This is a genomic window from Flavobacterium sp. ACN2, assembly GCF_002303885.1.
Taxonomy (GTDB): domain Bacteria; phylum Bacteroidota; class Bacteroidia; order Flavobacteriales; family Flavobacteriaceae; genus Flavobacterium.
The window spans coordinates 1-57,671 of record NZ_MRCM01000022.1 but is presented as its reverse complement, the minus strand read 5'-3'; the positions used below and the strand labels follow the sequence as shown (position 1 = coordinate 57,671).

The window sequence follows — 57,671 nt, the reverse complement described above, 5'->3', positions numbered from 1 at the left end:
ATAATCGAAATTAACATTGAAAGCGTTCATATAACTTGTACTTTCTTTACCAGAAAATATCTTATCTCGAAAACCTCCGCCCGAAAGACTTTCACTTCTAGTATCATCTGTTAATACAGATAAGGCATACTCGACATTTAAATTTAAATTTCGCACTACCGAAGTGCTAAAAATCAAACTATTTACAAAGTTTTCTTTTGGCGTAACTCCTTTATCATTTACCATGTTTAATGAACTGGCATCGTCTTTGGCATAAAAACCAATCCAGCCTAACTTATATTGCGCTTTCTCAAAACCTACTTTTGCTCCATAACCAAAACGCTGATAAATCGGAATTCCGCCTGAAGCATTTTCTGCCGAAACGGCTTTAAGGAGCTGTCCTCCCATTAACGACACTTTAAACGGACTGTTTGGCGTCAGTTCTAATCCGACTCCTTTAAATGGATAACCACTTAATGTATAAGGTGAAAATGTCATACTCACATTTCCAATATAAGCCTTTACCCATTTGTATTTAGGCATAATGCTTAATCTGTTAAAATCAAATGGAGCAGTATATCCTAAATTATCTCCTTGATTGGTAAAACTATAAAACAACGGAACGCTAAAATTAAAAGCACTAATATTCAAACTCCCTGAAAACAGATAAGTGAAAGGTTCACGTGAATTTTCCATATTTGAATTGTAGTACATCATATTGGCATTAATATTCCCTGTTACCTTAAAATTAGGTTTATAAAAATTCTCCAAATCTACATCCTGTGCATATCCTTTCCTGCAAAAACAACAGGCCAAAACAATACATAACCAAAACAAGATTTTATTATTCTTTATCTTCATTTAGCGGTTATTGTTTTTGAACTTTGATGTCACATAAAATATAAGAACTTGCACCGTTCTTTACCATTTCTTTTATTTTAATGGCGCCTTTTCTGCCGTCTTGTGTTTTAAATAAAATAATTCTCGGATAAACAAATCCAAATTCCTGTGCTCCTCCAGCGCTATAACTTATGTTTAATGTTTTTATAGGCGTGTCATTTACCATACTGTCGAATTGTGCTTCGGTAAAATTTAAACCACAATTGCATAAGCTTTGAGAATTTACAAAAATGGTGCTTTGTGCATTTTTTAATGCTAAAAACCCATAGTTATTGGCCTGATCAGGAGAGATGAATCTGTTGTAGGTAAAATTGCTGTTTAAACCTTGAAATACAATATCTATTAGCTTGCTATTCTCATCGTTAATTTCGTTTGCCTTATAAACTTCGCGTGTAACTGTCGAGAACATTGCGCCAATATTATTGCCGTTATGTGCCGAGTTAATTCCTAATTTTATATTAGTAAATGTTCGCAGGTTTGTGTCGGGCAGAACTGTAATAGTCGATTTGAAAATCTGACTTGTTTTATCATTAAAAGCTTCTAAAGTAACTTCATGAACGCCTGCACTTGTAAAAACAATAGTTGGATTTTCTTCTGTAGAAACAGCTGGATTTCCACCTTCAAATGTCCATTTGTAATGGGTTGCGCTGACAGATTTGTTTGTGAAATTAATTGTTACAGGAGCTTCGTAATCGTCGTCTTCAAACTTTGGCTCATAGGTAAACAAACTCACCAAATACGGAGCAACAGTAATGGTTTTTGTCTGTTTTTCAGATTCAAAACCATTTGATACAGTCAAAGTTATTATGTGTTCTCCAGGAGTTGTAAAGACAACATTTGGAGGTGTTTTCCCTGAAAAAGAAGCTAGCGAACCGTCTTGAAATTCCCAATTAAAAGTCAAGCCTTCTCCAATAGTAGCATTCTTTAAAATTACCTCAACAGGAGAGTAATTGCTTTTTACAATTTCATGCGTAAACTCAATATTAATTCCTTCTTTTATTACAACAGTTTGAGTAAATTCTCGACTCTCACCATCTACATTTTTTGCTGTTACTTTGATGGTATAAGTTCCCTGCTTGCTGTATAAAATCTCGCCTGGATTTTTAGAATTTGAAACAGAAGGATTTCCGCCCTCAAATGTCCATTCATACGTATCTGCACCCGTTATATTATTATCAATTTTAATAATAACGGGTATAGATTCATCCTGATCAACATACGAAGTCGTGAACTCACCTTCTATAACTATAGCAGTTTCCTGATAACAAGAAGTAATAACGAAAAGTAAGAATAAGAGTAAAGTTTTTTTCATTCAGTGCATTTTAAAACACTGCAGCTATTAAAAAACTGCAGTGCTTTTTATTCTATATTTTGAATTCTATTGATTAAAAATTATAGATAACGCTTGATAATTTTATCTATAGAAATAGCCCAAACAATATTGTTTTTATAGCCAATTGATTTGATCGCTTGCGTATTTGTATAATCAAGCGTCCATGTTTTAGCTCCATCTACTGTTTTGTAAATTTTGTTTTCTAAAACTGCCCAACCCGTATTAGCATCTTTAAATACCAATTTTGTGAATTTCTCTCCACTATAAATTTTAGTCCAAGTATCACCGCCATCTGTAGTTTTGTAAATGGTAGAGTTATTAATTAAAAAATAACCATTTGCCTTATCTGCAAAAGATACTTCTGCCGCTATAGTATTTGGTTCACTTGCAAAATAATGTTCCTTCCAACCATCAGTTTCATTATTTTTAAATAAAATAAAAGGATAATATATATTTTCCACTTTTTTCATACCAATAGCCCAAATATGATCATTGTCAATTTCATCAGATTTGGTTATAGATCCTGGCTCGAAACCTTTATCACTTAAATGAGCATCATAGACTTGTGAAAACTCAACTCCATCAGCTGTGCTGTAAACATCTCCGTATGAAGTAATAATAGTTCCCTTTTTCATATCATCATCAACATAAACAGAGTAATAAATGTCTTTTGTTGTTGCGCTGATAAAATCCATTTTTGGAGAACCTCCAACAGGTACCTTTTGAATTCCAAATGCTGTATCCGCCCAGCCTTCATCATTTTTAGTAGCCGAAAAAGCTCCAGAAAAACCAGTTCTTCCCCATTCTACAAAAGTAATACCTCCATCAAGAGTTCTGTAAACTCCGCTTCCTCCGTAGTCTGCCATAGAATAGTACATTATTTTATCGCTAACGACTTGAACACTATAGACTTTATTCTCATTTTTTAGAACGTTGTCCATTGTAAACCAATCAGTAGTAGATGATTTAGGTAAAACGCCTATATTTCCTTGATAAGCATTCTTAACTTCATTTGTAATGGTTCTATTCTCAATTGTTAAAGACAATTGTGGAACTAATTTTTCAGTTGACGGCAGTTTGAATACAATCTCAGTAGCTGTTGATGAAACAACTGTAGCAGAAACTCCATCAAAGGCAATTTTAATATCTGTTATCTTATCAGAAAAATTTTCACCATAGATTGTAATGGTTTCTCCTGCTTCTCCAAAGTTTTTAGAGAATGATGTTACTTTTGCAGCTTTTATTACAACAATTGGCGGTTCAGGAGTTGAAGGACTATCTGAATCTGAGCTACAGCTGCCTAGTACCATAAAAAGTTGCAATACTGCGGCTAATAAGACTGTTTTTTTCATTTTAATTATTTTATACATTTTTTTTAAAATTCTATTTAGACTGACTTCCTAAAGTATATCCATTTCCAACCAAAACTCTCACGATATTTATTGCTGTTATATCTTTGCTCATTTTGTAACCTGTAGGGTTTCCTCTATTGTCGAAAGTCGCTTTGAAGACTTTCCCGTTGAATGTAATGACTTCCTGATTTAATAGTTTTTCATATCCTGAGAACATACCGCCTCTGGCAAACCAAGTTCCTACTAAATTATTATCTAGGTCCATTACTTCATATTTCAAATCTCCATTTTGAGAAGGCGATGTCATTTTGATAAACCCAATTCTTTTATCGTCTATATCTTTATTTTGTGCCTTAACGCTAAAAATTGTACCATAATCATCGATCGCTAACTGATAAGTATCTGCAATTTTACCAGCATTATCTATTTCGCCTTGAACGCCCAAACGCTTTGCGGCTATACCTGCTGATTCACCATTGATAAAACTTTCAATTGCTTCTTTGTTTAAACCTTCTACTCCTACCATACCTCTATCCAATAATTCATAGACTATACTACGGTCGTAATTGAAGGCGCTAAATTTTCTGCTTTTATTCTTAAATTCTAATTCGTTCGATTTCCCCGTCGCTTCATCTTTAATTTCAATCCATGGCAATACCATAGAATCTTCGTTTGGAGCTTTCTTTAGTTCTGCCGTAATTGAATAACTTTTATCTAAACTAAAAATGGTAAAAAGCGGTTTTTTACCTTCTACAAAACCTATTGTTTTTTCGTCTAGTTTTAGTTCTCCTTTATCAATTTTTAATTTTTGCGCAAAACCACAAATGCTAATTAGCATTACTATTAGGGTTAAAAGATTTTTTTTCATTTTTTAGTTTTTGAATTAAGCTGAGATATTTTTCCTTAAATTTTGTTTTTCATCTAAATATTTTATTCCTAAAACTATCTAACAATTACATCTGTCGGAATTGCAAGAAAACCAGTGATATTGTTTTCATTTAAAGAATCCCTCAAAGCTTCTGAAATAAAATTACCACTCCCCATAATATTATTCGTTATAATGTCATAATTTGGAAAATTTGCATTAAAAAAAAGTTCTTTTAATCGAATACTTTTTTCAAAATCCAAATTAGAATTTATCTTTTTCAAATTTTCTTCTGAATCAATTGATAACGTATCTAAAACATTGAAGTTAAACTTATGATAAATTTCTATTGTTGATTTTTTTAAGTCAATAAAATCAAATAAATTATCAAAGAAATTAAACCAAAAATAATTTAACATATGGTCTCCTCGAATTATTTTAATAGGATAAAATTTATGGGGTGGAAGATGAAAACTTGAAATAATTTTTTCAAGCCTTTCACTAACAAGAAAACCAAAATAAGGATTATATGTACTTAACAAATCTGTAACTTTAGTATTTTTATTAAATTGTAATTCCAAATGAGGTATTTCTTCTGGAATTTCTCCATAATTAATTCTTTTTGGTGCAAATGGTGAACCAAAAAGATTATTTTCTGTATTCGATACTTGAGGATAATAACCTATAATATCGATATCATTAGAGGTTGTAAAGTCTAAATATTTTTTCATAATTAATAACCTGATATGTTTGCATTTTTATTCACCACTTGTTTAAAATATTCATTCAAATTTAATTCACTATTTTTCGCATTAGAAATATATGTTTTTAATTCTGGAATTAGTTCTTTTTGTAAAAACACATTAGCTTCATTTGGAGTTAAATTAGGGTTCATCGACGCATATTTAGTTAACCTATCTTTTATATAAGCATCATATGCTGGATGATTGCCATGCATTCCCTCTCCTACTAATTTAGAGTATTTCTCCAAGCCTATTCCATTTTCAACCATATTAGGATGAAATCCATCCAATGCAGCCAATTGCACAATTTCATGTCCTTCACAGACTTTCCAAGGCATTATATGGTGCGCTTCAATATTATCAGTCGTTCCTAAAATTTTAGCTAAATCACTTCTATCTCCAAAGGTTATTTTATTACCAACTCTTTCCCATTTGAGCTTAAAGCTCTTTGTTCCCCACTCTATAGTGTTAGTTACAATCTTGTTTCCTTTAGCAAATTCCTCAGCAATATTGAAATGTTTAAGAGTATTAATAACGTCTTTAACTGTTTTTATCTTAACTACTAAATCGTCAGCAAGTTTTGGCAGTTTTGTTATAAGTGCTCCTCCTGCAATAACACTTTTTACTGAGGTTACTACACCTCTAGAGTACAAATGTCCCTTTTTACCTTCATCCGTTTGACTATTCGCTATTTCCGCCCATTCGTCATTCGTATTACCGCTCAACATTTGAACAAAAATTGGTATCACTCCTGAAGGTTCATCTTCTACGGCATTTTTCATCTTAACAAGTCCAGTCCACATTTCTGTTCTTGCTTTCTCATCAACAGATAAATCATAAACCATATTACAAAGACTAGTAACATCTGTTACAACCGTTGCTCCACTTTCTACAGTACCTGTCACAAGTCCTGGTGCATGAATAGTCGAAGTCGTTTCAGTACTACGCAAATAAGCAGATTCTTCTACCGTTGCAGTTTGTAAAAATGTATTTAAAAGACCAAATCCTTCTGATGAAATTTTTAAAAATGTTGCTTTATTGTCTATTTCTATTTTCTTTCCGTCAGCAAAAACTTCTTTATCATTATTTAAATTTACTCCAGCTTTTTCAGGAGATAAATCTGCTTTAGTGACATTGTATTTTTGAAAAAAGAGATTTGCTTTATTTTCTACATATGTCGCAAGATCTCTTTTAAGTTTAGAAGCATCAATGTTTTGAAAAGCAATTTTTCCTGAAGCTATTGCAACAGTATTTCGAATTCCAACTGCTTGATATTGAAAAACTCCATTTTTATCTTGAGTTATTCTAATTTTTACATCTTGTGTTGCATCATTCCATTTTCCATTTCTAATATCATCATCACTTAACGGGCTCTTAACTTCCTCTGCATTATCTCCATTTAATTTATAAACCTTTCCTCCACTTACAAGTTCAATTCCCTGATTACTTCTAGAATTTCTAGCAATTTCTTTCAAATTATTAGCAATCACTTTAGGCACAAACTCAGAATAATAACAAGCATCTAATTCTTTGCTTATATTTAATCGTGTTTGATCATCTACCATTTTACCCCCTGAACAGATTTCATTACTGAAAGGATATATAACATCACAAGAAACTAAATCAGTATTATTACTAATTACAGCTAATAAATCCTGTTTATTTTCGAAAACTGATTTTGTAGCTTCAATCAAATTAGCAAATTCAGATCTATACTTTGCTATATCATCTTTATCAACTAATATATCATCAGTTATAATATCTATTTTCCTGCCTTCTTTTAGTGATGCTAATAAACATATATAAGTATTGTTTTTGAATGAGAGCTTTCTATATTGTCCTTTTGATCCATCAAAACCTCCTACTGCTTCAAATTTTTCTCCTGCACATAATGAACATTTGATAAATGAATCTGTACCTAAGCTTTTTAAAATCATTACTAGATTCTCTAATCCATCTGATCCTCCAGACACTAATTCCCCACTATTCTGACTCTGAAACGCATATAATTTAAATGCAGGATCATTAATCTGTTTCCAATCCAAATGGTTTAAAAGAGTACTTGTGGTACTGTAATCCATTAAGAAACTGGTACTACCTTCTGCTGTTTTATACTGTTCAAAAGGATGTTCTAGCTTAAAGATTCCATGCCCTAACTCATGAGCTGCAGTAGCAAGATTTTCTTTGCCATTATTAGCTTTCGCGAATACATATCCAAATTGTCCATTTAAACGCATATATCCATCTTGTTTTGTGCTGGAAGTTTTGTTTGTAATAAACAAAACATAACCATCACGCGAACCTTGATATGATGCATTTATCTTTAGCTGTTCTGCACTGTAAGTAGAAGTAATAGTATTTTTCTCGGTTTGAATTACGTTGCCTGAAACTATCTTATCTATATTAAAAATAGCCTCCTTCTTAAAGTTAATTTTAACTCCAATTTTACTATAAATCCTCTGTGTTTCGGCAATAATTTCATTTAACTTATTTGCAGAGACATCATCAGTAGGAACCAAGGCCACATTAACATCTTTTGGTGAAATATGAACGAGCATGAATGCACCAATAACCTGCCATTTATCACCTTGTTTTACGGTTGCTAATATTTGTTCTTCGGCGTACGTTAAACTCCCTTTTACAGTAAGAACAAATATTTTATCATTTCTTGTAAAGTCAATTTTTGCTCCATTCTGGGTTTTAAAAACAATACTATCGAGATTTATTTTGGCATCTGTAAGGGTTACCGTAGCCAACATTGTATCTGAATCGCCATTTAAAACGGCTTTATAAGGCAAGATGTTATCGCCTGCTTTGGCATACAATTTCTTTAGCGCTGCAGATGCATTTTCTGGCATTACATCAAAAGCATACTTGCTTCCGTTTCCAGAAAAAGCAATCGAAATACCTTTGGCGGTAAATGCTGTGGCTTGACCACTTTTATCTACGCCATCTGTATTTTCTGGCGATGGTTTGCCTCCTTCGGCAACTGCAACACCTTGATTGCTTCCATTTCCTTCACTGTCTACCGTGTAAACTTTTGGAGGAACAACAACTTTTCCGTCTTTATCTACAACACCGCTGTCTGTAATTACAGTATCTTTTCCGCCAGGAATGGTTATCTGCTCGCCGTCAACACCATTTACAAGTATATCTCCATTAGCATTAATGATAATATCTTTGATTACAAATGGAACTTTTTCTTCAATTTGCCCGCCTTTACCTTCACCAGTGAAATCTTCAATGTCGGTAACATTTTTCCAATCTGGGTTATAGCTCGTTTCTACAACACCACTGATCAATTGATAATCGGTATTGATCACAATATCCTTAAACTCTACCGCAATTTTAGTATCGGCTAAATAAGGAACAATGATATATCCAAGTCCAGAATATGGGCTGTTTTCTCCTCTTAGTTCTAAAATAGTTACAGGAAAATCACCAGCTCTAAATGTCTCGCTTTGAATTAAATTGGTTAGCGGTTTTTGATTCTGAATATTGATTTGCGGAACGATACCACAATTGTATGCAGGAACACCACTACTTTCTATTGGTGTAGTAAAAGTGCTTATATTAGAATAAGTAAACGACTGAATTCCGTCTTCAGCCGGATCACAGCTCGATCCCACTCTAAATTCATAGGTTACCCCTGGCTCTAAATTGGTAATTAAACTTTGTTTGTTTAAACTATTTGACGAGAACCACTGTGCATTACGAACACCTTGTTTTTTATATTGTACCTGATAGCGCGTATGCTCTGGCACTCCTTCCCAAGTTATTTTTACACTTTTCGAACTTTGGGATTCGCTTAATAAAAATGTCGGCGCGGTACATGAAGCCGTATATTTAAAAGAATATATTTCGCTATATCCGTCATTTTTAAAAACAGCATTTTCTGAAAGTCCCGTTGTCGAAATCGCTCGTACTCTCCATGCGTAACGCAAACCTGGAGTCAGTATTGGCATACTTAAATTGTACAAAACAGCCGTGCTAAATAAAGTTTCTTCGTATAAAGTCGGCGACATTTGAAACCCAATTTGAGGATCTAATGTTGGATCTAAAAGCTGTTTTAGCTCAAATTTATACGAAACATTTGTTGCGTTGATCTGACGCGGCGTCCAAGTAAATAAAATATTAGGAAACTCTGTCGAAGCAATTTGTTCGTTTTTTTGAGGTGTATTTAATAACGGCGGATCATTTAATATCAGGTATAAACTGGCACAGCTTTTTTGAGATATTTTTTGATTTGTTACAAAATCGTACATCTCAAAGCAAAAATTGTACATTCCTTCTGGCAGCGGGTTTGCATATTGCGCTGCAGATATTCCTTGCAGGTTTTCTAACCTAAAAAGCGATGCAATATCAACATTGGTTAAGGTTTGCAGTTCCCCTCCATTTATATATATTGGTCTTTGTTCCTGTGCATAATCAGAGGTTTGAATATTTAATCCGTTGCCTTGTATGTACAGTTTCAAGCGTACTCTTCTTTGAGAGATAGAGATATCGGTTGGATTAATCAACAATTGCATCTTCGTATCCATGCTTGTTGCATAATCGGATATTTTGACGCTATACGGACTATTGAAAACTGGTGTTAATTGAACTGGATATAATTGTGCATATCCAACTGCATTAAAAAACAGAAATAGAACAAAGAGATATATGTTGTTGAAAAGGTTCTTCATTTTTTAATTGATGATAATTTTTTTAACCAATGTTTGCTGTCCTGTCTCCAATACTAAAATATACATACCCGATTGTAGTGAAGTATTAAAGTCTACTTCGTACTTTTTCTTTCCTGAGTCTTGTTTTTGAATCATAGTATTTTGTCCAGAAGATGAGAACAGTCTTAAATTTATCGCACTGTTGTTTTCTAAATTTACAATTGCTTTAAAATTACCATTGTTCGGATTTGGGGTTACAATAAAATCTATAATAAATTGAGATGCCGTTTCGGTATTTGGCAATGTGCCGCGTTGTTCTACCATAATGTTCTTGGTATAAACTGCGTAACATTCTCCTTGTGTCTGCTTTAAGCCTATTGAATACACTCCAATTGCATCAAACTTTAAGGTGATGTATTTTTCTTTTTGCTCAACAACTTTTACTCCATTTGGAACAACCCAATCTGTACTTTCGCCAAAAGGACTGCTGGTATTAACCAAAATTACTTCCTCGTCTAAATACGCCTGAGAACTCAATAAAAATTCTGCGCTAATTGCTAATTGGCTGGTTTTAATTACAATTTCATCTTCGCCAATACAACCTAAAGCCGTAGTAGCTTTTACATGATATGTTCCTGCTTTTGATACATTGATTTTTGCTTCATTTGAAGTGAATCCGTTTGTAGAAGTCCAGCTGTATTTTGCTTGCGGATCTTTTATTGAAGCATCCAAATCTAGACTTTGGTCAATACATAAAGTTCGATCTGGACCAACGTTGACAATAACTGGCTCAGGATCTTTTAAAACAAATCGCTTTTTATAAACGCAACATTCTGGACAAGTAATCGTAACTTCATAATTTCCAGCAGTAAGATTATTTAAATCTTTGGTAACGGCTCCTGTATTCCATAAATACGTATAAGGCAAATTACCTCCTGTAACATTAAGTTCTATAGATCCGTCGTTTCCTTTATAGCAAATAGGATTTTTAACCGTTTCTGTTGATAGTATTCCGTTAGGATCTCCCACAAAAATACTTCCTTGAACTACGCATCCTTTTGCATCTGTCGCTATTACAAAATAATTGTTTGTCGTAATGTTTTCTATTCTAGAAGTTGTTTCTCCGTTTGTCCATTCGTATGTATAAGGCGGCGTTCCACCTGTTACATGCACTTCTGCCCAACCGTCATCTCCAGTTGTACAGCCCACATCAAACTTTGTAAAGGTTAATTTCAACTGATCCGGCTGTGGAATATACTTCTCAGCATCAATCTCTTTGACTAAAACATTATTCACATAAGTTCCCAATTTTATTCCGTTGGCGTCTTCAATGTTTAGTGCATAAGTTCCTTCAGAAAGATATTCAGCTGTATCTCCTGTATCATTCCAGATAGCCCAAGAACCGTTGGCTTGTTTTTTCTTCCAAGTGTAATAATAAGGCAATCCATTATTTTTCTCCTTAGCAAGCTGAATACCTCCTGTTACATTCGCTTTTAAAATTCCGTCTTGCGACTCATCTCTTTGATTATCTAGAGGATTAGCATCAATCTCATTTCCAAATTCATTACTCACATTACAAGAAATAGTACGAATCACTTCAAAAGTAACTTCAAGCGGATCTGGATCGTCTAATTCAATAACGGAATTAGCTACGGTACAACTCGTTTTATTTGTCGCCGCATTGTAATTAGCATCACGTACCGTTAAAGTATAAGTTTCCTCAGGAAGACCTGTTAACGATATTGTATAAGTGTTATTGCTAAAGCTCGTGCTTGTGCTGGTTTGTGTTATTCCTTTACTGTTTTTCCATTCAAACCAATAGGTATTGTCTGTAGCGATAGTTCCGCCTGTAACCTCAACAACAATTTTTCCATTTGTTGCTTTGTAGAAACTCGGATTTACAACCTCTGTATATTTAATCGCAAGCGGCGCTTTTGGCTGATCGATAAAAACTTCAGCGTAAGCCGTACAGCCTTTTTTATCTGTTGCAATTACCCAATAATTTCCTGTTTTTAAAACGGTATTTTTATCCGATTTAACTTCATTAGACCATTCATAAGTGTAATCTCCACTTCCTCCTTCTGCAGTTGCAGTTGCCCATCCGTCATTACCTCCATTACAAAAAACATCTCCCTTTTCGATTTTCACAGACAATACTGGTGGCTGATCCATAAATTGCGTAACATCTATCGCCTCTACAAGCTCATTGTTAACATAAGTTCCTAAAACAATTCCATTTCTGTCTTTTACATTAAGCGCATAAGTTCCATAAGAAAGGTTTGAAGCTGTTTCTCCTTGTATGTTCTTTAACTCCATCCAAGAACCATCGTCTTTTTGTTTTTTCCAATAAAAATAATACGGCAATCCATTATTTTCATCTAATGGAAGCGGAATTCCACCTGTAACATAAGCCTTCAAAATTCCATCTTGAGATTCATCTCTTTGATCATCTTTTGGAGTTGTATCGGTATTGTCTCCAAACTCATTTTTGGCATTACAAGAAATAGTCTGAACAATTTTGAAAACCACTTTTATAGGATCTGGTTCCGTCAATTGAACTTCAGATTCTGCAACCGTACAATTAACTGTCTGGCCAGTCGCTTCGTTGTAATTTTTATCTGTTACAGTCAAATAATAAAAATCTGCCGGAACGTTATTTAAGGTAATCGTATAAACTCCATTTATTACTTCTGCATTTGGATTTTGTACCTTTCCTGTCGAATTTTTCCATTCGTAATTATATAGCCTGCCTTCATTTGATGTAGGATCAAATTCTGTTCCTCCCTTTATTTCTGCTATAATTTTACCATTAGAACCACCTGAAAAAGTAGGGGGTTTTAATGTCTCATAATTAATACTTACAGCGAAATCCGGCTCATCTATATCTATATCTAATGTACTAAAACATCCATTTTCGTCAGTAACCTCAATAGTATACGTTCCTTTAATTAAATTTGATATTTTATTTTCATCGGCAGTTCCTTTTCCTGTATTATACCATTTATAAGTATAAACACCAGTTCCTCCTATTGCTGTTACAGTTGCCCATCCGTTATTGCCTTTATGACACGAAACATCTCCCCAAGTATAGGATAGCTGTATTTTATCAGGTTCGGAAATTTTTTGAGTAGCTGGTTTTGCTTCTAAGAGTTTTTCTGTATCGTAAGTTCCCTGTACTATTCCATTGGCGTCTTCAACATTTAAAGAGTAGGAACCTTCAGAAAGATTTTCGGCAAGTAGTTTTTTATACTCAGACAATTCATCCCATTCTTTGGTATCCTCATTATATTTTGACCAGAAAATTTTATAAGGCTGACCACCATTATTTCCTCCTTCAAATGGCACACCCCCGCTTACTGTAGCTTTTAATATTCCGTCTGCGGATTTACTTTCACCACCAATCGGATTTAGGCTTTCTGAATTACAAGAAATCTGTTGCTCCACTGTAATTTTAATTTCAATTGGATCGGGATTAATTAATGTAACTTCTAAATTTGGATCTATTTGTTGATCTATCAAACAATTTCTTTCGTCTGTTACAGATAATTTATAAGTATCGGCGGGAACGTTCTTTAATGAAATTGTAAAAACATTATTGGCAAATTGAGTAGATGACTTACTTGCATCGATCTTATCATTTTTACTATTTGTCCAAATAAAAGCATACGAATTACCTTTTATAGGCGTTCCACCCGAAATTGAAGCTGTTATTGTACCATTTTCAGCTTTGTGAAAAGTAGGATTCGATTTTGAAACTTTACCTTCTACAACAAGCGGCCCGTCAGGCTGGGTAATTTCTTCTGATAATTCTTTTTCCTTGTTTTCTGGCGTTAGCGCTATACAGCCAAGTATGTCAGATGCATCTTTTATTTTTCGAACTTTAACATAATGATAGCCTAATGTAAGACCTTCTATAGAAGTTGTCGCTCCATTTTCAAAATCTTTCCAATTTACCCCATGATCGGTAGAATATTGAAAAATGCCATTTTTTGCTCCTCCAGTAGCCGTTACCGTTATTGCACCGTCTAAACCGCCATGACAATTAATATCATTCTTTTTCTTAATCGAAAAATCTACAGGATCGGGCGCGCCTATATTAAATTTATAAGGGCTACTATCTATATATATAGAGCTCGTAGTGGCATCATTAATAAATCCAGCGAATGTTAGGCTATACTGTCCTTTTTCAAAATTACATGGTGCTATAAAATTACTTCCATTAAATGAGTTCTTATCTGCTTGTCCGGAACAAATTACGTCGGTCCACACATTTAGAATTTCATCAAAACGTTTAATACTAAAAATCAATTTTTCGGTATTAAATAAAGGTCTGTTGAATTTTACATTTACTTTAGCATCATTAGAACCAAAACATGTCATTTCTTGTTCTTGATAAGATTCAATTAAAGGAGCTGATTGGCGTACAATATAAGTAACTATATTAGAGACAGAATTACACGCTACTTGTCTAATGTAAATCTTTTTGCCATGATGTTCTCCGGCATTATTACCTAAAATTCCTTTTGCATTAGTTGTAAAACTTGACTTTGTTGCAAATTGCGGCATGGGGACCCAACTATCTGGATCTGTATAATCAAACGAATACTCCCAATTGTACTCAGACGGAAAAAATCCTGTGCTTGAAGCAATCGTAACATCAGTATCTGTCGGCAGTTCATTTCTTGATGGTTGTACAATTACAAGCAGTGGATGAACCTTTACATTAAATGAAGAACGACCAAGTCCTTCCCCATCACTGCCAACATTTTTAAATTGTTTAAACTCAAAAGTAAGATCATAACAACGAAATTTATCTGTTCTTACAACTCTACCCATATTATAAGGCCTATTCCCTCGACAAGATACTCGATCATACCTTGAAGCAGAAAAAAGCATAGAGACTGGTGTTTTATCTGCTCTGAAGGTACTCTTTACGTCTGTATGATTGGTAGTAGCCCTATCGTCGTCATAAGTGATATCTAGAGCTTTATAGTTATCTGCAGGAGTATTAAACTCCATCATAACATATGCTGTCCCGCAATTGTGATGCTCATCTCCATAAGTCCAGCCATTAAAAACAACTTCATAAAAACCTATTGGCGCAGTCTGACCTTGAGCATATTCTATTCCACAAACCAATAAGATGACAAATAAGTAAAATTTCTTCATAGGCTTAATAAATAACTGTTAAGGTCTCTGGTTTTGCTGGACTATCATTTTCTAAACTTGGGACCAGATGATATTCGTATTCTTTATTAATTTTCAAATTTTTATCTTCTAAAGTAAAAACAGTTCCGTTTAACTCTTTCCATAAAGTTGGCGGGAGCCCTTTTTCATTTTTATAAATACTTAGACCTAAAACCTTACCTTTATTCTTTGCATAATCCCAAGAAAGAACTATTTTTCTATTTTCTCTATCTGCTGTTCCTTGCGAAAATGTAATCACTTTTACTGGCGTAAAATTTAACACACTAACCGTTATAACTGAATGATCTAACGAAGACCATAGATTACTTTTATCCTTAGCCAGAATAGCGTATTGATAAATCTTTTTGTTTTCTATTCGATCATCTGTAAATTCCTGAATCGTATCATTTATTTGTTTGATTTCGACCCATTTTTCCTGTCCTTTTTCTCTTCTTCTTAAACTATGACTGACAACATCTTCACTATAGCTTCGTATCCATTTTAAGTGTACTTTACCGTCTTTATTATCATAATCTTTAAAAATAGGTGCGGCTGGCGGAATTTTGTCGGGTTTATCCAATACCAGGATATCAGAAGGATCAGAGATATTATAACGCATATCCTCAGCAGCAATTCTATAATAAACTTTACTGTTGGTCATTTTTAAACTCACGCTGTCTTTATACTCTGAACCGCTGTAAGATTGATGGTAAATATCTACAAACTCCTCTCCTGCCGTATTGGCTTTTAGTATTCGGTATCCGCGAAGATCTTTTTCTGTATTGGGTTTCCATTTTAGCCTAACCGTTCCAAGACTATCAATTACTCCTTCCAGTCCGATTGGTTTGGCTGGCGGTATAGAATCGACTGGCTGTACCAGCATACTTTGAGAGGTTAATCTCTGATTGTTTTTTCCAACAACCGAAATGGTGAAATAATTGGACGGATACAGTTCTTCTTTAAACTTGAGTTTCCTTTCAGATGGAGGAATAATTTTAGAGACCACTCTATAAGGCCCTTTATCATTACTTGCTAAATTAATTTCATAACCTTGAATAAATCCTTCTGATTCTTTCGGATAATCCCATTCAAGATTCACTTCATTAGAATTTATAATCGCATAATCTACCAATCTTGCCGGAGTTACTACAGCGGCAACACCTGTCGCTGTTATAGGTTTTGTAAGTTCTCCTTTTTCTCCAAACGAAGTTATACCGTATAATCTATAATGATAAACTTTGTCGTTTACACTAAGTGTATCAACAAAGTACATGTTTTTGGACGGATTCTCGTCTTTATCGTTTAAGTTAACTAAAGCGGTATTTGATATTGGCGTATAATTGATTCCGTCTGAAGATTTTTCAACCATAAACGAGGTATAAATTCTTTTGAAGGTTTCATAATCCCAAGAAAGCAGTACTTTTCTATCGTCTGGAACAGCAATAAAGTCTGTTGGAGCAGGCAGAACCGAATAATCTTTTAGACCAATCATATAGGAAGCTTCTTTTACCTGCGGACTTTCAAAAACCTTTACTTGGTAAGCATATACTTCATTCTTCTTTACATCTGCATCTACATACCCCCAGCCGGCTTTTACAGCTCCTTCAAAGCTCATGTCTGCAGCATACAAAGCAAAAGTATATCGCTGATCTAGTTCGTCGGCCATATTAACTATTTTTGCCAAATCACCTTCTTTTGCACCAGTTACTTCAAAACTCTCGCCATAAATAGATTGGGCAATAATAGCCGCATTATTGTCTTTCTGTACAAAATCAATCCAAGAATCTAGTGGCTCGGGAGTTAATGGTTTAGAAGTAAGAAGTACTTTTTCGGGTTTAGGCAAGACATTACCGTCGCGTAGAATTGTAGTTCTGGTAATTGTAAATCCTTTTTTATTAGCTTTCTGCCATTCGGCTGGAGAATTGATAGCCCAGCGAACTAAAATTTTATCCTTTTGTGCTCTGGCTTTAACCACAACAGCAGGACGTTTAGTCTGTGAATAGGATACCGATATAAACAATAAAAAGAAAAAAATAAACTTATTTGGGGACATAAGATGTAATTATTTCCATGTTAAAAAAACAAAAGTAATCTTTTTAATTATGATTTAAATACGGTTTCCCGTACTACAATGCAACAACACGTAAATAAAAAAACATAACACAATGACATACAGTGTTTTATATTGAAATTTACCATTTTTTTCTTCTGAATAAAATCAAAAAATATCATTTTCAATATTTTTCTATAACATTCTTACTGAGGAAGCGCTTACTATTTATAAAAACAAAGTCCCTAAAATCATTTAATTTGTCTTTCTGTAATCAAATCGCCAAAACATTCAAACAATTAAATATCAAAAATATACAGTTAAATTTTAACATATTTATTACGTCATTTTAATCAAACTGACAATATACTTTCGATATTTTTCAATCCTAATACTTTTGTTGTATTTTTTATAACACACTAAATAACAGTGTTTTACATTTTATTAAAGTTTTAAAAACAAAATGCTATAATTGACCCAAAATATATTATTGTGGAACATAAGCTTTTTAATGTTTCTTTAAACTTTACAATAGACAGAAAAGCACTTTTCGTTCTACTTTTTTGCTGGCTAAATATTTACTCACAGTATAATAAATCTGGATATACTGATATAACCAGACAAAGACTATTAGTTCACATTACTTCAGATTATCTTCGTTTATCTCAAAATCTGACCAACTTACGAAACTTATAAAAGACATCTTATAAAAGTAAATTTTAAATAAAAAGAGCTGTTTCAAAAAAGCACAGGTCTTTTTGGCTTGTGGGCACAAAAAAATCATTGCTAATACCTCAACCTAAACAAAACATAAACACCTGCTATAAAACAAATTAAACTTCAAACTTACCCTGTAAATCTTCATTAAAAAAGAATACCTTTACTTGTAATAATTGTTTCCATAATTGCCTTAGACTGATTCAAAAGAAATTTACCCTTTAACTAATTTCTATCGTATTTATATGAAAACCAATTTTATCAGAATCCTGATTTTATTACTTCCATTAAGTATATTAGGGCAAACTCAAAAAAAAGAAATCAACCAGCAACTTCAAACTTGGTTTTCTATCAATACGGTTACCAAATTTGCAGAACATTGGTGTGTGATTGGTGACTTCCATATTAGGCGGAATGATTTTGTCGCCGATCCGAGTTTTTATTTTATAAGAGGAGGTATCAGCTATATTCCAAATTCAAATATTTCCTTGAATCTAGGATATGCGCATATGTGGCTTGCTCCGTCAAATCCAGATTGGAGTACTTTTTCAGATGAAAACAGAATTTATCAGCAGGCACAGTTAAACACAAAATTTAGAAATGTAAGCATTTTGCAGCGCTTGCGAAATGAACAGCGTTGGCAGGAAAAAATAGTTAATGATAAACCTAGTGGCGATTGGCGTTTTACCAATAGAATCCGTTATCTGATGAGTTTTACTTTTCGAATCTCCGATAAGAAATCTTGGCCTCAAATGGTTCTTTCAGATGAGATTTTGCTGCATTTTGGAGAAGAAGTCGTTTATAATACTTTTGATCAAAACCGCTTTTTTATCGGAATCAGAAAAAATATTAATCCGAAATGGAGTTACGATTTTGGCTATATGAATGTATATCAGCAAAAATACTCTGGCTATCAATATGACATGAATCACACCATAAGATTGTTTTTTTATTTGAGTACCAGCATCAGGAAAAAAGCGCCTTCTGAGATTGAGAATTCGGGCGATGAGTAAATTTATTTTTTAAATTAAAGTACTGTTAAATCTGAAAGATTCAAAAAACTCAAAAGCTCTTTTCTCTGCATAAGAATACTCCGAATCACGAAGCGGAAAAGCACAATGTCCACCGTATTTTGGTGTTTCTAGATAAACAAATGCACTGTCTTTGGCAATAGTTCTCGGGTAACATCTTTCGCCCAGAAAAGGGTCGTCTAGCGAATTAATAATTAAAACTGGAGTTGTAATGTTTTTAAGAGAAAACTCTGGAGAAACACGCTCGTAATAATCGTCACGGCTTGCAAAACCATGAAGCGGAGCCGTAAAATATTGATCAACTTCATCAAAAGTAGAAATATTATCTATTTGATCACGGTTGATAAAATCAGGAAATTGAGCCGCTTTGTATTTCAGTTTCTTTTTAATATCAATGGTAAAATTCTTCAAATAAACTCTGTTAAAACCTTGCTTAAGCACCTCTGCACTTGTGGCAATATGAGTGGGCACCGAAATTGAAACGGCAGCTTTTATGCGCTCATCTATTTTTGTCCATCCCAAATAATTTAGAAGCTGAACGCCTCCCATTGAATATCCTATCAGATAAATATCTTCAAATCCTTTTTTCAAAGCAAACTGAACCACTTCGTCCAAATCATCAACTGCACCGTGATGATACAGCCTTGGAAGGCGATTCATTTCTCCGCCACAAGTACGATTATTCCAAGCAAAAACCGAAAAACCTTTCTGCTTAAAATAGGCCGCACAGCTGTTATTATACGTTCTACGCGAATCGCCTTCTAAACCGTGGCATAAAATAACGGCCTTTTTTGAGCCATTTAAAATATAATCGATATTGATAAAATCTCCGTCATTCAATTCATGCTTTTCTCTTGTATATTCGGGCACTTCAAATTTCTTAATCAGTGCAGCATAAATGGTAGAAACATGCCTGTTGCGATGCATAATAGAAGGGGAATTATATTCTGATTGTTCAATTAGTGGCATAACAAAGAATTTTGTGGTACTTAATACAAAGCTAAGAAATCATTCAATATGTAAATTAATTCGTTCTTTCTATTTTATCTTTTTTGATAATTCTCAAAAAAACACATACAAAAAAATTGAAAAAAAGTTATTTCTAAATCTATAACACAAAACTGTAAAAACTATTGCCTATTTTTAAAGTATAAGATTTTACAGCGAATGTTTGTTATTTCAAAATGCCACAAATTAATTTAAAAATAAACTGCTGTTAATTTTTAAAAACAGTTTAATCTTGTAGCACATTAGAAGGAAAACAAATTGTTAAATGTTCTAGAACACTGCGCTTGTCGTGTTATCTCTAGCTTGAATGTTTACTTTATTTGTATATTTGTTAAATCGATTTCTAAAAACAAAATCCCTCTAATGTTTGAACTCTTACCGGTAGATCCAAAAACAATATTTCTACTTTACTTTTGGGGCAATCTGTTTACCTGCATTCTTATTTTTAGTTTTTCATTTTCATATGCCACTAGCGATAACAGAAAAACTTTAAAATGGTTTGGCTTGGGCAAATTAATACTTACACTTGCTTGGGTAATGGCGCTTTTGCGAAATATTATTCCTGATTTTGCGTCTATTAACATTGCCAATTCTATGATTCTTGGCGCTTGTTGCTTTGAGACGATGGCTATGCTTTCACTTATTAAAACGCATGCAAAAAAGCATTATCGTTTTCAAATAGCCATTACGGCAGCATCCATAGTATTCTTTAATATTTCCACGATTTTTGACGCATCGATGAATACTCGTGTCATAATTGGTGGTATTTGCATATTTTTCATCTATTTATTGCCAACCATTACTTATTTTACAGAAAAGGAAAAAAGCTTTTTTAAGACTTTTTATGTTTTGTGTTACATGGCATTTGAAATTCTAATTGTAATACGAATTGTTCATAGATATTTATCTCCTCAAGATCTTATTATTTCCAATGACACCTTTGATAGTTTGTACAGCATTTGCCTATTTTTATTGACTTTAATTGGCATTGTAGGCTTTTTGCTTTTGGTAAAAGAAAAGCAGGATCATAAAATTAAAAAGCTTTTAAACGATAAGAATCAGTTCTTTTCTATTATTTCTCACGATTTAAGAGGTCCTTTAGGGTCTTCTGTTTCTCTTTCTGAAATTTTATTGGAGAATATCGAACAATACAGTCGAGAAGAAATTAAAGAAATATCAGAGCTTCTGCACGATTCAAACAAGAACATTTATAAACTACTTGAGAACCTTTTAGATTGGTCTAGAGTACAAACTGGAATGATTGCCTTTAATCCAAAGAATGTGCTTTTAAATGCCTTGATTGAGGAGAATATAGAACTAAGCCGAAATGTCGCTCTAAATAAAAACATCAACATCTCTTTTGAATCGGCTTACCTTGTTGAAGCAGAAGTTGATAAAAATATGATTAGCACCATCTTACGAAACTTGCTAAGCAATGCGATTAAATTTACAGACAAGAACGGTGACATTAAAGTCAAACTAGTCCAAACAAATCAAAAAGTAGAAATTTCTATTACAGATAACGGAATCGGAGTTCCGGACTATATAAAAGAAAAACTATTTAAAATTAACGGAAAGGTTCTACAAAAAGGAACAGAAAACGAACTCGGAAGCGGACTCGGATTATTGCTGTGCAAAGAGTTTGTAAGCATTCATCAAGGAACAATTTGGGTAGAAAGCGAACAAGGAAAAGGAAGTACTTTTCATTTTACGCTTCCGATAAAGGTGGTTTAAATTCTAATACTCAAATTCCAAATTCCAAGCCTAATTGAATAAAATGAAAAAATCCAAATCCCAGTTTGAATTGGAATTTGGATTTTTAAATATTGGTATTTTATAAACGTTTAGTCTAATACAAAACTTACGCTAACATTTGCTGTAATTTCGATTTCGCCAATTGCAAGAGTTTCGTTTGAAGCTCCCATTGAGTCTGCTTCTTTCATTCTCATAGCAGCAGCATACATTGGCTGTGGACGATAGATTTGAGAGTTGTCTGAAATTGTAAAAGCTTTACCCACTTTTTGTCCTAAAACAGACACATATTCTTCCGCTTTTGTTTTAGCATCTTTCATCGCTAATTTTCTAGCTTCAGACTCGTATTGTGCTAATTTAGAGGTTTCAAAAGAAACTTTATCGATTCTATTAATTCCTTGCTGAACCAAACCTTCCATTAACTCATCGTATTTAGCCAAATCTTTCACTACGATTTCTACTGTTTGTGTAGCATTATAAGAAGTTTTCTTTTTCTCATAATCGTACTGCGGATTAAGAGCTACTTGTTTTGTTTTGAAATCTGCTGTTGGGATATTCATTTTTTTGATGAATTTTAAAACAGCATCCATCTTTTCGTCATTTTGTTTTTTAACGTCTTTAGCATTATTCCCTTTTGTTTCAACCGAAGCTGAAATACAAACCTGATCAGGTGCTACTTTTACTTTTCCTTCTCCATTAACATTAATTAGAGGTACTTGTTTGATTTCTTGGCCGTAAGACATAGTCATAAACATGATTGTTAAAAATAATACTAGTTTTTTCATTTTTGTTAAATTTTAATATTTAAAAAAGACATTTCAAAAGTTATGCCAGCATTACAGTTTTCCCAATTTTGCCATTCCAAAAAGTATCAAAATCGGAATCGCAAGAAGAATAACCATTAGGGTATGGTCTGTAAGAAGTGATGGCATTTTGATCAAAGTAATCAAATATCCTCCTATAGCACCTCCAAAGTGTGCTGTGTGGCCAATATTGTCGTTTTTGGCTTTCATTCCGTAAATAGAGTATAATAAATACACAATTCCGAAAATATAAGCCGGCATCGGAATCACAAAAAATATTCCGAGCATCATGTCGGGCTGCAATAGTATTGCGGAATATAAAACTCCCGTGACAGCGCCAGAAGCACCAACGGCACGATAGCTATAATCATTCTTATGAAATAGCATGGTTAGAAGACTTCCAAAAATTAAACTCCCAAAATAAACCAAGATAAAAGAGAAATTACCAAGCCAGTTTAAAACTACAGGAGCAAAGAAATACAAAGTCAGCATATTAAAAATCAAATGCATCATGTCTACATGCAAAAAACCAGAAGACAGCATTCTAATCTGTTCTCCTGAACGAATGCTTCCGACATGAAATTCGTATTTTCTAAAAAAATAAAGATCGTTAAAACCTTTGTAACTAATAACAACGTTCGCAATGATAATCGCTATTAAAATAATATTCATAAGTAATAAGTATTGTGAATTATGATTTGTAAATATAATCATTCTTAAAGATAAGTTAGCAAGAATGCAAAATAGCAGTCGATAATCATTTTTAATTTATCTTTGCCAAAAAAAAATTACATGCAGTTTCTTGTCTATATTTTAGCCTACCCATTACTTTGGCTTATCTCTATACTTCCTTTTCCTATATTTTACCTATTTTCAGATTTTGTCTGTTTTTTGGTTTATAGAGTTATTGGATATCGTAAAAAAGTGGTTCGCGAAAATCTTGCGCTTACTTTACCTCATTTGAGCGATGCCGAGAGAAAAGTTATAGAAAATAAATTCTACAAGCATATGTGCGATATGTTTTTGGAAATGATTAAAACCATGAGCATGTCTCCTGAAGAAATGGAAAGAAGATTTCATGTCACTAATATTGATCTGGTTCGTGATTATGCTAAAAGAGGAAAAAGCGTGATTCTTGTGGCTTCGCATTATGCAAGTTATGAATGGCTTTTAACAATTAATCCCAAACTTGGATTTCAAGGAGTTGCTGTTTATAAGAAACTGGCTAATCCATATTTTGATAAATTGGTTCGAAAAATCCGTTCTAAATACAATACCGAGATGATCGAAACCCGAAAAGCAATTCCAACAATGGCAAAGAACCAACGTGAAGGTGTTTTAAGTCTGTATGGTTTAGCAAGCGACCAATCGCCAAAAATGGAAAGGATTTTTCATTCGATGAAATTTATGGGAGTTGAAGTTCCTGTGCACACAGGCGCCGAAACATTAGCAAAAAAATATGATTTGGCAGTTCTATTTGTAGAAGTTAAAAAAGTTAGAAGAGGGTATTATGAAGCTACATTTATTCCTCTTGCCGATAATCCGAAAGATTTTGAAAACTTTAAAATTACAGAGATGTATTTAAAAGAAGTCGAAAAACAGATTCTAGAAGCGCCAGAATTTTATTTGTGGACGCACAAAAGATGGAAACACCGTATTGAATAAAAAATAAAAAAAGCCTCTTTCGAAAGTTTCAAAAGAGGCTTTTTTATGTAATAAACCTAAAATCTTAGATTCCAGCAATTACTTTAATTTCATCAATAATTCGAAGTGCTAATTTATCTGCAGCATCTTGAGAAGGCGCTTCAGTATAAATACGAATAATTGGCTCTGTGTTTGATTTTCTTAAATGAACCCATTCAGTAGCAAAATCAATTTTTACACCGTCAATTGTCGAGATATCTTCATTTTTATATTTTTCTGTCATTTGAGATAAAATCGCATCAACATCAATTTGTGGTGTCAATTCGATTTTATTTTTACTCATGTAGTATTCTGGATAAGAAGCTCTCAAAGCAGAAACTGGCATTTTTTTGTTTGCTAAATGCGTTAAAAACAAAGCAACTCCTACCAGACTATCACGTCCGTAGTGCAATTCAGGATAGATGATTCCACCGTTACCTTCACCACCAATTATTGCGTTATTTTTCTTCATTAATTCAACTACATTCACCTCTCCTACTGCACTTGCTTCGTAACTTCCGCCGTGGGCTTTAGTAACATCTCTTAAAGCACGAGAAGATGACATATTAGAAACGGTATTTCCTGGAGTTTTGCTCAAAACGTAATCTGCACAAGCAACCAACGTATATTCTTCTCCAAACATTTCTCCGTCTTCGCTAATAAAAGCCAAACGATCAACATCTGGATCTACTACGATACCAAAATCAGCTTTTTCTTTTACAACAAGCTCAGAAATATCAGTTAAATGTTCTTTTAATGGTTCTGGGTTATGAGGAAAATGTCCGTTTGGTTCGCAGTATAATTCTACCACTTCAACGCCCATTAATTTTAGCAATTTCGGAATGATAATTCCTCCAGATGAATTTACACCATCTACAACCACTTTAAATTTAGCTTCTTTAACTACTTCGATATCAACCAATGGCAAGTTTAAAACTTCATCGATATGAATATCCATATACGCATCATTAGAAATAACTTCACCTAAACTATCCACATCAGAAAAGTCGAAAGCTTCAGCTTCAGCAATTTCAAGAATTTTTGCACCGTCAGCGCCACTTAAAAATTCTCCTTTTGCATTTAATAATTTCAAAGCATTCCATTGTTTTGGATTGTGAGATGCTGTTAAAATAATTCCTCCGTCAGCCTTTTCTAAAGGAACCGCCACTTCAACAGTTGGCGTTGTAGAAAGTCCAAGATCGATAACATCGATTCCTAAACCAATTAAAGTATTCACTACTAAATTATGAATCATTGGTCCAGAAATTCTTGCGTCGCGGCCAATTACAACTGTCAATTTATCTTTAGCAATATTATTTTTTAAGAAAGTTCCGTACGCCGAGGCAAATTTCACTGCATCAACAGGAGTTAGATTGTCTCCCACTTTTCCTCCGATCGTTCCACGGATTCCAGAAATAGATTTTATTAGAGTCATTTTTGTGAGTTAGGGTTATTTTTTTTACAAATATAAAAAAGTTACCGAGTTACTAAGGCGCTAAGTCTCTAAGAATTTAAATTTAATCTATAAGAAACTACTTATTTCTCGTTATTTTTATAACAAAATGATTTAAAAAAGTTTTTATACATTTACTAAAATAACTCAGAATCTTAGTCTCTAAGGTTCTTGGCAACTTTCAAAAAAATGAATTTCTTAGCCCACATATACCTTTCTGGAGAAAATGATCTGATTAAAATAGGGAATTTTATGGCTGACGGAATTCGCGGAAAACAATTTGAACATTTTCCTGAAGATGTGCAAAAAGGAATTTTACTGCACCGATTCATAGATACCTATACCGATTCTCACGATATTTTTAGAACCAGCACCAAACGTCTTCATGACAGATACCATCATTATGCCGGCGTAATTGTCGATATTGTTTATGATCATTTTTTGGCCAAAAACTGGACAAAATATTCGGATGAGGAATTGGAACTTTTTGTAAAACGATTTTATCATTCTTTGCATGATAATTACGAGATTTTAACCGAAAAAACACAAGGTTTAATGCCATACATGATCGAAAGAAACTGGTTGGTAAGTTATCGTACAACAGAAGGAATTCAGCATATTTTGACGCAAATGGACAGAAGGTCGAAAAACATTTCTCAAATGCAATTTGCTGTTGAAGAACTTATTGAGTTTTATGATGAATTTGAAGAAGAATTTACCCTTTTCTTTGAAGAAATGAGAGTAAAAGCCAAAGAAAAACTGCTTTCTCTTTAGCCCAATTTAATTTTATTGCACATGAAAAAAATTACACTTTTAATCGCCCTTTTATATTTAAATAGCAGCAACGCACAAGAAGCTCTTCCAAAACCAACAGGATTGGTTGTTACAAAAGCAATGGTCGTTTCTGCTCGTGAAGAAGCTTCAAAAATTGGTGCCGACATTATGAAAAAAGGAGGAAATGCTTTTGATGCGATGGTCGGGACAGAATTGGCTCTTGCAGTTGCTTTTCCGTTTGCAGGAAATATAGGCGGTGGCGGATTTATGGTTTACAGAAAAGCAAATGGTGAAGTGGGTTCGTTGGATTATCGAGAAAAAGCACCACTTGCTGCCACAAAAGATATGTTTTTGGATAGTGAAGGAAATGTTATAAAAGGAAAAAGCACACAAACAGCTCTTGCTATTGGTGTTCCTGGAACTATTGCAGGCGTTTTTGCCGTACATAAAAAATATGGAACAATGCCTATTTCTAAAATTCTAGAGCCTGTTATCGCTTTAGCAGAAAGAGGTGTTGTAGTAACCAAAAAGCAAGAGAAAAGTATAAAAGATTATCATGAAAGCATTGTAAAAATTAACGGCGAAAATTCACTTGTATCAGGCAATTTCAAAGAAAATGACACGATCAAATACTTAGCTTTAGCCAAAACTTTAAAAAGAATTCAGAAAAAAGGAAGAAATGAATTCTACAAAGGCGAAACTGCAAAAATCTTAGTCAATTATCTTCAGAAAAAAGGCGGTATTATCACGATGCAAGATTTAGCCAAATATGAGGCAAAATGGAGAAAGCCGCTTCAGTTTACTTATAAAGATTTGAAAATCATCTCAATGTCTCCTCCAAGCAGTGGCGGAATTTGTCTGGCGCAAATCTTAAAAATGCTTGAGCCTTACGATTTAGCAAAAATGGGACATAATTCTCCCGACGCTATTCAGGTTATTGTTGAAGCCGAAAGAAGAGCCTATGCAGACAGAAGTTACTTTTTAGGCGATCCTGATTTTGTAAAAATTCCGATGAAAGAATTGTTAGACGCAAACTATCTGCGCGAAAGAATGGCAAGTTTTAATCCTGAAAAAGCAACTTTGTCTACCGAAATTAAAGAAGGAAAAGTAAATTATGCCGAAAGCACAGAAACTACACATTACTCTATTGTAGACCAATTCGGAAACGCAATTGCAGCTACAACCACTTTAAATGATGGTTATGGTTCTAAATATTACTGTGACGAATTAGGTTTCTTTTTGAATAATGAAATGGATGATTTTAGTGCCAAACCTGGATCTCCAAATATGTTTGGTTTGGTTGGAAATGAAGCCAACAGCATTGCACCGCAAAAACGCATGTTAAGCTCTATGACCCCAACAATTGTAGAAAAAGACGGAAAACTTTTTATGGTTGTGGGAACTCCAGGTGGTTCTACCATTATTACTTCTGTTTTGCAAACGATTTTAAATGTTTACGAATACAAATTAAGCATGCAGGAAGCGGTAAATGCTCCACGTTTTCATCATCAATGGCTACCCGATTTAATCACTTTCGAACCTAATACTTTTGAAACGAAAACTATAGAAAAACTAAAAGCTAAGAGTTACATTATCAACGAAAAGCCAACTCCAATTATCGGAAAAGTAGATGCCATTTTGGTCTTACCTGACAATAGATTAGAAGGAGGAGCAGATTTTAGAGGAGACGACACAGCGGTTGGTTTTTAAAGTGATTCTTGATTTTATTTTTTTTAAACAAGATTAAAATCTAATTTTGTAAGATCGATAATTTTTAAAACATAATGATAAAAAAATATTTCAGACGACTTGAAAGTATAATTGCTTTGGCTCAATCTTTAATGACACCAAAACAATTTCTTTTTTTATCCAGTGTATTAACAGGAATCTCGTGCGCGTTTGCGGTAATTGTTCTTAAAACATTTGCACACAGCGTTTTTTCTTTTGCAACTTACATCAACGGGATTCTAAAATTGAGTTTCATCAATAGTATTTTGCCTATTATTGGTATTACACTAACGGTTTTTGTTGTAAATAAAGTTCTTAACGGAAGTATTCAGAAAGGAACTTCACAAATACTTTATGCGGTTGCCAAAAAAGCCAGTATTATTCCGAAAAAGCAGATGTATGCCCAGATTGTTACTAGTTCGTTAACGGTTGGTTTAGGAGGTTCTGCTGGTTTAGAGAGTCCGATTGTGATAACAGGAGCCGCTTTTGGCTCTAATTTTGCCCAAAACTATAAGTTACAATACAAAGACAGGACATTGTTAATTGGCTGTGGCGTTGCGGCCGGAATTGCTGCCGCATTTAACGCACCAATAGCCGGAGTTCTTTTTGCGATCGAAGTTTTATTAGTAGATGTTAGTATTTCTGCCTTTACGCCAATTATGATTTCTGCTGCGACAGGCGCATTGGTTTCTGCGATTGTTTTGGACGAAAGCATTTTATTAAGCTTCAAAAAACAAGAAACATTCGATTATCATAATATTCCATTCTATGTTCTCTTAGGCGTTCTTACGGGATTGGTCGCTATTTATTACTCTAGAAATTTCCAGAAAGTAGAGCATTATTTTGCCAAACAGCAAATTAATCCATACAAAAAAGCTTTGATTGGTTCATCGTTATTAGCGTTACTAATTTTTATTTTCCCAACACTATTTGGTGAGGGTTACGAAAGCATTAAAACATTATCTGATGCAGATCCGGGACTTTTATTAGATAATACTTTGTTTGCCGATTTCAGAAATAACCAATGGGTTTTACTTTTATTTGTTGGGGCAACAGCAATGGTTAAAGTTTTTGCTTCGGGACTAACTCTTGGAAGCGGTGGAAATGGAGGAAACTTTGCTCCTTCTCTTTTTCTAGGATCTTATTTAGGCTATTTCTTTTCTAAATTGGTTACGATGATTGGCTTATCTAAACTTCCTATCAGTAATTTTACAATGGTCGGAATGGCCGGAATTTTGAGCGGTTTATTTCATGCTCCGCTTACGGCTATTTTCTTAATCGCAGAAATTACAGGAGGTTACGGATTAATGATTCCGCTTATGATGGTTTCATCCATCAGTTTTGCTATTTCTAAGCGTTATGAAAAGTATTCGCTTGACGTAAAAGGATTGGCTAAAAAAGGACATGCTTTTACAAGCAATAAAGATTCTAATATTTTATCCACTTTAGAAATTGAAACGATCATTCAGTGCGATTACTTAACCGTTCATCCAGATGAAAACCTAAGTAAATTAGTAGACCTGATTTCACACTCTAATCAAGTTGTTTTTGCGGTTGTAAACAATGAGAAAGATTTGGTCGGAGTAGTTCATTTTAATGATATTCGAGAAATTATATTTAACTCTTACCGTGTAAAGTATACTTTCATTAGAGATGTAATGAAAGCGCCTTCTGCCACAATTTCTACACTCGACAGCATGGAAATTGTAATGCGTAAATTTGAAACCTCAAAATCTGCTTTTCTTCCTGTTTTAAGAGATGGAAAATATCACGGATTTATTTCCAAATCGATAGCGCTTGAAGCTTATAGAACAAAACTCCGTTCTATGACCATTGAATAGCCTTAATATCGGATACGTTAAAAATTTTTATTATCCAATATTAAGAAGTACCTTTGTAGGATTATGTTTAATATTGAGCTGACATACAGAGAAGAATTTCAATCAACTTTTGATCGATTGTACCAAAAAAGGCAAGAACTGCAAAACAGCAGACCATTGCCTACTATTGCTTTGAACAAAATACGTGAAAGTCTTTCGCTAGAATGGACTTACAACTCAAATAGCATCGAAGGGAACACACTTAGTTTGAGAGAAACCCAAATGGTTATTCAAGAAGGAATCACCATAAAAGGCAAATCGCTCCGTGAACATTTTGAAACCCATAATCATGATAAAGCTATTGATTACCTCTACTCTATTGTTGATGAGAATTACAAGCTAAGAAGTATAGATATTCTCTCCATTCATGGTTTGGTGATGCGTTCTATCGAAGAAGATTTTGCTGGTAGAATTCGCAATGGAGGAGTTCGAATTTCAGGAGCCAATTTTATGCCTCCAAATGCCAATAAAGTCTCCGATTATTTAGATGAATTAATCGAGTTTATCAATACAAATCCGTTAGGTTTAAACGATATTGAACTCGCTACAATTTATCATCATAAACTCGTCTGGATTCATCCTTTTTTTGATGGAAATGGGCGCACAGTTCGATTGAGTATGAATTTATTATTGATGCGATGTGGTTTTCCGCCGGCTATTATTCTTAAAAATGATAGAAAAAAATATTATGAAGCACTCAATCAGGCAAATAATGGCAATTATCAGAAACTAACCCTTTTAATGTGCCAAGCCCTAGAAAGAACACTCAATATTTATCTGGGTGCAATGCCTGGAAGCAGCTATGATTATCAATCGATTCAAAACATAGTTAGTGAACCTGATACGCCTTATGGACAAGAATATGTCAGTTTATTGGCCAGAACAGGAAAAATTGACGCTTACAAAGAAGGCCGAAATTGGTACACCACAAAAGAAGCCATAGAAAACTACATGGCAACCCGAAAAAGAAAGCGCTAGTTTATACTAGCGTTTTTTGTTACTAATTGTAACATAAAGTTTTGCTATCGAGCACTAAAAGAACAAATCAAAGTGGTAACTTTGCGTTTTGCTCAAAATTATGTTAGATAAAGACAATACTATTGAAGTTCTTGGTGCAAGAGTTCACAATCTAAAAAATATCGATATATCTATTCCGCGTGAAAAACTGGTTGTAATTACAGGTTTATCAGGTTCGGGAAAATCTTCTTTGGCTTTTGATACGATTTATGCCGAAGGACAGCGTCGTTACGTTGAAACTTTTTCTGCCTACGCAAGGCAGTTTCTTGGCGGATTAGAGCGTCCAGACGTTGATAAAATCGACGGACTTTCGCCTGTAATCGCGATTGAACAAAAAACAACTAGTAAAAGTCCGCGATCTACAGTTGGAACTATTACTGAAATTTACGATTTCTTAAGGCTTTTATACGCGCGTGGCGCAGATGCTTACAGTTATAACACTGGCGAAAAAATGGTTTCGTATTCTGATGAGCAGATTAAGGATCTGATTATTCAGGATTATAATGGAAAACGTATCAATATTCTAGCGCCGGTTATTAAAGCCAGAAAAGGTCATTATGCGGAATTATTCCAACAAATAACTAAACAAGGATTCTTGAAAGTTCGTGTAAACGGAGAAGTTCAAGACTTGGTTGCAGGAATGAAATTAGATCGTTACAAAACACACGATATTGAGATTGTTGTAGATCGAATGGTGATTGAAGATAATCCAGATACACAAAAAAGATTATCTGAAAGTATCAATACTGCGATGCATCACGGTGAAGATGTATTGATGATTTTGGATCAAGATTCTAATGAAGTGCGTTATTTCAGCCGTAATTTAATGTGTCCTTCAACAGGAATATCATACCAGAATCCAGAACCGAATTTATTTTCGTTCAACTCCCCAAAAGGAGCTTGTCCGCATTGCAACGGATTAGGAACGGTACACGAAATCAATGTTAAGAAAATTATTCCAAATCCGAAATTATCTATAAAAGCTGGTGGTTTTGCTCCGCTTGGTGAATACAAATCGTCTTGGATTTTCAAACAATTGGAAACCATTGGAGAAAAATTCGGATTTAAAATTACCGATGCAATAGAGAAAATTCCTGAAGAAGCGATGCAAATGATTTTGTATGGCGGAAAAGATAAATTTTCTATCAATTCTAAAGATCTTGGCGTTACAAGAGAATATAAAATTGATTTTGAAGGAATTTCTAATTTCATCAAAAATCAATATGACGAAAGCGCTACAACCAGCATAAAACGTTGGGCAAAAGATTTTATGGACGAAATTAACTGTCCTGTTTGCGACGGTTCACGTCTTAAAAAAGAAGCATTATTTTTTAGGGTAAATGAAAAAAATATCACCGAATTGTGTGATATGGATATTTCAGATTTAACAGCTTGGTTTCAAGATTTAAATAGCCATTTGACTGATAAACAACTTTTAATTGCTTCTGAAGTCGTAAAAGAAATTAAAGACCGCTTGAACTTCCTGATGAATGTCGGTTTGAATTATTTGGCTTTAAGCCGAAGTTCAAAATCACTTTCTGGTGGTGAAGCACAGCGTATTCGTCTAGCAACTCAAATTGGTTCGCAACTGGTTGGCGTATTATATATTTTGGATGAACCTAGTATTGGTTTGCATCAAAGAGATAACGAAAAACTGATTCATTCTCTAGAACAATTACGCGATATCGGAAACTCAGTAATTGTGGTAGAACACGACAAAGACATGATCGAAACGGCTGATTATGTAATTGATATTGGACCAAAAGCTGGTAAATATGGTGGCGAAATCATCAGTATTGGAACTCCGAAAGAAACTTTAGCTTCGGACACTATTACCGCTCAATATTTGAATGGTAAAATGAAGTTTGATATTCCGAAGAAAAGAAGAAAAGGAAATGGCAAATTCTTGAAACTGACTGGTGCAACAGGAAACAACCTTAAAAACGTTTCAATTGAAATTCCTTTAGGTAAGATGACTTGCGTTACAGGAGTTTCAGGAAGTGGAAAATCGACTTTGATTAACGAAACGCTTTATCCGATTTTAAATGCGTATTATTTTAATGGCGTAAAAAAACCGCAACCTTACAAAAAGATTGAAGGTTTAGAACATATCGACAAAGTTATTGATATTGACCAAAGTCCGATTGGAAGAACGCCACGTTCAAATCCAGCAACGTATACCGAAGTTTTCACAGAAATCAGAAATCTGTTTACCATGACTTCTGAAAGTATGATTCGTGGTTATAAAGCAGGACGCTTTAGTTTTAATGTGAAAGGTGGACGTTGCGAAACCTGTGAAGGTTCTGGTGTAAGAACAATAGAAATGAACTTTTTACCAGACGTTTATGTAGAATGCGAAACGTGTCAGGGAAAACGTTTCAACAGAGAAACTTTAGAAATTAGATACAAAGGAAAATCTATTTCTGATGTTTTGGATATGACGGTTGATGAAGCTGTTCCATTTTTTGAAAATATTCCGAAGATTTATAGAAAAATCAAAACCATTCAAGATGTTGGTTTGGGTTATATTACACTTGGACAGCAAAGTACAACGCTTTCTGGTGGTGAAGCGCAACGTATTAAATTGGCGGGTGAATTGTCTAAAAAAGATACTGGAAATACATTTTATATTCTAGATGAACCAACAACAGGATTACATTTTGAAGACATTCGCGTTTTGATGGAAGTAATCAATAAACTGGTTGATAAAGGAAATACTATTCTGGTGATCGAACATAATATGGACGTAATCAAACTTGCCGATTATATTATCGATATTGGCCCTGAAGGTGGAAAAGGCGGCGGACAATTGGTTGCCAAAGGAACTCCAGAAGAAGTGGCTCAGAATAAAAAGAGCTATACGGCTAAGTTTTTGAAAAAAGAATTGGAGTAAGAGTGATCTTTGTCAAAGTTTAAAACTTTGACAAAGATTTAAAGCCAAAAAACTTCCTGCTTTTATACACACTATACACCTGATAATGAATCAAAAACCTAAATTTGATTATTATCGCAACATTACTTTTGGATTATAATTCCTGTTTTTTATAACAATTCTAGAAAAAAGCGTTAATTTAGTGTCCGCTTTTTCTGAAAAACTCAAGCTTTTTAAAGAAAATATGTTTCAATTAAGCCAAATGGTTTATATGAGACCAACTGCCCTAGCCCTGATGGGAGCGGCATCTCCCGATTTAGAAAAACAAGGCTTTTTAGCCGTAGTTTTTATTTATCTGGAATATAGCGGACAGCAGGAAACGGCTCCTTCTTCCGACTATGATCAGGATGACAATTACAGGGACAAAAACATAAATAAAATAATAAATTAAAATACCTAAAATGAGATTAGAAGATTTTGATAATGATGAAGATAAAGTAATTCAGGATCGTTTGAAACAAAGAACGTGGAATGAAATTAAAACCAATGACAGCTGGGCAATTTTTAAGATTATGTCTGAGTTTGTAAATGGCTACGAGGCAATGGGACGTATTGGTCCTTGTGTTTCTATTTTTGGATCGGCAAGAACAAAACCAGAGGATAAATACTATCAATTGGCTGAAAAAATCGCTTATAAAATCAGTAAAGCAGGTTACGGTGTGATTACAGGAGGTGGTCCCGGAATTATGGAAGCTGGAAATAAAGGCGCGCATTTGGGCGGAGGAATTTCGGTTGGTTTAAATATCGAACTTCCGTTTGAGCAGCATTTTAATCCGTATATTGATCATGACAAAAACTTGAATTTCGATTATTTCTTTGTGAGAAAAGTAATGTTCGTAAAATATTCGCAAGGTTTTGTGGTGATGCCAGGTGGTTTTGGAACTTTAGACGAAATGTTTGAAGCGATCACTTTGATTCAGACTAAGAAAATTGGAAAATTCCCGATTATTTTGGTTGGAGTTGAATTCTGGTCTGGCTTAATCGAATGGGTTAAAACTGTTTTGGTTGAAAAAATGCATACTGTAAGCCCAGAAGATTTGAATTTATTTAAAATTGTAGACACTGAAGATGAAGTTGTGGAAGCATTGGATAAATTCTACAAAAAGTACGATTTAAGTCCGAATTTCTAAATTTCAAAACCATATAAGTGATATAAGTTCATTTAAAAGTATGGTTTTAAGCTTTGTGCTTAAATACACTTATATCACTTATATGGTTAAATTATACTGCAAATACACAAAAATTGAAAGCTGTTTTTTAAACAGCTTTTTTTATACTATTTTTACAAAAATCCGAAACCGCAATATGTCCGTAATTTAAGTATGTCTGATAATTTTTAAGCCACTATTTGAAAGCACTTTATAAAATTATTTGCCTCGTTTTAGCTTTATCATTTTCGATAAAACTAACTGCACAACATCAATCTAAGATGGAAGTGGCAGTAAATCTCGAACTTAAAACACTAAACATAAAACAAGATCTTACGTATCATAATACTACAAATGATACTTTGGCTTCAATTGTTTTGAACGATTGGAACAACGCTTTTGCTGATAAAAACACGCCTCTTGCAAAACGTTTTTCTGATGAATTTTACAGAGGTTTTCATTTGGCAAAGGCTGCCGACAGAGGAAAAACGACAATTATTAACCTGACAGAAACTAATTTTTCGGCTCTGGAATGGGAAAGAAGCGCTCAGGATCCTGACTATATTACGGTTAAGCTGAATCGCAAACTGCTTCCTAACGAAAAAATCGTTTTACATCTTAATTATATTGTAAAAATACCAAACGATAAATTCACACATTTTGGTTTTGATCAAAATGGCGGTATGGCTCTTAAAAACTGGTTTATAAGTCCTGCCCGTTTTGAAAATGGCCTTTTTGTAAAGTATAACAATTTCAATCTAGATGATATTGCCAATGCGGTGAGCGATTATGAAGTTGAAATTAAAATCCCGAATCCATACTCTATTACTACCGATTTAAATTCGGTTTCTAAAGATACCAGCAATCAGGGTTACAATATTTATTCTTTCTCTGGCAGAAACAGAACCGATTTTAGTCTTTATATCGAAAAACAAAATAGCTTTAGAACATATGATAATGGTTCTCTACTGGTTGAAACCAATTTAAAAAATAAAAAAATAGACGAAATCCAGAAAGCTATTATCATTAATCGTGTGGTTTCTTATGCTGAAAAGTTTATTGGCAAATATCCGCATGAAAAAATAACCGTTTCTCAGATCGATTACGACAGAAATCCTTTTTATGGTTTAAATCAGCTGCCTTCTTTTATCAGTCCGTTTCAGGATGATTTTATATTTGAAATTCAGTTTTTAAAGACTTTTCTAAACAATTATCTTAAAAACAGTCTTCGCTTAGATCCTAGAAAAGACAGTTGGATTTATGACGGAATCCAGATTTATGCCATGATGAAGTATATGGAAGAACATCATAAGGATGAAAAAATGCTAGGAAGACTTTCAAACATGAAGCTTTTTAAAAGCTATAATATCACGAATCTGACTTTTAACGAGCAGTATAGCTATTACTATATGCTAATGGCCCGTAAAAACTTGGATCAGCCACTTGGCGATCCAAAAAACACCTTGATAAAATTTAACGAGCAAATTGCCAGTAAATATCGCGCCGGTTTGAGTTTGAGTTATTTAGATGACTATCTGAATCATGATATTGTTCCTAAAAGTGTCAAAGAATTTTACAATCTCAACCAATTCGGACAATCGAATCGTTATGATTTTGAGAAAATCTTAACCCAAAAAAGCCCAAAAAATATCAATTGGTTCTTTAAAACCATTATCGATTCGAGAGATATTATCGATTATAAATTTTCGAATGTTTCGAGAACTGCAGATAGCGTTATGTTTTCGGTTAAAAATAAAACTGGCATCTACGCTCCTATTCCGATTTACGGAATTAAAAAGAAAGAAGTCGTTTTTAAAGAATGGATTGAGCCTACTAAAAAAGACTCTGTTTATGAGTTTAGCCGTAAAAATGCAGAAAAAATTGTAATTAATTATGACAATGAAGTTCCCGAATACAACCAAAGAAACAACTGGAAATCGCTAAAACATGTTGCGCTCAACCGACCTGTTAAATTTAATTTTGCTAAAGATTTAGAAGATCCAGACTACAATCAGATTTTATACATTCCGACATTAAACTATAATTATTATGATGGTATTACGCCAGGAATTCGTTTTCATAATAAAACCATTTTAGACAAACCTTTTAATTTTGACATTAATCCGGCGTATTCTATAAAAGCGGGTACCGTTTCGGGTTCGTCTGCTTTTTCATGGAATCAATATTATAGAAACAGCACCTTATATAATGTTCGATATTCTATAAGTCAGAATTATTATCATTACGCTCCAGATGCAACTTATTTAAGGTTAAATCCGATGGTGCAGTTTCGTATTCGAGAAAAAGATTTTAGAGATAATAGAAAACAGCTATTTTTAGCTCGTCAGGTTATTGTAAATCGTGAAGCAAGCACCTACATTACAGATAATTCGAAACCAAACTATTCGATCTTTAATGCCCGCTATTCTAATACGAAAACAGAATTAATTGATCATTTTAATTTTATGACTGATTTGCAATTTTCTAGCGGTTTTGGAAAAGCTTCTGGAGAAGTTGAATACAGAAGACTATTTGAAAATAACAAAAAGCTAAATTTAAGACTATACGTTGGAACTTTCTTGTACAACACAACAAATTCAGATTATTTTAGTTTTGGCTTAGACCGTCCGACAGATTATTTATTTGATTATAATTTATTCGGAAGATCAGAAAGCACAGGTTTTTTTAGCCAGCAGTATGTTATCGCTGAAGGAGGTTTCAAATCGCAACTAGAACCTTCATACGCTAATCAATGGATGGCAACTTTGAATGCCAGTTACGCCATATGGAACTGGGTTGAGATTTATGGTGACATTGGTTTCTTAAAAAACAAGCACAAAAGTGAGTTCTTTGCTTACGATTCTGGAGTCCGTTTAAACTTGGTTCCTGACTACTTTGAACTCTATTTTCCTGTTTATTCGAATAATGGGTGGGAAATATCACAGCCTAAATACAATGAAAAAATACGATTTATAATCACTTTTTCGCCAAGAACGTTAGTTACTCTTTTTACCCGAAAATGGTTTTAATCAAATAAATTTTAAACAAAAACTTGCGAAATTATCAATAAAATTAAATTTCATATAAAAATAACATAAATAAAATACGTAGTTTTTAGATTTGAATACAAATAATTAAATTATATTTAGTTCAAAGAATTATGATTATTGATTGTTTTTAAGTAATTTCGCGACATAAACAACATGACGCTACAAGATTATGATAAAAGAAAAAAGCAATACTACACTGACATTTGAAGACTTCAAAACTGAGGTATTGAATGACTATAGAATTGCGGTAACAAGCCGTGAATGTAGTCTTTTAGGTCGAAAAGAAGTATTAACAGGAAAGGCTAAATTTGGAATTTTCGGTGACGGAAAAGAAGTTCCACAGCTGGCAATGGCAAAAGCTTTTAAAAACGGAGATTTTCGTTCTGGATACTATCGCGACCAAACTTTTATGATGGCTATTGGTGAATTGAATGCTAGACAGTTTTTTGCCGGTTTATACGGTCATACTGATTTAGCTTTTGATCCGATGTCTGCCGGAAGACAAATGGGCGGACACTTTGTAACGCACAGTTTAAACGAAGATGGTTCTTGGAAAGACTTAACCAAACAAAAAAATTCAAGTTCAGATATATCTCCAACAGCAGGACAAATGCCAAGATTACTTGGTTTGGCACAAGCTTCAAAAATTTACAGAGAGGTTGGTGGAATAACAATTAAAGAGAAATTTTCTGTTAACGGAAACGAAGTAGCTTGGGGAACTATTGGTAACGCAAGTACCTCTGAAGGTTTGTTTTTTGAAACTATAAACGCTGCTGGAGTGCTACAAGTTCCAATGGTAATGAGTGTTTGGGATGATGAATACGGAATTTCTGTTCATGCTAAACATCAGACTACTAAAGAGAATATTTCTGAAATTTTAAAAGGATATCAGCGTGATGAAGATTCTAAAGGTTATGAAATCTTTAGAGTGAAAGGCTGGGATTATGCCGAACTGGTTTCTACTTATGAAAGAGCCGGAGCAATTGCGCGTGAAGAACATATTCCAGTTTTAATTCACGTAAACGAATTAACACAGCCACAAGGTCACTCTACTTCTGGTTCTCACGAACGTTACAAAAGTGCAGACAGACTGGCTTGGGAAAGAGATTTTGACTGTATTCGTCAAATGCGTTTATGGATGATTGCAATTAATATTGCATCTCCAGAAGAATTGGCAGAAATTGATTTTGAACTAAAGAAAGAAGTTTTAGAGGCTAAAAAAGAAGCTTGGAATAGCTTTATCAATCCAATTATTGAAGATCAAAAAAACCTTCTTACTTTATTAGAACAAATTGCTGATGCAAGCATTAACCATAAAGATAGAATCAAGAAATTAATTTCTGAATTAAGTGCGATTAAAGCGCCTTTAAAGAAAGAATTATTGGTTTATGCTAGAAAGATTCTTCGTTTTATCGAAGTTCCAAACAGCAAAGTTCTTTTATCAAATTGGATTACAGATTTTATAGCAGAAACTCAGGAAAAATTTAGCAGTAATTTACATTCTGAATCATCTAAAAATGTATTTTCAGTACAGGAAGTTCTTCCTAAATATGCTGAAAATGCAAAAGCAGATTTAGACGGAAGAATGATTCTTCGTGATAACTTTGATGCTTTATTTGCCAAATATCCGGAAACTTTAATTTTCGGTGAAGATGTTGGAAACATCGGAGACGTAAACCAAGGTCTAGAAGGCATGCAGGAAAAATACGGAGAACTTCGTGTTGCCGATGTCGGAATTCGTGAAGCGACTATAATTGGTCAGGGAATCGGAATGGCATTGAGAGGCTTGCGCCCGATTGCTGAAATTCAGTATTTAGATTATTTATTGTACGCTATTCAGATCATGAGTGATGATTTAGCTACATTACAATATAGAACCGTTGGAAAACAAAAAGCACCATTAATCATTAGAACCCGTGGGCACCGTTTGGAAGGAATCTGGCATTCTGGTTCTCCAATGGGAATGATTATTAATGCTATTCGCGGAATCCATGTTTTGGTTCCAAGAGACATGACACAAGCAGCTGGTTTCTACAACACTTTGTTAGAATGTGATGAACCTGCTTTGGTTATTGAATGTTTGAACGGATATCGTTTAAAAGAAAAAACGCCACTGAATTTTGGTGAATTCAAAACGCCAATTGGAGTTGTAGAAACGCTAAGAGAAGGTTCTGATATTACTTTAGTTTCTTACGGATCAACTTTAAGATTGGTTATGCAAGCGGCTAATGAATTGGCAGAAAAAGGAATTGAGTGTGAAGTTATTGATGTTCAATCTTTACTTCCGTTTGATATTAGCAAAGACATCGTAAAAAGTGTTGCCAAAACAAACCGTCTTTTAGTAATTGATGAAGACGTTCCTGGAGGAGCTTCAGCATTCATTTTACAGCAGATTTTAGAAGAACAAGATGCTTACAAACATTTGGATAGCAAACCACAAACTTTAGCAGCAAAAGCGCACAGACCAGCATACGGAACTGACGGCGATTACTTCTCTAAACCTTCTGCAGAAGACATTTACGAGAAAATTTACGATATGATGCACGAAGTAAATCCTTCTAAATTTCCTGCTTTATACCAGTAATTTAGATTGTTTTAGATATTAAAAAAGCTCCAAGAATTTGGAGCTTTTTTTTGTTTTATTTGTCATCCTGAGGAACGAAGGATCACACTAGAAACTCCGTTTAGAATGCCTCCAATCTTTGTCGATTTACGAGTGTGATCCTTCGTTCCTCAGGATAACAAGTTTGTGGATATAAATATTAATTAAATATCTCTCAACATTGCTCGAGCTCTTTCCAAATCCTCAGCCGTATCAATTCCAATTCCAACATGCGTCGTTTCAACCATTTTGATGCGTTTTCCGAATTCCAAATACCTTAACTGCTCCAACTTCTCGGAAGCTTCTAAAGATTTCATTGGAAGACTGTAAAAGTCTAACAAAGCCTGTTTTCTAAAAGCATAAATTCCGATGTGCTGAAAATATCTCACACCAACGTTTTTCTCTCTCGGATACGGAATTACAGATCTTGAAAAATACAATGCAAACTGCGACTGATCTACCACCACTTTCACATTATTCGGATTATCGATTTCTTCTTCATCTGTGATTTCGCGCATTAATGAAGCTAAATCAATCTTTTTATCTGAATCATTTTTAAAAACCGATAAAACCTGCTCTAACGGCCCAGCTTCTGTAAAAGGCTCATCACCTTGTACATTCACTACAATATCAACATCTAGATTCGCAACGGCTTCTGCAATTCGATCACTTCCAGATTCATGTTCTTTAATGCTCATAATGGCTTTTCCTCCATTAGAAACAATTTCATCAAAAATCAGATCAGAATCGGTTACTACAAAAACATCATCAAACAATTTTGTAGAAACTGCTGCTTCATAGGTTCTTAGAATTATTGTTTTGCCTCCCAAATCCTGCATTAATTTGGCAGGAAAACGAGTTGAAGCATATCTGGCTGGAATTACCGCTATTATTTTCATTCTTATATTTTACTGAGTTAAAAAAACTCAAAATTTAGTAATTTAATTTTCACCGGTTTTAAGTGTTTGCAAATATGCAAAAATTACTTTTAATTTTCTGTCTACTAGCAACCATACAATCGATTATTATTAACAACCTTATTGTCTTATGTATTTAGAAAAAAATTAAGCCAAAACTGTAACACGAAGATAAGTTGCAGGAATTAAGGTAGAATTTTTGTCATTACTTTGGTTTTGGCTATTAACTAATCCTTCAAGTTTAGCATACAAATCTGAAGTTTTTCCATTTTGCTCGGCAGCTTCAAAAGCATTCATGGTTGGACCATAGTAATTTTTTAATCGATTTAGCCACTCCGAAGGTGGAAATGCTGCTTTAAATGTAAAGGTATCTCTCTCAAAAGAAATATTTTCTTTAGAAATACCCGCATTTGTGAATCTTTCGATAACATTATCCTCAATACCCCACAGCATTGGACTTACAAAACCCTCAGGAGGCGGTGGTGTAAATTCAGAACTAATTTTCAAGATTTGTGCAATTAACGTTGGATCGCCCGGTATCCAATTACCCATAATAATTTTACCTCCAGGTCGTGTGACACGAACCATTTCTTTAGCAACATCAAAAGGTTTTGGAGCAAACATTGCTCCAAAAACACTCATCGTCACATCGTAAGATTGGTTTTTCAATTCATTTAAATCGGTTGCGTCTCCTTCTTTAAATACAATATTATCTAATCCTTCTTTTCTTGCTCGAAGATTGCCAGCTTCAACTAAATTTCTTGCTATATCAACACCTAAAACATTGGCTCCTAATTTTGCCGAAGGTATTGCGGTAGTACCATCACCACAGCCGAGATCTAAAACGTCACTATTTTCTTTTATTCCAATTTTGGCAACCAATTCCGCACCGCTTTCTCTCATAGATTCTGCAACGCGTGTAAAATCGCCTTTTTCCCATAATGCTTTGTTTGGATTCATCTTAATTTTATCAGTGATTATAGTGCTGATGCCGCACTTTAACTTAATTTGTAAACATCTTCTATCGTTTTTTAAATTTATCACCAGTTAATCACAAAAGGCATTTAAAAAACTATTCAAAAAGAAAACATAAACCAAACAATCAACTGACAAACAATTACTTACGCAAAAATAAACAAATTTAGATGAAACATTTTATTGTCTCAACAATTTATTTTTTAAACAAATTGTTCAGATTATAAACTTTTATACCAATATCACATAAATGAAAACGATTGGAAAACTTTGAAGAGTTCTTTCGTTATTTCCATATAAAACCAAATACACTATTCACAAAGAGCTTTCTAAAATATTTTTATAACATATTCCTCAAAGCATTGTATTTTAATACCTTATAAATATTTTTACTTTTATAAGAAAAACTATGAAAAGAAACTTTACTTCTCTCCTGCTCTATTTCTTTTTAATCTTTACTTCCAATACTTTTTCTCAGAACAAAACGGATGTTTTAAATGCATTTTCAAATCGCATTTTTGCTGGAAAAGATTATCAGTCCTTACAAGATTTAAAATGGAAATTTAAAACGGAAGGGAAAATCTTTTCTTCTCCAATCGCACAAAACGGAACTGTTTATATTGGCAGTGAAGACGGTTATTTTTATGCTGTCGATGAAAAATCTGGAAACCTGAAATGGAAATTTAAAACCAGCGGAGCCGTTCACAGTTCTGCAAGCCTTTATAATGATACTGTTTATTTTGGAAGTTTTGACGGCCATTATTATGCTTTAAATACCAAAACAGGAAAAGAAATTTGGCGCTTTAAAACCAAAGGCGAACATTGGTATAGCGAAATCGGAATGTGGGACATGAAACCAAGCGATTTACTCATGGCTGATTTGTGGGATTTTTATCTTTCGACTCCTGTTATTTATTTAGACCATAATTCTGCATTGGCGATTTTTGGAAGTAGTGACGGGAATCTTTATGCCGTTGATGCTAAAACGGGAAGTCCAAAATGGAATTTTCAAACTAAAGCGGCTATACATAGCACTCCTATTTTAGAAAAAAACACGGTTTATTTTGGCGGATGGGATGGTATTTTTTATGCTTTGGATTGTAAAACAGGAAAAGAAAAATGGAAGTTCTCTACTGAAATAAAAACAGGTTTTACAGGAATTCAAGCTTCTGCAGCTATTTCTGATGGTATTGTTTATTTTGGTGCAAGAGATCCGTATCTATTTGCACTTGATACCGAAACAGGAAAAGTAATCTGGAAATACAATGCCGAAAACTCTTGGATTTTGAGTTCGGCTGTTATTAAAGATAATACCGTTTATGTGGGAACATCAGATACTTACGCTTTATTGGCATTGGATGCAAAAACTGGAGAAGAAAAGTATCGCTTTAAAGGCAATGGCTACGTTTATTCTTCGCCCGCAATTGCTGGCAATACGATTTATTTTGGAGATTTTTCGGGTAATTTTTTTGACTTAAACTTACTTTCTGATGGAAAAGAATCGCATATAATTCCAACCGAAAATAGAACTAAATATGCTACAAGTATTCTTAACAACAATCTTTTGGATTTTGGTTTCGTTGCCAAACAAGCCGATTTATCTAGTTATGCCGAAAACAAAAAGGTGATGGATGAATTTTATAAATTAGGTTCAATTGTTTCTTCTCCTTTCATTAACAATGATGTTATTTTCTACGGAAGTGCAGATGGATATCTTTATGCCTATAATTTGAGAAAGGAAAAATAATCTCTTTGCGAATATCCGCGTAAATCTTTGTGCAACTTTGCGGTATAACCTATTTTACAGAGACTCGCAAAGGCTTCGTAAAGATTCGCAAAATATACTACATCAATTTTACTGAAGTCATATTTAGAGAACCCACTAATAGTTTATCCGCATTTAGTGTTGTCATTTTTGCCAATTTAAAACAGTTAAAATTTTCCGCCACGAATTCACTAATTTTATTTTTTAAAATCTACGCGCAAAGTATTTGGATTAATTCGTGAATTGCTTCGCCAGTCGCTATCGCTCTAGTCGTGGCTATCAAAAAAACTATTCCTCGAAACTCTCGTCTTTAAATCCTATCAAATACAGCTTATTTTTGGCACGTGTCATCGCCGTATAAAGCCATCTAATATAATCAGTATCAATACCGTTTGGCAGAAATGGCTGTTCGATAAAAACCGTATTCCATTGTCCACCTTGCGATTTATGACAGGTTATCGCGTAAGAGAATTTAACCTGTAATCCGTTAAAATATTCGTTTTCTTTTACCTTTTGAAATCTTTTATATTTGGTTGGCTCATCTTCATAATCTTTCATCACTTCTTCGTACAAACGATTCGATTCTTCATACGTTAAAGAAGGAGATTCGCTAGTTAAGGTATCTAGAATTAAAACCGTCTCAAAAGGTTTTTGCTCTGGATAATCGACCATTCTTATTTTTACTTTCGCAAACTTAAATCCATACAGTTCTTTGATTCCGAAAAGTTCTAAAACTTCAATAATATCTCCGTTGGCAATAAATCCGGCTTCGTCCGTTTCTTTCAGCCAGAAATAATTGTTTTTTACCACCATCAAAAAATCTCCAACCGAAAGTTCGCTTTCTTTAAATAAAATTCGGCTTCTAATTTGCTCATTATATTGATTGGCACGTTTGTTAGAACGAACGATAAAAGCAGTATCCTCAATGCTATAATTGCTGTAGGCGGTATTAATCGCATCTTGAATATCGTAACCGTCTGTTAGTCGAACAATGTCTTTAAACTTCTTTACATTGAATTTAAATTCGGTTATAAAACTTTCTTTCAACAATTCACGTAATTCTGTTGCGTTGAATAAAATCCCTGAACTTTCTTCCTGACGCATTACTTCGTCCAATTCGATATGTTCAATTTCTTTGTCATAATGAATGCCCAAAGTCTGAATGTCCAGCGCAGGACTAATATCTAAATTTACTGGAGGCAACTGGGCAGTATCTCCCAAAAAAATCATTTTGCAATTGCTTCCAGAATAAACATAATTGATCAAGTCGTCTAGAAGCGAGCCGCTATCTAATGTACTGTCTGAGATCATCGAGGCCTCATCGACGATAAAAATGGTGTTTTTATGTTTGTTGACTTGCTTGGTAAAAGCCACTCCGCCTCCAGAAGATTTCTTCGGGAAATATATTTTTTTATGAATCGTAAAGGCTGGATTATTCGAATAATTGGCGATTACTTTTGCCGCACGTCCCGTTGGTGCTAACAAAACATATTTTTTATTGATCTCGCTAAGATTATTAACGATAGTAGAAATAACGGTAGTTTTTCCCGTTCCCGCATATCCTTTCAAAACGAAAATCGTGTCGTTTTGGGGTTCGGTTAGAAAGATTGCAATTTTCTGAAAAAAAATATCCTGTTTGTATGTTGGAGCAAAAGGAAATCGCTTTTGTAAAGTACCGTAAAACTGTGCAGAATTCATAGAGTAATATTGAAATACAAAGGTCGCTTTTTTTAATGGCAATGACAAAAATCAATTTCAATGGCAATGGCAAAATTCAATATCAATAGCAATATCAATAGCAATGGCAAAATTCAATATCAATAGCAATTTCAATGGCAAAATCTAATTAAATATGAAAATTAAAATAATATCTAAAACCTAAATTTAATTACAACCTTAAATAATTGACAATAAACAGAATGATAATATTCTGCTAACTTTCTTGTAATATTAAATTTTGAAATTGCATATTAATTAAGTCTTTTTCATTGATATTGAAATTGACATTCTTATTTTTTTTATTTGTAAGTTTGTGGTCGCTTAAATTCTTTCTTGATTTAAAACAGGTAACGAATTGTAAATCAACTATGTCATTACAAAATACTAACATTACTTCAAAAAATTACAGAAAACTTTCTATTCAGGTTTCACTGACTGGATTTTCATATTGCTGTTTTGATACTTTAAATAATATCATCACTTCTTTTAAGGAAATAAAGTTTGATACTACCAGCAAGACATCGCGAATTGAAGATTTATTCAATGATGCTTTCAAAAGCAATCCTGAATTAAAAAATACTTACGATGAAGTAATGGTTATTCATAACAATAACCTTTCGACTTTTGTTCCGACTGCTTTGTTTGATGAGAATTATTTAGGAAGTTATCTGCAATACACTACAAAAGTATTTGATACCGACTTTTTTACTTTTGATCAAATTCCGAATTATCAAATGAACTCGGTTTATATTCCGTTTGTGAATATCAACAATTTCTTAATCGATAATGTGGGGTCTTTTGATTATAAACACGCTAACAGTATTTTGGTCGAAAAACTTTTGGATAACTCAAGAAATAACGACGATAAGAAAATGATCGTCAATTTTAATCCTGAGAATTTTGAAATTATTGTAGTCCAGAATCAAAAGCTTTTGCTGTTTAATTCATTCGAATATAATACACCAGAAGATTTTATCTACTATATTTTATTTACAGCAGAACAAATGAGCATGAATCCGGAAAGTTTCAAATTAGAATTATTAGGAACTATTTCAGAAAATGATCCATTTTATGCCATAGCGTACAAATATGTGCGCCATATTTCTTTTATGGATGTTTCAAAACTGAAGGAAAGAAACAGCTTTACAACCGCTCAAAATCAAAAACATTATATCTTATTTCAATCATGAGAATCATTTCAGGAAAATACAAAGGACGCCGAATTTTTCCGCCAAAAAATCTACCTGTAAGACCAACTACTGATATGAGTAAAGAAGCATTGTTTAATGTTTTGAATAATCATTTTAGTTTTGACAGTTTAAAGGTTTTAGATCTTTTTTCGGGAACTGGCAATATAAGTTATGAATTCGCTTCGCGCGGAAGTGCTCCAATTACCTCTGTTGATGGCGATTTTGGATGCGTAAAATTTATCAAACAAGTTTCATCAGAATATGATTTTGATATTGCCGCAACCAAAAGCGATGTTTTTAAATTCTTAGAAAATTCTAAAACTACTTACGATATCATTTTCGCAGATCCACCTTACGGATTGGATCAAGCCACTTTTGAAAAAATCGTTCTAACCGTTTTTGAACGAGATTTATTGGAAGACGACGGAATGATGATTATCGAGCATTCAAAATACACCAAACTGGATCATATGAGTAATTTTTCTTTTCAGAAAAGTTATGGCGGTTCTTTCTTTAGTTTTTTTGAATTGAATTCGACCGATGATGATGAAGAATTACCACATGATGCTTCTAAAAAAGAATCTGAAGAAGATGAAGGATAGATAAATACCAATATTAAAATAGTAAAATCCCAAATTCCAATCTCGGCACTTCTGAGAAAATTGGAATTTGGGATTTTTAAAATTTGGGATTTTACCTAATTCTATTTTCACTTTCGTTTACACTTTTCTGCTTATATTCAGAATCTTTTATTTTTCCGAAAGAATAACGAACTGCAATAGAAATTTCGTTGGCATCGACTAAATATTTAAATTTTGAATGGACATTATTCACCGTAAAAGTATCGGTGTAACTTGTCGCTTTAAAAATATCATTGTAATTCAAGGTACAACTCCAGTTTTTACCAAATGTTTTTGCCAAAGACATATCGACCACAAAATTAGCTTTGCGCTCAAAAATCCCATCATTTTGTTTGGTTGTTCCCCAGAAAGAAAAAACGAAACTAAAATCTTTTGGTAATTTGAATGTATTGTTTGAGTAATAATACAAATAAGGCTTTGAAGGATGCAAAAGTGCCGTATCGTCTTCAACCTTACTTTTTACAAAAATTAGAGAGTTGGTTGTTGTCCAGAATTTATAGGTAAACGGAAGTGTAAAATCTATCGTAAAACCCCTTTCTCTCTTAAAATTAATGTCGGTAATCATTAATACATTGGTTTCCTCATTAAAAACAAAACTCGGATTAGTTACGTCTTTGGTCTGATAATAACTCAGTTTTAAAGTTTTGTCGCGATACTGAAATGAGCTTGAAAGTTCATCTACAAATGCTGGTCCTAAATTTATACTGCTCCCATATAAAAAATACGGATTTATATAGGTGGCAATTTGACTTAAAGATGAATAATTAGGCCTCACAATACTTTTTGAATAATTTACATTGATGCTTTTTGTGCTGTCAATAGGAATTGTAAGATCGGCTTTAGGAAACAGATTGGTGTAATTTTTATCTATAGAAGGCAAAACTTGCGCTTTAAACTTGGAGTACACATTGGTATTTTCTGTTCTTAATCCGAATGAAAAATCGATCTTTTTCAGCTTTCCCGAAAACTGAACATAGGCGGCGAGGTTTTCTTCTTTAAAATCATAATCTGAAACTTCGCTTTTACCCTCTTCAAAATCAAAAATGTCAGCATTTGATTTTGATTTCGCTTTTAAATACAATCCGCCGTATTCCAGAGTCACTTCATTTTTGAACTTTTTCTCCAAATCGATCCTTCCAGAAAAAACATCCACATTAAATTTCTGATCCCGGTTTTGCGACAATTTAAAATCTGTTTCATTAAAATTATTTTGCACCAAACTCAACAAATGCTGATTGTAGTTGGAACCCTGAAAACCAATAAAAAGCTTAGTGTCTATAGCTTTTATTTTTTTCGAATAATTGATGAATGAATTCAAGAAATTCTTAGCGCTCGAATTTTCGCTAAAAGTGAAGACATTATTTACCTGACTCTGATTTTGATTAAAAGTGAAAGTATTGATATCAAAAGTATCATTTCGCATTTTGCCATTTATATTAACCGACAAATAATCATCTTCATTTATTTTATAAAACACACCTCCTCCAAAAACATATTCCTTTACACGCGAATTTGCTGTCACATCATAATTGGAGACTATAGAAGCCTTCGGGATTTCATATTCCAAACTATGATTTTCCCACGGATTTCGTAGATTGTAATTAAAATTGGCTTTCCATTCTAATTTATCTTTTTTAAAGCTAGAATTAAACCCCAAATAATTATTGTAATTTCTTTTAAAAGAAGCCACTTCAGAAATTTCGGTTTTAAAACTATCTTTTTTACTTACTTTTCTAGTAATCAAAATTACAGCACGGCCTTCGGCTTCGTATTTAGAAGACGGATTTTTAATAATTTCTACTGTTTTAATATCGGCAACAGATAAAGCGTTTAAATCGGTTATGGTTCCTTTTTGACCATCTATATAAATTAACGGATTTCCTTTTCCGACAATCGAAATACTTTCACGATCACTACCTATTTGAACCGATGGCAGTTTTGAAAGCAAATCAATCGGATTTGGAATTGTACTGTAAACCGAATTGGCAACGTCAATCTTTACATTTCCGTTTGCATTGGTAAACATTTTTTTCTCCTTACTGATAACCACTTCATTTAATTCATTTGAAATCGAATCTTTTGGTGTTTCATTCTGAGCGTTTGCCATAAATGAAAGACAAAAAAGTAAAATAGTAATAAGCAGTTTTAATGGCAGGTAATTCATTCTTGAATAGGGTTTAGATTAGATATTTTTCGTTAATTAAGAATCCATTTTATGAGATCCTCCCTTTCTATCAAATTCCAAGAATGCGGTTTTTTATTTCCTTTCCCATCAAATCCTCTGTTTGAAGTCTTTATAAATTCTACTTTTTCTGCTCCTAAATTCAATAATGAATGATATGTTTTTTCTAAATGAAAGGCATTCAATTCTTCGTAAGTTCTCTTTTTGTTCGTCCAATACCATTCTAAATCTGGTTCGCAGTACAATCGAATTTTAATATCTTTTACGTATTCTATATTTACTTTTGAATCGCTTGAAACCAAATAAGGAGACATTTTTTTATAGGTTTCGATATTATCTTTTGGATTTCCGAGATCATCGTTGAAGAGTTGTATTAAATAATTTCCTTCTTCAACAGCTTCTTCACTAACATTCTTCTTAACATCATCTTGTGCGCCATCGTAAAGTCTTTCTAAATCTAAAGGAGAATCGACCACAACTAAACCTTTGGGCTGTATGGCATTTTTGGTTTGAATAAGATAATTAGAAAGCAAAAGCGCCAGATTGCCACCGCTCGAAAAACCACCAATAAAAATATTCTCTTTTGCTATTTTATTGCGATCAAAAATTGAATTTAGTGCTAACGAATATTCTTTTTTTTCTGATTCTGACAAGTACAATTTCATATTATAATTCAGCAACAAGGTAGTTATACCTTCCTGTTTTAAGTTTTTAAGAAATTGGGCTTCGTTTTTAGTGTTTTCGATATTGCATGGAAAGCAAGGAAATAAAATTAAAACGGCCTTTTGTTTTGGAGCAATATTCAATTCATAAAGCTTTTCTTTAATCAGTCCGTTTGCGTGACCATTCATAAAAAAAAGGAAAGCAAATAAAGCTCCTGCAAATCTTTTCGTTTGTATCATTTTATAAAATTTGGTTTTATGTTGCTGCAAAAATGCTTTGAAAACCCAATTCTGAAAGTTAATCGTAGGTTAATGCAAGGTTAATCTCCTATTTGTTGGCTAAAAACTGTATTTTTGAAGCGTCATTTTAACCAATATGAAGCAAAGAATCAATTTATTAATCGGATTTTCTGTCGTAGCGCTATTTGTGCTTATGACAGTACAATGCTATTTAGTAAAGACGGCTTATGAATATAAAGTAGCGCAGTTTCATACACAGATTAAAAACGAAATTGCTCAAATTACCAATAATTACAGCGATATCGATTCGGCTTTGGTTTCTAGAAAAGAAGTGCTTTACAAAAGCCTTTCAGAAAAGTACATGAAAGGAAAAAAAAGTAAATTGGACATTAAAAATGGCGTTTTGAATGCGCAATCTCAAAACATCATAACTCAAAAAATCAAACGAAAATTTGAGAAAGATTTACCCGATTTTAAGATCGATTTTGCCATTGTTCTAAACAAATTTATTCTTTACAAAAACGAACAGGAAGCGGATACTATTTTTTCTGAAAAACCTTTTATCCAGAATAAATTGTACGGAAATCTGGCTTCTTTAAATCATGCCTTTTTAGTAAGAAGTTATGTTGGAACAACAAACGGTACTTTTGAAAATGAGGAATATAAATTATTGACAGAAGATTCGATGTACGTTTCTGTTATTGACTGGGAAATGATTATTCTAAGAAGAATGACGTTTATTCTGATTCTTTCCTTATTCTCGATTGCCATTTTAATCAGTCTGTTTGTAATTGCGATTAGAGCTCTAATTAAACAGAAAAAAGTAAGCGACGTTAAAACCGATTTCATCAATAATATTACGCACGAACTGAAAACTCCATTGGCTACTTTGGGGATTTCGACAAAGATTTTAGCGCAGAAAAATATTCGTGACAATGATGAAAATTTCAATTCGATTGTAAATACCATTTCGCGCCAGAATAACCGTCTCCAGAATCTGATTGATCAGGTTATGGCAAATTCTTTGGCTGAAAATGAAATTGAACTGCAAAAAGAAAAAATAGAAGCCGAAGATTTTCTTCTTTCTATTGCAAATGATTTTAAAATTACTTTTCCAAAAATTAATCTTAAAACCGATTTTCAGACTGAGAAAACTATTTTAGTTTTGGATAAATTTCATTTAACAACTGCTTTCTTAAATGTTCTCGAAAATGCTGTAAAATATGGATCAAATACAATCACAGTAAAAACAAAAATTGTCGAAAAACAATTTTCAATCAGTTTTGAAGATGACGGAATTGGAATTGCCAAAAACAAACAAGCGTTTCTTTTTGATAAGTTTTACCGAGTAGAACAAGGAAACCTGCACAACACAAAAGGTTTAGGTTTAGGATTGTATTATGTTGACCAAATCGTAAAAGCACATCAGGGTTCTGTAAACGTTATTAGCGATTTAGGAAAAGGAACTCAGTTTACTATTTTATTAAAAGTTTAATCCCTTTATTTTGAAAAGATTACTATTAGCCGAAGACGATTTTGACTTTGCGGCGATTTTAAAACAATATCTAGAATTGCATCAATTTGAAGTAATCTGGGCCGAAAACGGCGAAATAGCTTTAGACTATTTTAAAAACCAGACTTTTGATATTTGTGTTTTTGATGTAATGATGCCCAAAATGGACGGATTTTCATTGGCTGAAAAAATAATTACCATTAATCCCGAAATTCCATTTATTTTTCTAACCGCAAGAAAGCTAAAAGAAGATAAAATAATTGGGCTAAAACTTGGCGCAGACGATTATATTGTGAAGCCGTTTGAAGTTGACGAACTGGTGCTGCGTTTGCAGAATATTCTAAAAAGAATCGAACAAAAGAGAAGTCTTGACGGAAATAACATAATCGAAATTGGTTCGTATATTTTTGATAACGAACGTCTGACACTTAACAATAAAAATCATGTGCAGCAGCTTACAGAAATGGAAGCTTCTCTTATCGAATACTTGTATTTAAACCACAATCAGTTATTAAAAAGAGATCAGATTTTAATGTCGGTCTGGAAAAAAGACGATTATTTCTCCGGACGAAGCATGGATGTTTTTATCAGCAGACTTAGAAAATATTTTAATTCAGATCCGAAAATCAAGATTGAAAGCGTCCGAAATATCGGACTGGAGTTTAAAATAGAAAAATAACATCCTGTAAATCATATAATTTTATATAAGCAATTGTATAACAGCAATTAACTTATCGAAATTTAACTTTGTTAGAGAACTTTTAAATCTAACAATCATGAACCTAAAAAGATTTTTCGGTGGGTTGCTTACAATCCTCGGAATTGTAGGACTTATTTATACGGCTGTTATTTTTGCCGGCACATCTGGAGAAACCAGAGATATAAAATCGCTTATTATTTACGGAATATTAGGAATTGTCTTTTTCATGTCGGGCATTAGTCTGGTGCGAACAACAAAGGACGAATCGTAATTTTAAGTGACAAAGTAACAAAGTGCCAAAGATGCAAAGTTCTGATTACTTTGTTAATTTGTCACTCTGTTACTTTGTAACTCAAATCTAACTCTGTAAAATCTCTTTCTGTTTTCGAGATTATTATCGTTGCAACTGTATTTCCTATTAAATTGGTGATTGCTCTGGCTTCGCTCATAAATTTATCTACTCCCAATAAAAAGGCTAAACCTTCAACGGGAATTTTATGCAAAGCAGTTAATGTCGATGCTAAAACAATAAATCCGCTTCCGGTTACACCTGCTGCACCTTTAGAAGTAATCATTAAAATTCCGATAACGGTCAGGATTTCGAAAAAACTCAAATGAACATCATACAATTGTGCAATAAAAAGTACCGACATCGAAAGATAAATTGAAGTTCCGTCCAGATTAAAAGAATAACCTGTCGGAATAACCAAACCTACAACCGATTTACTGCAACCCATTCGTTCCAGTTTCACCATAATACTTGGCAAAGCGGCTTCAGAAGACGATGTTCCTAAAACCAATAAAAGCTCTTCTTTGATATATTTTAAAATCGAAAAAATATTTATTTTATAATATCTCAAGATACTTCCAAGAACCAAAAAGACAAATAATGCCATAGTGAGATAAACGCAAAGCATCAGTTTTCCTAGCGGAATCAAAGTTGCAAGGCCAAATTTACCTATTGTATAGGCCATTCCGCCAAAAGCACCAATTGGAGCTAGATACATTACATACTTTAACCCGAAGAAAACCACTTTTGAGAATCGTTCCAAAACCAAAATAGTCTGCTCTCTTTTCTGATAAAAATTCAATGCAATTCCGCAGATAATGGCAGCCAATAAAACCTGCAAAGTAAAATTGGATAAGAAAAACTGCAACCACGAGAAATGTTCGGAAGCTCCTTTTGTATACTGACTTGCATCGCCAAACGTCAAACTCGATTTATCAATTTTTCCAGGTTTAAACAAATAAGCAACAGCGACACCAATTGCCAATGCAACGGTCGAAACCACTTCAAAATAAGTTAAAGCTTTTACGCCAATTCTTCCCACTTTTTTTAGATTTCCCATTCCCGAAATCCCTAAAACTATGGTTAAGAAAATAATGGGGCCAATAAAAAGAGAAATTAGCTGGATAAACTTTTTACCCAGAAATTCCATTTTCACACCATTTGCTGGAGAAAAATGTCCGAGTAAAATACCCGAAATAATAGCAATTAAAACCCAAAAAGTAAGATTGGTTACAATGGTTCTAAAAAGGCTTCTTTTGGATTTTGAAGAAGAATTTGGAGTGGCAGTATTCATGAAAACAAGTTAGATAGTTTCACAAATATATAAAAAATGCAGACCTGTAAGCCGGATTCTGTTCTTGTCTCATTTTGCAACGATACAATACCTTATCATTTATCTAGATCCAGCATTACTGCTGGACTCAATCTACCTACCCTTCGGCAACGAACGAGAAGCTCTTAAATGCCGATATACTTGGTATTTCACCGCATAGAGTTTACCTGGTTTCACTACAGCATTACCTGTACATACTTTCTGCTGCACTTGTCCTAATCCCTTTCGGAACCGACGGGCGTTACCCGCTATGCTTCTCTATGGTGTCCGGACTTTCCTCCCTCCCGATGAATCGGGACGACGATAAGGCGGTCTGCGGTGCAAAAGTAGGGATTTAAGCACTAACAATAACGATTTTAAATTTCAGATTTTATGAATTTTATCATAACATTTTAATTTTAAAATAGTTATCTTTAAAAATCTATAATTTAAATTCAGTTTATCATGAAAAGAATGTATCATTACGCAACTGTTTCAAAGGCTTTAGATCAATTGAATGAAAAAGGATTTACGTGCGATTTTAATCGAAATGCAGACGCGATTAAAAAGAATCCTGAGAAATTTGAAATTGTTCATGTGTATCGATACGAGGGTGAGTCAGACCCAGCGGATGAGGCAGTTGTATACGGAATTAAATCGACTTCGGGTAAAAAAGGAGTTTATGTTGCTGGCTTTTCGGCAGATTCAGATCAGGAAACAGCAAAATTTTTATTTGATTTAAGTATTAGAGGAAGGTAGTTTTTAGAAGAAAATATCTTTTAAATCAAGTAAAAACAAACTGAGAACAAAAAACATTCAATAATCTATGTCATTCTTAGAAGCTAAATTCCTTTTAATTTCTAAGAATGACATAAAATAAGAATCTTTGTTGCTTTGCAACTTTGAACCTTTGTACCTAAAAAAATTATGCTATTGGTATTTTCAATTTCCAACCTGGTTTAATCAAATCAGGATTTGAAATAATATCTATATTCGCTTCAAAAATGTCGTTCCATGATATACCGTAAGCCGCAGCAATTTTAGATAACGAATCTCCTCCTTTTACAATATATTCTTTTGTTGTACCTTCTATAACAGCAATATTCATTACAACATCTGCCGATCTGTATTCAGGATCAATTTTCTCGTAATCGTTCCAAAGTTTTTCTTTATCAGAAGCCGATTTCGCTGTACCATCAATATAAAGCACATTATCCTGTTCTCTTACCTGCAAATTAGCAATTCCAATTTCGGATGCTAAATTTATCACTTCCTTGTATTTATCTTTCAAACTCATAACATCCTTATTTAATAGTTAATTTATTGTCTACTTTTTTAGGATGCAATTCCTGAATACTTTGCATTAAAGGCTGCAATCTATCTTTTGCAATTTCTCCCGAAAGCGTAACAACGCCACCAACAACAGTTGCACTCACACCATCGTACGCATCGACTACTTTGCTTACAGCTTTATCCAAATCGGTGTCTGAATTAATAATAACAGTCGCCGCAGCAGGTTCTTGATTGGCTCTGGCAAGTTCGCAGGTATTGACCACAGATTTTACACCTTTGGTTGCTCTTACGCTTTTTTCAATATTTTTCTTGAACATTTCATCGTCACAAATACCTGTAATTGTAGCCACACCTTCATGTACAGCAACTTGAATATCAGTATCATTTATTTTTTCATTAACTGCTTTTTCAATATCAGCATCATTAGATTTACAGGAAACCAAAGCAACAGTAAGGCACATTCCTAATAAAATGGATCTCATTTTCATAATACTCTCTTTTAGTAATTTACATTTTTTAAAATTAGAGAGATTAATTATCAAATGATTATAAGATATTGTGATGAGATTTATATGTTTTCAAGTAGGATATTAACCTGAGGTTCTTTAGTGACATAATGAGAATAAATTTTTCGATTAAATCACAACAAAAAAAGCCCACCATTGAGATGGACTTTTGCAACACACCATAAGTAAAATTATGCTGTTGGTATTTTTAACTTCCAACCTGGCTGTATGATATCTGGGTTCTTAATAATGTCTTTATTGGCTTCATAAATAGTCTGCCATGAAACACCATGCGCTTTTCCTATTTTTGATAAAGAATCTCCACCTACAACAGTATATTCTGTAGAAGCTCCTTCAGAAACTTCAATATTCATTACTACATCTGCCGATCTAAAATCAGGATCTATTTTTCCGTAAGCAGCCCAAAGTTTTTCTTTATCATCTGCAGATTTTGCCGTTCCATCAACATACAGCACATTATCTTGTTCTCTTACTTGCAAATCAGCCACTCCTAAATTAGAAGCTAAATCTGTTAACTCTTTGTATTTATCTTTTAAACTCATAACATCAATTATTTAATAGTTAATTTGTTTTCTACTTTTTTAGGCTTTAATTCCTGAACACTTTTTATCAAATTTTGCAATTGACTTCTTTTGATATCACCAGTAAGTGTAACCACGCCATCTTTAACTGTTGCCGTTACACCGCTGTACGTTTTTACTACCTCATTTACCGAAGTGGTTAAAACTGCATCAGGATTAATTTCTACAGGAGCCGCAACTACAGGTTCTGGAGCTGGAATCTCACAATTGTTCACGACAGATTTAACACCTTTTATTCCTTTTACAATGCTTTCTGCATTTTGCTTGAAAGCATCATCTTTACAAGTACCCGAAATAGTCGCAACACCTTTCTCTACAGTCACTGAAACTCCAGGTAATTCGCTTAATTTTGCAGTAATTTCCTTTTGAATATCTGCATCTTTAGGTCCACAAGCCACTAATAAAAAAGTAAAACTCATTCCTAATAACATCGATTTAATTTTCATAATGATATCTTTTTTAAAATTAATTAATCTTCTAAGTTAACGAATAAATCAATCACATATTACAAAAT

General features: G+C 33.5%; 41 protein-coding genes and 1 other RNA gene (1 of these 42 running past the window's edge). 19 read left to right on the top strand and 23 right to left on the bottom strand.

Features of this window, described 5'->3' with window-relative positions:
- From BSF41_RS21710 to BSF41_RS21675, 8 genes are all read right to left on the bottom strand, one after another.
- Window positions 1–840, bottom strand: the 5' end (the start) of a protein-coding gene (locus BSF41_RS21710; protein ID WP_216359052.1) for a hypothetical protein. The gene continues 1,617 nt to the left of window position 1, outside the view; 840 of the gene's 2,457 nt are visible here — the first part of the coding sequence; it begins with the start codon at window positions 838–840; its stop codon lies beyond the left edge, outside the window.
- 7 nt (window positions 841–847) lie between these two features.
- The gene (locus BSF41_RS21705; protein WP_095931576.1) at window positions 848–2,191 is read right to left on the bottom strand and encodes a PKD domain-containing protein; all 1,344 of its coding nucleotides are present in this window, start codon (window positions 2,189–2,191) and stop codon (window positions 848–850) included.
- A gap of 80 nt (window positions 2,192–2,271) precedes the next feature.
- Window positions 2,272–3,564, bottom strand: a complete 1,293-nt coding sequence (locus tag BSF41_RS21700; RefSeq protein WP_172426955.1) for an IPT/TIG domain-containing protein — start codon at window positions 3,562–3,564, stop codon at window positions 2,272–2,274.
- A gap of 31 nt (window positions 3,565–3,595) precedes the next feature.
- A complete protein-coding gene (locus tag BSF41_RS21695) occupies window positions 3,596–4,432 on the bottom strand; it encodes a hypothetical protein (RefSeq protein WP_095931574.1) in 837 nt (278 codons plus the stop codon).
- Between the two features lie 74 nt (window positions 4,433–4,506).
- Complete coding sequence (locus BSF41_RS21690) at window positions 4,507–5,160, bottom strand: imm11 family protein (protein WP_095931573.1); 654 nt, start codon at window positions 5,158–5,160, stop codon at window positions 4,507–4,509.
- A gap of 2 nt (window positions 5,161–5,162) precedes the next feature.
- Window positions 5,163–9,857 (bottom strand): AHH domain-containing protein, encoded by a 4,695-nt coding sequence (locus tag BSF41_RS21685; RefSeq protein ID WP_095931572.1) that lies wholly within the window; start codon window positions 9,855–9,857, stop codon window positions 5,163–5,165.
- Window positions 9,858–9,860: 3 nt separating this feature from the next.
- Window positions 9,861–15,005 (bottom strand): T9SS type A sorting domain-containing protein, encoded by a 5,145-nt coding sequence (locus BSF41_RS21680; protein WP_095931571.1) that lies wholly within the window; start codon window positions 15,003–15,005, stop codon window positions 9,861–9,863.
- A gap of 4 nt (window positions 15,006–15,009) precedes the next feature.
- Entirely contained in the window at window positions 15,010–17,076 is a 2,067-nt protein-coding gene (locus tag BSF41_RS21675; protein WP_095931570.1) for a fibronectin type III domain-containing protein, read from the bottom strand.
- Between the two features lie 959 nt (window positions 17,077–18,035).
- Here BSF41_RS21675 and BSF41_RS21670 point away from each other — a divergent pair.
- Window positions 18,036–18,803, top strand: coding sequence for a DUF2490 domain-containing protein (locus BSF41_RS21670; RefSeq protein WP_095931569.1), 768 nt, complete (start codon window positions 18,036–18,038; stop codon window positions 18,801–18,803).
- A 9-nt stretch (window positions 18,804–18,812) separates the two neighbouring features.
- Here the strand turns inward: BSF41_RS21670 and BSF41_RS21665 are convergent, their stop codons facing one another.
- Window positions 18,813–19,790, bottom strand: a complete 978-nt coding sequence (locus BSF41_RS21665; protein WP_095931568.1) for a YheT family hydrolase — start codon at window positions 19,788–19,790, stop codon at window positions 18,813–18,815.
- Between the two features lie 543 nt (window positions 19,791–20,333).
- Here BSF41_RS21665 and BSF41_RS21660 point away from each other — a divergent pair.
- The gene (locus BSF41_RS21660; protein ID WP_172426954.1) at window positions 20,334–21,563 is read left to right on the top strand and encodes a sensor histidine kinase KdpD; all 1,230 of its coding nucleotides are present in this window, start codon (window positions 20,334–20,336) and stop codon (window positions 21,561–21,563) included.
- Between the two features lie 110 nt (window positions 21,564–21,673).
- Here BSF41_RS21660 and BSF41_RS21655 read toward each other — a convergent pair whose 3' ends face one another.
- Window positions 21,674–22,366: an SIMPL domain-containing protein gene (locus BSF41_RS21655; protein WP_095931566.1), complete on the bottom strand. Its 693-nt coding sequence runs from the start codon at window positions 22,364–22,366 to the stop codon at window positions 21,674–21,676.
- A 51-nt stretch (window positions 22,367–22,417) separates the two neighbouring features.
- Window positions 22,418–23,056, bottom strand: coding sequence for a rhomboid family intramembrane serine protease (locus tag BSF41_RS21650; protein ID WP_095931565.1), 639 nt, complete (start codon window positions 23,054–23,056; stop codon window positions 22,418–22,420).
- Between the two features lie 120 nt (window positions 23,057–23,176).
- Here BSF41_RS21650 and BSF41_RS21645 point away from each other — a divergent pair, with 120 nt between their 5' ends.
- Window positions 23,177–24,049, top strand: a complete 873-nt coding sequence (locus BSF41_RS21645) for a lysophospholipid acyltransferase family protein (protein ID WP_095931564.1) — start codon at window positions 23,177–23,179, stop codon at window positions 24,047–24,049.
- Between the two features lie 64 nt (window positions 24,050–24,113).
- Here the strand turns inward: BSF41_RS21645 and glmM are convergent, their stop codons facing one another.
- A complete protein-coding gene (gene glmM / locus BSF41_RS21640) occupies window positions 24,114–25,502 on the bottom strand; it encodes a phosphoglucosamine mutase (RefSeq protein ID WP_095931563.1) in 1,389 nt (462 codons plus the stop codon).
- Between the two features lie 207 nt (window positions 25,503–25,709).
- On the opposite strand from glmM, the gene BSF41_RS21635 reads away from it, so the two are divergent.
- The 9 genes from BSF41_RS21635 to BSF41_RS21595 all read left to right on the top strand — a co-directional run bounded on the left by BSF41_RS21635 (window position 25,710) and on the right by BSF41_RS21595 (window position 40,633).
- On the top strand, window positions 25,710–26,294 hold the full coding sequence (locus tag BSF41_RS21635; protein ID WP_095931591.1) for an ACP phosphodiesterase: 585 nt from the start codon (window positions 25,710–25,712) through the stop codon (window positions 26,292–26,294).
- Window positions 26,295–26,315: 21 nt separating this feature from the next.
- Window positions 26,316–28,004, top strand: a complete 1,689-nt coding sequence (gene ggt / locus BSF41_RS21630; RefSeq protein ID WP_095931562.1) for a gamma-glutamyltransferase — start codon at window positions 26,316–26,318, stop codon at window positions 28,002–28,004.
- A gap of 74 nt (window positions 28,005–28,078) precedes the next feature.
- Entirely contained in the window at window positions 28,079–29,863 is a 1,785-nt protein-coding gene (locus tag BSF41_RS21625) for a chloride channel protein (RefSeq protein ID WP_095931561.1), read from the top strand.
- Window positions 29,864–29,926: 63 nt separating this feature from the next.
- The gene (locus BSF41_RS21620) at window positions 29,927–30,880 is read left to right on the top strand and encodes a Fic family protein (protein WP_095931560.1); all 954 of its coding nucleotides are present in this window, start codon (window positions 29,927–29,929) and stop codon (window positions 30,878–30,880) included.
- Between the two features lie 100 nt (window positions 30,881–30,980).
- The gene (gene uvrA, locus BSF41_RS21615; protein ID WP_095931559.1) at window positions 30,981–33,812 is read left to right on the top strand and encodes an excinuclease ABC subunit UvrA; all 2,832 of its coding nucleotides are present in this window, start codon (window positions 30,981–30,983) and stop codon (window positions 33,810–33,812) included.
- Window positions 33,813–34,062: 250 nt separating this feature from the next.
- Window positions 34,063–34,242 (top strand): hypothetical protein, encoded by a 180-nt coding sequence (locus BSF41_RS21610; RefSeq protein ID WP_141248176.1) that lies wholly within the window; start codon window positions 34,063–34,065, stop codon window positions 34,240–34,242.
- A 10-nt stretch (window positions 34,243–34,252) separates the two neighbouring features.
- Entirely contained in the window at window positions 34,253–34,981 is a 729-nt protein-coding gene (locus BSF41_RS21605; protein WP_095931557.1) for a TIGR00730 family Rossman fold protein, read from the top strand.
- Window positions 34,982–35,280: 299 nt separating this feature from the next.
- Window positions 35,281–38,028: an aminopeptidase gene (locus BSF41_RS21600; RefSeq protein ID WP_095931556.1), complete on the top strand. Its 2,748-nt coding sequence runs from the start codon at window positions 35,281–35,283 to the stop codon at window positions 38,026–38,028.
- A 190-nt stretch (window positions 38,029–38,218) separates the two neighbouring features.
- Window positions 38,219–40,633, top strand: a complete 2,415-nt coding sequence (locus tag BSF41_RS21595) for a thiamine pyrophosphate-dependent enzyme (protein ID WP_095931555.1) — start codon at window positions 38,219–38,221, stop codon at window positions 40,631–40,633.
- Between the two features lie 182 nt (window positions 40,634–40,815).
- On the opposite strand, the gene kdsB is transcribed toward BSF41_RS21595, so the two are convergent.
- A complete protein-coding gene (kdsB, locus tag BSF41_RS21590; RefSeq protein ID WP_095931554.1) occupies window positions 40,816–41,550 on the bottom strand; it encodes a 3-deoxy-manno-octulosonate cytidylyltransferase in 735 nt (244 codons plus the stop codon).
- Between the two features lie 165 nt (window positions 41,551–41,715).
- On the bottom strand, window positions 41,716–42,528 hold the full coding sequence (locus BSF41_RS21585) for a class I SAM-dependent methyltransferase (protein WP_095931553.1): 813 nt from the start codon (window positions 42,526–42,528) through the stop codon (window positions 41,716–41,718).
- Window positions 42,529–42,952: 424 nt separating this feature from the next.
- Between BSF41_RS21585 and BSF41_RS21580 the strand changes: the two genes are divergently transcribed.
- On the top strand, window positions 42,953–44,290 hold the full coding sequence (locus tag BSF41_RS21580; protein ID WP_095931552.1) for a PQQ-binding-like beta-propeller repeat protein: 1,338 nt from the start codon (window positions 42,953–42,955) through the stop codon (window positions 44,288–44,290).
- Window positions 44,291–44,596: 306 nt separating this feature from the next.
- On the opposite strand, the gene BSF41_RS21575 is transcribed toward BSF41_RS21580, so the two are convergent.
- Entirely contained in the window at window positions 44,597–46,006 is a 1,410-nt protein-coding gene (locus BSF41_RS21575) for an ATP-dependent RecD-like DNA helicase (RefSeq protein ID WP_095931551.1), read from the bottom strand.
- A gap of 389 nt (window positions 46,007–46,395) precedes the next feature.
- Here BSF41_RS21575 and BSF41_RS21570 point away from each other — a divergent pair, with 389 nt between their 5' ends.
- Both BSF41_RS21570 and BSF41_RS21565 read left to right on the top strand, forming a co-directional pair.
- Window positions 46,396–47,217, top strand: a complete 822-nt coding sequence (locus BSF41_RS21570; protein WP_095931550.1) for a DUF3822 family protein — start codon at window positions 46,396–46,398, stop codon at window positions 47,215–47,217.
- On the top strand, window positions 47,214–47,819 hold the full coding sequence (locus BSF41_RS21565) for an RsmD family RNA methyltransferase (protein WP_095931549.1): 606 nt from the start codon (window positions 47,214–47,216) through the stop codon (window positions 47,817–47,819). The genes BSF41_RS21570 and BSF41_RS21565 overlap by 4 nt, the downstream gene beginning before the upstream one ends.
- A 91-nt stretch (window positions 47,820–47,910) precedes the next feature.
- On the opposite strand, the gene BSF41_RS21560 is transcribed toward BSF41_RS21565, so the two are convergent.
- On the bottom strand, window positions 47,911–50,022 hold the full coding sequence (locus BSF41_RS21560) for an outer membrane beta-barrel family protein (RefSeq protein WP_095931548.1): 2,112 nt from the start codon (window positions 50,020–50,022) through the stop codon (window positions 47,911–47,913).
- 32 nt (window positions 50,023–50,054) lie between these two features.
- Complete coding sequence (locus BSF41_RS21555) at window positions 50,055–50,942, bottom strand: alpha/beta hydrolase fold domain-containing protein (RefSeq protein WP_095931547.1); 888 nt, start codon at window positions 50,940–50,942, stop codon at window positions 50,055–50,057.
- Window positions 50,943–51,078: 136 nt separating this feature from the next.
- Here BSF41_RS21555 and BSF41_RS21550 point away from each other — a divergent pair, with 136 nt between their 5' ends.
- The 3 genes from BSF41_RS21550 (at window position 51,079) to BSF41_RS21540 (ending at window position 53,426) form a co-directional block, all read left to right on the top strand.
- Complete coding sequence (locus BSF41_RS21550) at window positions 51,079–52,437, top strand: sensor histidine kinase KdpD (RefSeq protein ID WP_095931546.1); 1,359 nt, start codon at window positions 51,079–51,081, stop codon at window positions 52,435–52,437.
- Window positions 52,438–52,447: 10 nt separating this feature from the next.
- Window positions 52,448–53,134 carry a response regulator transcription factor gene (locus tag BSF41_RS21545; protein ID WP_095931545.1) on the top strand — a complete coding sequence of 229 codons (687 nt, stop codon included), beginning with the start codon at window positions 52,448–52,450 and terminating at the stop codon, window positions 53,132–53,134.
- 97 nt (window positions 53,135–53,231) lie between these two features.
- Entirely contained in the window at window positions 53,232–53,426 is a 195-nt protein-coding gene (locus BSF41_RS21540) for a hypothetical protein (RefSeq protein ID WP_008467912.1), read from the top strand.
- Window positions 53,427–53,487: 61 nt separating this feature from the next.
- On the opposite strand, the gene BSF41_RS21535 is transcribed toward BSF41_RS21540, so the two are convergent.
- A complete protein-coding gene (locus BSF41_RS21535) occupies window positions 53,488–54,738 on the bottom strand; it encodes a cation:dicarboxylate symporter family transporter (RefSeq protein ID WP_095931544.1) in 1,251 nt (416 codons plus the stop codon).
- Between the two features lie 31 nt (window positions 54,739–54,769).
- Window positions 54,770–55,097, bottom strand: an RNA gene (gene rnpB / locus BSF41_RS21530) — RNase P RNA component class A.
- 124 nt (window positions 55,098–55,221) lie between these two features.
- On the opposite strand from rnpB, the gene BSF41_RS21525 reads away from it, so the two are divergent.
- The gene (locus BSF41_RS21525) at window positions 55,222–55,515 is read left to right on the top strand and encodes a hypothetical protein (RefSeq protein WP_008467915.1); all 294 of its coding nucleotides are present in this window, start codon (window positions 55,222–55,224) and stop codon (window positions 55,513–55,515) included.
- A gap of 166 nt (window positions 55,516–55,681) precedes the next feature.
- Here the strand turns inward: BSF41_RS21525 and BSF41_RS21520 are convergent, their stop codons facing one another.
- From BSF41_RS21520 to BSF41_RS21505, 4 genes are all read right to left on the bottom strand, one after another.
- Window positions 55,682–56,053 (bottom strand): LysM peptidoglycan-binding domain-containing protein, encoded by a 372-nt coding sequence (locus BSF41_RS21520; protein ID WP_095931543.1) that lies wholly within the window; start codon window positions 56,051–56,053, stop codon window positions 55,682–55,684.
- A 7-nt stretch (window positions 56,054–56,060) separates the two neighbouring features.
- Window positions 56,061–56,537, bottom strand: coding sequence for a BON domain-containing protein (locus BSF41_RS21515; RefSeq protein WP_095931542.1), 477 nt, complete (start codon window positions 56,535–56,537; stop codon window positions 56,061–56,063).
- Between the two features lie 209 nt (window positions 56,538–56,746).
- The gene (locus tag BSF41_RS21510; protein WP_095931541.1) at window positions 56,747–57,118 is read right to left on the bottom strand and encodes a LysM peptidoglycan-binding domain-containing protein; all 372 of its coding nucleotides are present in this window, start codon (window positions 57,116–57,118) and stop codon (window positions 56,747–56,749) included.
- 8 nt (window positions 57,119–57,126) lie between these two features.
- On the bottom strand, window positions 57,127–57,603 hold the full coding sequence (locus BSF41_RS21505; protein ID WP_095931540.1) for a BON domain-containing protein: 477 nt from the start codon (window positions 57,601–57,603) through the stop codon (window positions 57,127–57,129).
- Window positions 57,604–57,671: the final 68 nt, after the last annotated feature.

Coding starts and splice junctions, on each gene's coding strand:
- BSF41_RS21600 (WP_095931556.1), top strand. CDS start 35,281: ATGGAAGTGGCAGTAAATCTCGAACTTAAAACACTAAACATAAAACAA.
- BSF41_RS21605 (WP_095931557.1), top strand. CDS start 34,253: ATGAGATTAGAAGATTTTGATAATGATGAAGATAAAGTAATTCAGGAT.
- BSF41_RS21570 (WP_095931550.1), top strand. CDS start 46,396: ATGTCATTACAAAATACTAACATTACTTCAAAAAATTACAGAAAACTT.
- glmM (WP_095931563.1), bottom strand. CDS start 25,502: ATGACTCTAATAAAATCTATTTCTGGAATCCGTGGAACGATCGGAGGA.
- BSF41_RS21685 (WP_095931572.1), bottom strand. CDS start 9,857: ATGAAGAACCTTTTCAACAACATATATCTCTTTGTTCTATTTCTGTTT.
- BSF41_RS21690 (WP_095931573.1), bottom strand. CDS start 5,160: ATGAAAAAATATTTAGACTTTACAACCTCTAATGATATCGATATTATA.
- BSF41_RS21680 (WP_095931571.1), bottom strand. CDS start 15,005: ATGAAGAAATTTTACTTATTTGTCATCTTATTGGTTTGTGGAATAGAA.
- BSF41_RS21515 (WP_095931542.1), bottom strand. CDS start 56,537: ATGAAAATGAGATCCATTTTATTAGGAATGTGCCTTACTGTTGCTTTG.
- BSF41_RS21555 (WP_095931547.1), bottom strand. CDS start 50,942: ATGATACAAACGAAAAGATTTGCAGGAGCTTTATTTGCTTTCCTTTTT.
- BSF41_RS21520 (WP_095931543.1), bottom strand. CDS start 56,053: ATGAGTTTGAAAGATAAATACAAGGAAGTGATAAATTTAGCATCCGAA.
- BSF41_RS21560 (WP_095931548.1), bottom strand. CDS start 50,022: ATGAATTACCTGCCATTAAAACTGCTTATTACTATTTTACTTTTTTGT.
- BSF41_RS21610 (WP_141248176.1), top strand. CDS start 34,063: ATGAGACCAACTGCCCTAGCCCTGATGGGAGCGGCATCTCCCGATTTA.
- BSF41_RS21580 (WP_095931552.1), top strand. CDS start 42,953: ATGAAAAGAAACTTTACTTCTCTCCTGCTCTATTTCTTTTTAATCTTT.
- BSF41_RS21705 (WP_095931576.1), bottom strand. CDS start 2,191: ATGAAAAAAACTTTACTCTTATTCTTACTTTTCGTTATTACTTCTTGT.
- BSF41_RS21505 (WP_095931540.1), bottom strand. CDS start 57,603: ATGAAAATTAAATCGATGTTATTAGGAATGAGTTTTACTTTTTTATTA.
- uvrA (WP_095931559.1), top strand. CDS start 30,981: ATGTTAGATAAAGACAATACTATTGAAGTTCTTGGTGCAAGAGTTCAC.
- BSF41_RS21565 (WP_095931549.1), top strand. CDS start 47,214: ATGAGAATCATTTCAGGAAAATACAAAGGACGCCGAATTTTTCCGCCA.
- kdsB (WP_095931554.1), bottom strand. CDS start 41,550: ATGAAAATAATAGCGGTAATTCCAGCCAGATATGCTTCAACTCGTTTT.
- ggt (WP_095931562.1), top strand. CDS start 26,316: ATGAAAAAAATTACACTTTTAATCGCCCTTTTATATTTAAATAGCAGC.
- BSF41_RS21525 (WP_008467915.1), top strand. CDS start 55,222: ATGAAAAGAATGTATCATTACGCAACTGTTTCAAAGGCTTTAGATCAA.
- BSF41_RS21620 (WP_095931560.1), top strand. CDS start 29,927: ATGTTTAATATTGAGCTGACATACAGAGAAGAATTTCAATCAACTTTT.
- BSF41_RS21510 (WP_095931541.1), bottom strand. CDS start 57,118: ATGAGTTTAAAAGATAAATACAAAGAGTTAACAGATTTAGCTTCTAAT.
- BSF41_RS21635 (WP_095931591.1), top strand. CDS start 25,710: ATGAATTTCTTAGCCCACATATACCTTTCTGGAGAAAATGATCTGATT.
- BSF41_RS21595 (WP_095931555.1), top strand. CDS start 38,219: ATGATAAAAGAAAAAAGCAATACTACACTGACATTTGAAGACTTCAAA.
- BSF41_RS21625 (WP_095931561.1), top strand. CDS start 28,079: ATGATAAAAAAATATTTCAGACGACTTGAAAGTATAATTGCTTTGGCT.
- BSF41_RS21670 (WP_095931569.1), top strand. CDS start 18,036: ATGAAAACCAATTTTATCAGAATCCTGATTTTATTACTTCCATTAAGT.
- BSF41_RS21700 (WP_172426955.1), bottom strand. CDS start 3,564: ATGAAAAAAACAGTCTTATTAGCCGCAGTATTGCAACTTTTTATGGTA.
- BSF41_RS21655 (WP_095931566.1), bottom strand. CDS start 22,366: ATGAAAAAACTAGTATTATTTTTAACAATCATGTTTATGACTATGTCT.
- BSF41_RS21650 (WP_095931565.1), bottom strand. CDS start 23,056: ATGAATATTATTTTAATAGCGATTATCATTGCGAACGTTGTTATTAGT.
- BSF41_RS21550 (WP_095931546.1), top strand. CDS start 51,079: ATGAAGCAAAGAATCAATTTATTAATCGGATTTTCTGTCGTAGCGCTA.
- BSF41_RS21575 (WP_095931551.1), bottom strand. CDS start 46,006: ATGAATTCTGCACAGTTTTACGGTACTTTACAAAAGCGATTTCCTTTT.
- BSF41_RS21645 (WP_095931564.1), top strand. CDS start 23,177: ATGCAGTTTCTTGTCTATATTTTAGCCTACCCATTACTTTGGCTTATC.
- BSF41_RS21675 (WP_095931570.1), bottom strand. CDS start 17,076: ATGTCCCCAAATAAGTTTATTTTTTTCTTTTTATTGTTTATATCGGTA.
- BSF41_RS21535 (WP_095931544.1), bottom strand. CDS start 54,738: ATGAATACTGCCACTCCAAATTCTTCTTCAAAATCCAAAAGAAGCCTT.
- BSF41_RS21540 (WP_008467912.1), top strand. CDS start 53,232: ATGAACCTAAAAAGATTTTTCGGTGGGTTGCTTACAATCCTCGGAATT.
- BSF41_RS21695 (WP_095931574.1), bottom strand. CDS start 4,432: ATGAAAAAAAATCTTTTAACCCTAATAGTAATGCTAATTAGCATTTGT.
- BSF41_RS21665 (WP_095931568.1), bottom strand. CDS start 19,790: ATGCCACTAATTGAACAATCAGAATATAATTCCCCTTCTATTATGCAT.
- BSF41_RS21585 (WP_095931553.1), bottom strand. CDS start 42,528: ATGAATCCAAACAAAGCATTATGGGAAAAAGGCGATTTTACACGCGTT.